Origin of the sequence: Marinobacter sp. EhC06 (genome assembly GCF_001650915.1) — a bacterium.
Lineage (GTDB): Bacteria > Pseudomonadota > Gammaproteobacteria > Pseudomonadales > Oleiphilaceae > Marinobacter.
In genome coordinates this window covers 1-57,010 of the sequence record NZ_LXYO01000037.1, presented here as the reverse complement: position 1 = coordinate 57,010, position 57,010 = coordinate 1, and the positions used below count along the sequence as shown (strand labels likewise).

At 54.2% G+C, this 57,010-nt stretch carries 56 protein-coding genes (1 of these 56 cut by a window edge); 31 read left to right on the top strand and 25 right to left on the bottom strand.

Going from position 1 to position 57,010, the window contains the following annotated elements; translation table 11 throughout:
* The 5 genes from A8B84_RS20050 to A8B84_RS20030 form a co-directional block, all read left to right on the top strand.
* On the top strand, positions 1 to 1,575 hold the 3' portion of the coding sequence (locus tag A8B84_RS20050; protein ID WP_064230253.1) for a hypothetical protein. It extends 639 nt beyond the left edge of the window; only the last 1,575 of its 2,214 coding nucleotides appear in the window; its start codon lies beyond the left edge, outside the window; its stop codon occupies positions 1,573 to 1,575.
* Between the two features lie 2 nt (positions 1,576 to 1,577).
* Positions 1,578 to 1,976 (top strand): hypothetical protein, encoded by a 399-nt coding sequence (locus tag A8B84_RS20045; protein ID WP_064230252.1) that lies wholly within the window; start codon positions 1,578 to 1,580, stop codon positions 1,974 to 1,976.
* A 307-nt stretch (positions 1,977 to 2,283) separates the two neighbouring features.
* Positions 2,284 to 2,844: a recombinase family protein gene (locus A8B84_RS20040; protein WP_064230251.1), complete on the top strand. Its 561-nt coding sequence runs from the start codon at positions 2,284 to 2,286 to the stop codon at positions 2,842 to 2,844.
* A gap of 38 nt (positions 2,845 to 2,882) precedes the next feature.
* Positions 2,883 to 6,347, top strand: a complete 3,465-nt coding sequence (locus tag A8B84_RS20035; protein WP_064230250.1) for a class I SAM-dependent DNA methyltransferase — start codon at positions 2,883 to 2,885, stop codon at positions 6,345 to 6,347.
* Between the two features lie 46 nt (positions 6,348 to 6,393).
* A complete protein-coding gene (locus tag A8B84_RS20030) occupies positions 6,394 to 7,008 on the top strand; it encodes a hypothetical protein (protein WP_064230249.1) in 615 nt (204 codons plus the stop codon).
* A gap of 122 nt (positions 7,009 to 7,130) precedes the next feature.
* Here the strand turns inward: A8B84_RS20030 and A8B84_RS20025 are convergent, their stop codons facing one another.
* Positions 7,131 to 7,799: a hypothetical protein gene (locus tag A8B84_RS20025; RefSeq protein ID WP_064230347.1), complete on the bottom strand. Its 669-nt coding sequence runs from the start codon at positions 7,797 to 7,799 to the stop codon at positions 7,131 to 7,133.
* Positions 7,800 to 8,477: 678 nt separating this feature from the next.
* Here A8B84_RS20025 and A8B84_RS20020 point away from each other — a divergent pair.
* Positions 8,478 to 11,054, top strand: a complete 2,577-nt coding sequence (locus A8B84_RS20020) for an EAL domain-containing protein (protein WP_064230248.1) — start codon at positions 8,478 to 8,480, stop codon at positions 11,052 to 11,054.
* A 631-nt stretch (positions 11,055 to 11,685) separates the two neighbouring features.
* Here A8B84_RS20020 and A8B84_RS22175 read toward each other — a convergent pair.
* From A8B84_RS22175 to A8B84_RS20005, 3 genes are all read right to left on the bottom strand, one after another.
* Positions 11,686 to 11,868, bottom strand: coding sequence for an MbcA/ParS/Xre antitoxin family protein (locus tag A8B84_RS22175; protein WP_064230247.1), 183 nt, complete (start codon positions 11,866 to 11,868; stop codon positions 11,686 to 11,688).
* Between the two features lie 208 nt (positions 11,869 to 12,076).
* Positions 12,077 to 13,474: a DEAD/DEAH box helicase gene (locus tag A8B84_RS20010; protein ID WP_064230246.1), complete on the bottom strand. Its 1,398-nt coding sequence runs from the start codon at positions 13,472 to 13,474 to the stop codon at positions 12,077 to 12,079.
* Positions 13,471 to 14,022, bottom strand: a complete 552-nt coding sequence (locus A8B84_RS20005; RefSeq protein WP_064230245.1) for a hypothetical protein — start codon at positions 14,020 to 14,022, stop codon at positions 13,471 to 13,473. Before A8B84_RS20005 ends, A8B84_RS20010 begins: the two co-directional genes overlap by 4 nt.
* A 117-nt stretch (positions 14,023 to 14,139) precedes the next feature.
* On the opposite strand from A8B84_RS20005, the gene A8B84_RS21410 reads away from it, so the two are divergent.
* Positions 14,140 to 14,364: a helix-turn-helix domain-containing protein gene (locus tag A8B84_RS21410; protein ID WP_082905241.1), complete on the top strand. Its 225-nt coding sequence runs from the start codon at positions 14,140 to 14,142 to the stop codon at positions 14,362 to 14,364.
* 502 nt (positions 14,365 to 14,866) lie between these two features.
* Here the strand turns inward: A8B84_RS21410 and A8B84_RS19995 are convergent.
* A complete protein-coding gene (locus A8B84_RS19995; RefSeq protein WP_064230243.1) occupies positions 14,867 to 15,865 on the bottom strand; it encodes a YeiH family protein in 999 nt (332 codons plus the stop codon).
* Here A8B84_RS19995 and A8B84_RS21600 point away from each other — a divergent pair, their 5' ends adjacent.
* Together A8B84_RS21600 and A8B84_RS19990 are read left to right on the top strand one after the other, a co-directional pair.
* On the top strand, positions 15,866 to 16,042 hold the full coding sequence (locus tag A8B84_RS21600; protein WP_161947156.1) for a hypothetical protein: 177 nt from the start codon (positions 15,866 to 15,868) through the stop codon (positions 16,040 to 16,042). It begins immediately after the preceding gene.
* Positions 15,996 to 16,898 (top strand): LysR substrate-binding domain-containing protein, encoded by a 903-nt coding sequence (locus A8B84_RS19990; protein ID WP_064230346.1) that lies wholly within the window; start codon positions 15,996 to 15,998, stop codon positions 16,896 to 16,898. Before A8B84_RS21600 ends, A8B84_RS19990 begins: the two co-directional genes overlap by 47 nt.
* Here the strand turns inward: A8B84_RS19990 and nudE are convergent.
* From nudE to A8B84_RS19945, 9 genes are all read right to left on the bottom strand, one after another.
* Complete coding sequence (gene nudE, locus A8B84_RS19985) at positions 16,888 to 17,472, bottom strand: ADP compounds hydrolase NudE (protein WP_227512880.1); 585 nt, start codon at positions 17,470 to 17,472, stop codon at positions 16,888 to 16,890. The two genes, A8B84_RS19990 and nudE, sit on opposite strands and share 11 nt — an antisense overlap.
* The gene (gene ribB, locus A8B84_RS19980) at positions 17,469 to 18,140 is read right to left on the bottom strand and encodes a 3,4-dihydroxy-2-butanone-4-phosphate synthase (protein WP_064230242.1); all 672 of its coding nucleotides are present in this window, start codon (positions 18,138 to 18,140) and stop codon (positions 17,469 to 17,471) included. Before ribB ends, nudE begins: the two co-directional genes overlap by 4 nt.
* A gap of 9 nt (positions 18,141 to 18,149) precedes the next feature.
* A complete protein-coding gene (locus A8B84_RS19975; protein WP_064230241.1) occupies positions 18,150 to 18,722 on the bottom strand; it encodes an NADPH-dependent FMN reductase in 573 nt (190 codons plus the stop codon).
* Positions 18,719 to 19,237, bottom strand: coding sequence for a flavin reductase family protein (locus A8B84_RS19970; RefSeq protein ID WP_082905238.1), 519 nt, complete (start codon positions 19,235 to 19,237; stop codon positions 18,719 to 18,721). The genes A8B84_RS19975 and A8B84_RS19970 overlap by 4 nt, the downstream gene beginning before the upstream one ends.
* Positions 19,238 to 19,253: 16 nt before the next feature.
* A complete protein-coding gene (locus A8B84_RS19965) occupies positions 19,254 to 20,570 on the bottom strand; it encodes an LLM class flavin-dependent oxidoreductase (RefSeq protein ID WP_064230240.1) in 1,317 nt (438 codons plus the stop codon).
* Between the two features lie 34 nt (positions 20,571 to 20,604).
* The gene (locus A8B84_RS19960; protein WP_064230239.1) at positions 20,605 to 21,585 is read right to left on the bottom strand and encodes an LLM class flavin-dependent oxidoreductase; all 981 of its coding nucleotides are present in this window, start codon (positions 21,583 to 21,585) and stop codon (positions 20,605 to 20,607) included.
* Positions 21,586 to 21,597: 12 nt separating this feature from the next.
* The gene (locus A8B84_RS19955; protein WP_064230238.1) at positions 21,598 to 21,903 is read right to left on the bottom strand and encodes a hypothetical protein; all 306 of its coding nucleotides are present in this window, start codon (positions 21,901 to 21,903) and stop codon (positions 21,598 to 21,600) included.
* A 24-nt stretch (positions 21,904 to 21,927) separates the two neighbouring features.
* Positions 21,928 to 23,451, bottom strand: coding sequence for a sodium:solute symporter family transporter (locus tag A8B84_RS19950; RefSeq protein WP_082905237.1), 1,524 nt, complete (start codon positions 23,449 to 23,451; stop codon positions 21,928 to 21,930).
* Between the two features lie 617 nt (positions 23,452 to 24,068).
* Positions 24,069 to 24,989: a LysR substrate-binding domain-containing protein gene (locus tag A8B84_RS19945; RefSeq protein ID WP_064230237.1), complete on the bottom strand. Its 921-nt coding sequence runs from the start codon at positions 24,987 to 24,989 to the stop codon at positions 24,069 to 24,071.
* Positions 24,990 to 25,152: 163 nt separating this feature from the next.
* Between A8B84_RS19945 and A8B84_RS19940 the strand changes: the two genes are divergently transcribed.
* Complete coding sequence (locus A8B84_RS19940) at positions 25,153 to 26,271, top strand: S-(hydroxymethyl)glutathione dehydrogenase/class III alcohol dehydrogenase (protein WP_227512883.1); 1,119 nt, start codon at positions 25,153 to 25,155, stop codon at positions 26,269 to 26,271.
* Between the two features lie 258 nt (positions 26,272 to 26,529).
* Positions 26,530 to 26,691, top strand: coding sequence for a hypothetical protein (locus A8B84_RS21925; protein ID WP_227512879.1), 162 nt, complete (start codon positions 26,530 to 26,532; stop codon positions 26,689 to 26,691).
* A gap of 648 nt (positions 26,692 to 27,339) precedes the next feature.
* On the opposite strand, the gene A8B84_RS19935 is transcribed toward A8B84_RS21925, so the two are convergent.
* The 3 genes from A8B84_RS19935 to A8B84_RS19925 form a co-directional block, all read right to left on the bottom strand.
* Positions 27,340 to 28,755 (bottom strand): restriction endonuclease, encoded by a 1,416-nt coding sequence (locus A8B84_RS19935; RefSeq protein WP_064230235.1) that lies wholly within the window; start codon positions 28,753 to 28,755, stop codon positions 27,340 to 27,342.
* Positions 28,756 to 29,146: 391 nt separating this feature from the next.
* Entirely contained in the window at positions 29,147 to 29,350 is a 204-nt protein-coding gene (locus tag A8B84_RS19930) for a hypothetical protein (protein ID WP_064230234.1), read from the bottom strand.
* Between the two features lie 47 nt (positions 29,351 to 29,397).
* Positions 29,398 to 30,600: an SIR2 family protein gene (locus tag A8B84_RS19925; RefSeq protein ID WP_064230233.1), complete on the bottom strand. Its 1,203-nt coding sequence runs from the start codon at positions 30,598 to 30,600 to the stop codon at positions 29,398 to 29,400.
* Between the two features lie 1,220 nt (positions 30,601 to 31,820).
* Here A8B84_RS19925 and glyA point away from each other — a divergent pair.
* From glyA to A8B84_RS19885, 8 genes are all read left to right on the top strand, one after another.
* Positions 31,821 to 33,074, top strand: a complete 1,254-nt coding sequence (glyA, locus tag A8B84_RS19920) for a serine hydroxymethyltransferase (protein ID WP_064230232.1) — start codon at positions 31,821 to 31,823, stop codon at positions 33,072 to 33,074.
* Positions 33,075 to 33,151: 77 nt separating this feature from the next.
* Positions 33,152 to 33,670 carry a transcriptional regulator NrdR gene (gene nrdR / locus A8B84_RS19915; protein ID WP_008170769.1) on the top strand — a complete coding sequence of 173 codons (519 nt, stop codon included), beginning with the start codon at positions 33,152 to 33,154 and terminating at the stop codon, positions 33,668 to 33,670.
* The gene (gene ribD / locus A8B84_RS19910) at positions 33,667 to 34,782 is read left to right on the top strand and encodes a bifunctional diaminohydroxyphosphoribosylaminopyrimidine deaminase/5-amino-6-(5-phosphoribosylamino)uracil reductase RibD (protein ID WP_064230231.1); all 1,116 of its coding nucleotides are present in this window, start codon (positions 33,667 to 33,669) and stop codon (positions 34,780 to 34,782) included. The genes nrdR and ribD overlap by 4 nt, the downstream gene beginning before the upstream one ends.
* 64 nt (positions 34,783 to 34,846) lie before the next feature.
* Positions 34,847 to 35,962, top strand: coding sequence for a bifunctional 3,4-dihydroxy-2-butanone-4-phosphate synthase/GTP cyclohydrolase II (gene ribBA, locus A8B84_RS19905; RefSeq protein WP_064230230.1), 1,116 nt, complete (start codon positions 34,847 to 34,849; stop codon positions 35,960 to 35,962).
* Between the two features lie 47 nt (positions 35,963 to 36,009).
* Positions 36,010 to 36,486, top strand: coding sequence for a 6,7-dimethyl-8-ribityllumazine synthase (ribE, locus tag A8B84_RS19900; protein ID WP_064230229.1), 477 nt, complete (start codon positions 36,010 to 36,012; stop codon positions 36,484 to 36,486).
* On the top strand, positions 36,486 to 36,962 hold the full coding sequence (gene nusB / locus A8B84_RS19895) for a transcription antitermination factor NusB (protein ID WP_064230228.1): 477 nt from the start codon (positions 36,486 to 36,488) through the stop codon (positions 36,960 to 36,962). Before ribE ends, nusB begins: the two co-directional genes overlap by 1 nt.
* A gap of 3 nt (positions 36,963 to 36,965) precedes the next feature.
* A complete protein-coding gene (thiL, locus tag A8B84_RS19890) occupies positions 36,966 to 37,922 on the top strand; it encodes a thiamine-phosphate kinase (RefSeq protein ID WP_064230227.1) in 957 nt (318 codons plus the stop codon).
* The gene (locus A8B84_RS19885) at positions 37,919 to 38,446 is read left to right on the top strand and encodes a phosphatidylglycerophosphatase A (protein WP_064230226.1); all 528 of its coding nucleotides are present in this window, start codon (positions 37,919 to 37,921) and stop codon (positions 38,444 to 38,446) included. Before thiL ends, A8B84_RS19885 begins: the two co-directional genes overlap by 4 nt.
* A 17-nt stretch (positions 38,447 to 38,463) precedes the next feature.
* On the opposite strand, the gene A8B84_RS19880 is transcribed toward A8B84_RS19885, so the two are convergent.
* Positions 38,464 to 38,667 carry a DUF6316 family protein gene (locus A8B84_RS19880; protein WP_064230225.1) on the bottom strand — a complete coding sequence of 68 codons (204 nt, stop codon included), beginning with the start codon at positions 38,665 to 38,667 and terminating at the stop codon, positions 38,464 to 38,466.
* A gap of 405 nt (positions 38,668 to 39,072) precedes the next feature.
* Here A8B84_RS19880 and A8B84_RS19875 point away from each other — a divergent pair, with 405 nt between their 5' ends.
* Positions 39,073 to 39,633 carry a DUF2057 family protein gene (locus tag A8B84_RS19875; RefSeq protein WP_413772197.1) on the top strand — a complete coding sequence of 187 codons (561 nt, stop codon included), beginning with the start codon at positions 39,073 to 39,075 and terminating at the stop codon, positions 39,631 to 39,633.
* A 33-nt stretch (positions 39,634 to 39,666) separates the two neighbouring features.
* Here A8B84_RS19875 and A8B84_RS19870 read toward each other — a convergent pair whose 3' ends face one another.
* Together A8B84_RS19870 and A8B84_RS19865 are read right to left on the bottom strand one after the other, a co-directional pair.
* Entirely contained in the window at positions 39,667 to 41,196 is a 1,530-nt protein-coding gene (locus tag A8B84_RS19870; protein ID WP_064230224.1) for a WS/DGAT/MGAT family O-acyltransferase, read from the bottom strand.
* Between the two features lie 116 nt (positions 41,197 to 41,312).
* Positions 41,313 to 42,224 carry a LysR substrate-binding domain-containing protein gene (locus A8B84_RS19865; RefSeq protein ID WP_064230223.1) on the bottom strand — a complete coding sequence of 304 codons (912 nt, stop codon included), beginning with the start codon at positions 42,222 to 42,224 and terminating at the stop codon, positions 41,313 to 41,315.
* Positions 42,225 to 42,339: 115 nt separating this feature from the next.
* Between A8B84_RS19865 and A8B84_RS19860 the strand changes: the two genes are divergently transcribed.
* Positions 42,340 to 43,326 (top strand): glutathione S-transferase family protein, encoded by a 987-nt coding sequence (locus A8B84_RS19860; protein ID WP_064230222.1) that lies wholly within the window; start codon positions 42,340 to 42,342, stop codon positions 43,324 to 43,326.
* Between the two features lie 128 nt (positions 43,327 to 43,454).
* On the opposite strand, the gene ispB is transcribed toward A8B84_RS19860, so the two are convergent.
* Positions 43,455 to 44,423, bottom strand: a complete 969-nt coding sequence (gene ispB / locus A8B84_RS19855) for an octaprenyl diphosphate synthase (protein ID WP_064230221.1) — start codon at positions 44,421 to 44,423, stop codon at positions 43,455 to 43,457.
* A 243-nt stretch (positions 44,424 to 44,666) separates the two neighbouring features.
* Here ispB and rplU point away from each other — a divergent pair, with 243 nt between their 5' ends.
* The 4 genes from rplU to proB all read left to right on the top strand — a co-directional run bounded on the left by rplU (position 44,667) and on the right by proB (position 47,774).
* Positions 44,667 to 44,978, top strand: coding sequence for a 50S ribosomal protein L21 (rplU, locus tag A8B84_RS19850; RefSeq protein ID WP_008170744.1), 312 nt, complete (start codon positions 44,667 to 44,669; stop codon positions 44,976 to 44,978).
* Between the two features lie 36 nt (positions 44,979 to 45,014).
* Positions 45,015 to 45,275: a 50S ribosomal protein L27 gene (gene rpmA, locus A8B84_RS19845; RefSeq protein ID WP_064230220.1), complete on the top strand. Its 261-nt coding sequence runs from the start codon at positions 45,015 to 45,017 to the stop codon at positions 45,273 to 45,275.
* 144 nt (positions 45,276 to 45,419) lie between these two features.
* A complete protein-coding gene (gene cgtA, locus A8B84_RS19840; RefSeq protein ID WP_064230219.1) occupies positions 45,420 to 46,613 on the top strand; it encodes an Obg family GTPase CgtA in 1,194 nt (397 codons plus the stop codon).
* A gap of 36 nt (positions 46,614 to 46,649) precedes the next feature.
* Positions 46,650 to 47,774, top strand: coding sequence for a glutamate 5-kinase (proB, locus tag A8B84_RS19835; protein WP_064230218.1), 1,125 nt, complete (start codon positions 46,650 to 46,652; stop codon positions 47,772 to 47,774).
* Positions 47,775 to 47,837: 63 nt separating this feature from the next.
* Here the strand turns inward: proB and rpsT are convergent, their stop codons facing one another.
* On the bottom strand, positions 47,838 to 48,107 hold the full coding sequence (rpsT, locus tag A8B84_RS19830; protein WP_064230217.1) for a 30S ribosomal protein S20: 270 nt from the start codon (positions 48,105 to 48,107) through the stop codon (positions 47,838 to 47,840).
* Positions 48,108 to 48,368: 261 nt separating this feature from the next.
* On the opposite strand from rpsT, the gene murJ reads away from it, so the two are divergent.
* From murJ to ispH, 6 genes are all read left to right on the top strand, one after another.
* Positions 48,369 to 49,949 carry a murein biosynthesis integral membrane protein MurJ gene (murJ, locus tag A8B84_RS19825; RefSeq protein WP_082905236.1) on the top strand — a complete coding sequence of 527 codons (1,581 nt, stop codon included), beginning with the start codon at positions 48,369 to 48,371 and terminating at the stop codon, positions 49,947 to 49,949.
* An 81-nt stretch (positions 49,950 to 50,030) separates the two neighbouring features.
* A complete protein-coding gene (gene ribF / locus A8B84_RS19820; protein WP_064230216.1) occupies positions 50,031 to 51,002 on the top strand; it encodes a bifunctional riboflavin kinase/FAD synthetase in 972 nt (323 codons plus the stop codon).
* 74 nt (positions 51,003 to 51,076) lie between these two features.
* Entirely contained in the window at positions 51,077 to 53,896 is a 2,820-nt protein-coding gene (ileS, locus tag A8B84_RS19815; RefSeq protein ID WP_064230215.1) for an isoleucine--tRNA ligase, read from the top strand.
* Positions 53,896 to 54,420, top strand: coding sequence for a signal peptidase II (gene lspA / locus A8B84_RS19810; protein ID WP_064230214.1), 525 nt, complete (start codon positions 53,896 to 53,898; stop codon positions 54,418 to 54,420). The genes ileS and lspA overlap by 1 nt, the downstream gene beginning before the upstream one ends.
* 5 nt (positions 54,421 to 54,425) lie before the next feature.
* Entirely contained in the window at positions 54,426 to 54,878 is a 453-nt protein-coding gene (gene fkpB / locus A8B84_RS19805; protein WP_064230213.1) for an FKBP-type peptidyl-prolyl cis-trans isomerase, read from the top strand.
* Positions 54,879 to 54,896: 18 nt separating this feature from the next.
* Positions 54,897 to 55,850, top strand: coding sequence for a 4-hydroxy-3-methylbut-2-enyl diphosphate reductase (ispH, locus tag A8B84_RS19800; RefSeq protein ID WP_064230212.1), 954 nt, complete (start codon positions 54,897 to 54,899; stop codon positions 55,848 to 55,850).
* A gap of 31 nt (positions 55,851 to 55,881) precedes the next feature.
* On the opposite strand, the gene A8B84_RS19795 is transcribed toward ispH, so the two are convergent.
* The 3 genes from A8B84_RS19795 to A8B84_RS21735 all read right to left on the bottom strand — a co-directional run.
* Complete coding sequence (locus A8B84_RS19795) at positions 55,882 to 56,313, bottom strand: type IV pilin protein (RefSeq protein ID WP_064230211.1); 432 nt, start codon at positions 56,311 to 56,313, stop codon at positions 55,882 to 55,884.
* Between the two features lie 31 nt (positions 56,314 to 56,344).
* Positions 56,345 to 56,710, bottom strand: a complete 366-nt coding sequence (locus A8B84_RS19790) for a hypothetical protein (RefSeq protein ID WP_064230210.1) — start codon at positions 56,708 to 56,710, stop codon at positions 56,345 to 56,347.
* A gap of 31 nt (positions 56,711 to 56,741) precedes the next feature.
* On the bottom strand, positions 56,742 to 57,010 hold a 269-nt coding region (locus A8B84_RS21735; RefSeq protein ID WP_201257920.1), incomplete at its 5' end, for a hypothetical protein.

Here is a 57,010-nt window from a genome sequence, read left to right as displayed (position 1 = left end):
CTGGATATTGTCGTGACATCCGCGTGTGCTCTTTTGCTCAGTGCGCCCAGTCGCATTGGAGAGTTGGCGGATGTTGAACATAATTGCGTGGTCTTCAAAGAAGACGCTAAAGGCAATCGGCGCATGTTCTTGCGTTGGTACGCTGAAAAGATAAACCAGCAAATCCTGAAACCTGTTGTTAAACCTGAGATGGAATTGGTCGTAGAGCGTGCTATTACGCTGCTGGAACCGATTACCGATGATGGGCGGGCCTACGCGGCTTGGCTGGAAGATCATCCTGAGCAGTTTCCACCGCATGAAGGTCTGCCGCAAAAGGGGGCCAATGATCCGCTTACCTACGCAGAAGCCTGTGCAGCGTTGGCATTGTCAGTCCACGAACGCTCGAACCCGCGAGGAGTTTTCAATCGAGTCTTTCTGAAGCCGCTTGAGAAGCGAAAGGCGCTTAGCCCAGCCGCACGGGCGATATTGGAGGAGGTGCGTGAGGGGTGGGATAACAGTCGGGGAAGGGCAATCTACGTGAAGGGCAAGTTAGGGTGTCAGGCGTTTGAGTTTAACGATAGGTTTGTGATTACCCTTCACAAACTTAATGTTTTGATGCGTGAAAAGTACCTGCCTAAACATTTCCCCTACACCACACTCTATACAGAGGGCAAAGCTCGGGTGAAGTACCGTGATGCGCTTTTCACCGTTCGCACGGGAACTCTGCCTGATGAAACGAAGATCGGCTCTGGAGAGAAAAAAGATTTTGGCGTGGAAATCGCTGCTAATCAACCGCGCATCTCTATTCAATTGGCAGGGAGATCAGGCTGCTTCAACTCCAGTATCTTTGAGCGCTATGGCTATCTCGGTTTGAAGGTTAATACGCATGCTTTTCGCCACGAGCTGAATACAGAGATGCATCGAGCAGGCCTGTCGCAGCTACTGATTGACGCATTCTCCGGGCGCACGACGATGGGGTCTGTCTACAACCATACGACCATCGAGGAGCGCACCCAAGCGGTCGCGGCCTATCACCCCAAAACGAAGCACAGCAATGCCGCTCAGAGGCTGGAAAAGGTCAAAACAAATAAACCTTTGAGCCTCAGTGATGTGAGGGATCTAAACGAGACAGAACAGGACCGAGTCATCCATCAGAGCCACGTTGGGATCTGTGTTCACAACTTTGAGGCTGAGCCCTGCCCGAAAATGGGGGCATGCTTGACCTGCGGGAAACTCGGTTGTGTCAAAGGTGATGATGTGAAGCTCGCCAATCTCAAAGAAGAGCGTGAGGACCTTAAACGCCGCTACGACAAGGCGCTTGATGCGCAGTCTCGCGATATTTTTGGGGCCTCAGAGTGTGCTAAAAAAGTGGGCATGGATCTCTATAAGTGTGACGCGCTGATCCGAACCCTGGAGAGCCCTGAACTCGAAAACGGCGACATCGTGTGGAATGTGGACAACGGTTGGACACTGACAAACAATGCGGCAGCAATGGCAGGGCTGATCGATGCCAAAGTCATCGAGGCAGAGACTGAACAACAGACGTTACCGTCGTTGGATGATCTGTCGGCCATGTTAGCTAAGATCGAGGCATAAAGATGGGGCATTTAACGCAGAAGGATGAAAAGCGCATCATCAAGATAATTGAGGAATGGTCTGAACCGAAACTGACCTGGCCTTTACTCGTCGAAGCATGCAAAGAAAAACTTGGTATCAGTCGTGCTCGCCAGTCTCTGATGAAGCTACCCGCCGTCGATTTGGCGATGAAGAATCGCAAGGCTGCATTGAAAGCCCCGATGGAGAGGCCCGGCTGGGTGAGCGACATTCACGAGGCGAACGAGCGCATTAAAAAGCTGACTGAGACTAATCACAAGCTTATGGGCGCTCTTCGGGATATGCATGCGCGATTCCTGATCTGGCAGGCAAACGCCGATATGCATGGGTTATCGCAATCAATGCTTGAGCAGCCAGTTTCTCAGCTTCGGAAGAGAAACTGATTGAGTGTTGCAGAAATGCGCACACCGTGAATTCAAAGCCGATTGTCGCCCAATGCTAGGGAGGAAGTCAGTAATATCTCATGCTTGTCTCTTTAAGCGCGACGAAAGCCCTATGTTGCGTTGCGTTGCGCCCATTATCTGAACCCTGATAAAGATATTTTCATTTAACCTCAAAGCGACAAGTTATTGAGCGTAGAAAACGGTCGTTTGTTGGACGTCCGCGCCGCCAATTCAAAACGCAAGTTTTGGGCTTGTTTAATGACCAACAATCACGTACAACAATCTATGACCACAAAAGGTACCTTTTATGATCATAGGTTATGCGCGCGTTAGCACTCAGGATCAAAATTCCGAACTCCAAGTGGATGCCCTGGAAAAAGCAGGGGCTGAACAGGTCTTCCAGGAAAAATTTACCGGCAAGCTACGAGATCGACCTGAGTTGTCGCAGTGCCTGCGCACGCTGCGAAAAGACGATGTTCTAGTCGTCTGGAAACTCGATCGGCTGGCTCGGTCGCTTAAAGACTTGGTTGAGATCGTCCAGGATCTCCATGACCGAGAAATCGGTTTCAAATCACTGACGGAATCCATTGATACCACCAGTTCAGGCGGCCGCCTGGTGTTCCATATATTTGGTGCCCTGGCCGAATTTGAGCATGACCTAATTCGGGAGAGGACCATCGCTGGTTTGGAGGCGGCTCGGGCCCGAGGTCGAAAAGGTGGCCGAAAGCCAGCCATGTCAGACGCCGACGCAAAGAAAGCGGCAGCCATGTTGTCAGACCCGAACATCACAAAAAAAGAAGTGGCAGAACACTTCGGAGTGGTCAGAACTACCCTGAACGCTTCGCTTAACCGCCTGGAAAAAGGGTAACATCCCCAAAAATAATGCTGTATTGAGGAGTAGTTAGCTTGGAGCCTATTGCAGACCCTTCCGCTGTAACCGATTTCCTCAAGCGCTGGAAAGGCAGTTCGGGCAGTGAACGCTCAAACTTTCAGTCTTTCATACGTGATCTGTGTGCGCTCCTGGAACTACCGCATCCCGTTCCCGGCGAGGGGGATACCAGCCAGAACGCCTATGTGTTTGAACGGTTCATCGCATCTGCACGTGTCGATGGTAATACCGATAACCGTTACATCGATCTGTATCGTCGAGACTGCTTTGTTCTGGAAGGGAAGCAGACTGGGAAAGCTCTGGCGTCGAAAAGCCAACAGAATGCGATAAACGCAGCGGTAGCCCAGGCCGAACGTTACATTCGTGGATTGCCCCAAGAGGAGGTGGAGCATGGCCGGCCACCTTTCATCGTCATCGTAGATGTTGGTAACGCCATCTATCTCTACTCAGAGTTCACCCGAACGGGCGGTAACTACGTTCCTTTCCCTGATCCTCGGCATTTCGAGATCAAGCTGGAGGACCTTCATAAACCGAAGGTGCAACACCGGCTTCGCCAGCTATGGATGGACCCAGACAAGCTAGATCCAAGCAAGCATGCCGCAAGGGTCACACGCGAGGTCAGCACTAAGTTGGCAGAGCTGGCGAAATCTCTGGAACACAGTGGCTATGACGTTGAGCGGGTCGCCAGTTTCCTTAAGCGCTGCTTATTCACCATGTTTGCTGAAGATGTGGAGCTGCTACCCAAGTCATCATTCCAGGACCTGCTTGTCGAAATCAAAGACCGTAACCCCGAAGCGTTTCCCCAGGCTCTCAAAAGCCTCTGGGAAAACATGAATGCCGGGGGGTATAGCGAACGCCTGATGCAAACCATCAAGCGCTTCAATGGCGGCCTGTTCAAAAACATTGATCCAATCCCGCTGAACATTCAGCAGATTCAGCTACTCATAGATGCTGCTAAAGCCGATTGGCGATTCGTGGAACCAGCTATCTTCGGTACGTTGTTGGAACGCGCCCTCGATCCCCGGGAACGTCACAAACTGGGCGCCCACTACACCCCCCGGGCCTACGTTGAACGTCTGGTGATGCCAACTCTGATCGAACCGCTCCGAGAGCAGTGGGGAGACATTCGAGGGGCAGCCGAAACTTTGTTGCGCCAGGGGAAAACCGATAAGGCTTTGCAGGAAATCCAAGCCTTCCACTACAAGCTTTGCGAAACCAAAGTCCTCGATCCCGCTTGCGGTAGCGCTAACTTCCTGTACGTGGCCCTGGAGCACATGAAACGACTGGAAGGGGAGGTTCTGGGCTTCATGTCAGAGCTGACCCAAGGCCAATGGGTCCTGGAGAGTGAAGGTCTGACTGTCGATCCTCACCAATTCCTTGGCCTGGAAATAAACCCACGGGCGGCCCAGATTGCCGAGCTGGTTCTGTGGATTGGTTACCTGCAATGGCATTACCGGCTGAGCGACCGCCTGGACCTCCCTGAACCAATCCTACGAGACTTCAAAAACATTAAGTGCCAGGACGCCCTGATAGAATACGAAAGCCGGGAACCCGAATTGGATGACAACGATGAGCCAGTGACCATCTGGGATGGCATAAGCATGAAAGTCAGTCCAACTACAGGGGAACTGATCCCCGATGAAACTGGGCGAGCCACCGTCTATAGGTATCACGATCCATGCCAAAGCGAATGGCCAGAAGCAGACTACATCATCGGAAATCCTCCTTTTATCGGAGATAAGGCGATGCGTCGTGCTTTAGGCACCGGATATGTCGATGCATTACGGCAAGTCTGGAAAGAGATTCCAGAGTCCACTGACTTTGTAATGTATTGGTGGCACATTGCCGCAGTAAAAGTTCGGGACGGAAGGGCTAACAGCTTCGGATTCATAACAACGAACAGCCTGCGTCAAACTTTCAACAGAAGAGTTATTGAGCCGCACTTATCTTCAGCAAAGAAACCTATTTCGATCTCCTTTGCCATACCTGATCATCCGTGGGTAGATAGTAACGATGGTGCTGCTGTTCGGATAGCGATGACAGTCGCCTCTGCAGGAGATAATTCCGGTACTTTGAAACAGGTTTACCAAGAAAATAGAGGTAATGATGACGCTCGCACCGTCGTAACGAAAACTCGAAATGGAAAGATATATTCAGATCTAACCATAGGAGCTAACGTAGCCGCTGCTGAAAAGTTGAAAGCAAATTCAGGGATTTCTTCTAATGGCGTCATGCTTGCTGGATCCGGATTCATTGTGAATAAAGAGCAAGCCCAATACCTTGGTCTCGGAACAAATGAAGGTATCAACAGAATCATCCGAAACTATCGTAATGGACGGGATTTGGCTCAGCAACCAAGAGGCGCCATGGTCATCGACCTTTTCGGGATGGAGCCAAGTGACATCCGCATAAAGCATCCTGCGATCTACCAATGGATAGCGGATAGGGTAAAACCTGAGCGCGACAATAACCGGCGAAAGAAACTGAAAGAGAAATGGTGGCTTTTTGCTGAACCGAGATCCATGTGGAGAACCGCTAATGCAGGACTAAATAGGTTTATAGCTACAGTTGAAACTACCAAACATAGAGTCTTTCAGTTCCTTGAATCTGACATTCTTCCAGATCACATGTTGATCAATATAGCGACAGATGATCCTGCAATTCTTGGAGTTTTATCAAGCCGAATACATGTTGCTTGGTCACTTGCAACAGGCGGCACTTTGGAAGACAGGCCGCGATATAACAAGACTCGATGCCTTGAAACATTCCCGTTTCCAAACCCGACGTCAGCCATAGCTCAGCCAGTTGGGAGTATTTCTGAGCACATTGACGCCCACCGAAAACGTCAACAAGCAAAGTATCCTGATCTAACCCAAACCGGCATGTATAACATTTTGGAAAAATTGAGGGCTGACAAAGAACTCAGCGAGAGTGACAAGGATATCCATCAGAAAGGCCTTGTCTCCATATTGAGGGAACTCCACGACGATCTGGACCGTGCCGTTTTCGAGGCCTACGGCTGGTCAGACCTGGCCAACAAATTGGTGGGCCGGCCTGGTGCAACAACTCCCCTTCCTGATAAACCGGCTGACCAAACGGAAGCCGAGGAAGAACTGTTGATGCGGTTGGTCGAACTCAATAAGCAGCGTGCCGAGGAAGAATCACGGGGCATCGTTCGCTGGCTGCGTCCGGATTACCAGGCCCCCTATGCCGTGCAGACAGAAGTCGACATTGCGCCCAAGGCAGCTGCGGCCAAACCCGAAGCCGCCCCCAACAAAGGAAAAGCCACTTTCCCAAAAGCCATCCCCGACCAGCTCCGGGTGCTCCGAGAAGCATTGGCCGAACGTTCCCACACCACGGAAAGTCTAGCCGAGCTATTCAAACGGAACCCCAGGAAGTCAGTTGAAGAAGGCCTTCAGTCACTAGCTGCTGTCGGTATTGCAGAGTACGAATCGGAAACCGGAACCTGGCATACAATATGACTCTATGACAGATTTCACGTCGCCCCCAAACAGTTAAGGAGATCAGGTGGAGCTCAGCGCATTCATCGTGAGCCTCGTCGCAGTTATCATTGCGACGACCTCAACACTGATTAGTTATCTGCTGTTTCGTGACGCAAAGGATCCTCACGTTGTGGTCTATGCTGATCCAGACTTGAAGCGACCATCGATCATCAATTTAATTATTGAAAACACTGGTCGCAGTGCCGCATGGAACGTTTCTTTTCAATCAACCAAGCCTGTGCCTCAAGAAGCTTTTGGCATTGAGAATGCCCGCAAACCAGCCTCGATGAACCGCGGTCCTATCGTTAATGGAATTCCCTGCCTAGGGCCTGGATCAAGGCGTGTCATTACTTGGGGACAGTTCGATGGCATTCGCCAGGGAATTGATGGTGACTACCTCGACATAACCTCAACGTATCAGAGCGAACCGTCACTTGCCTTCTGGAAACGAGCCCATCAAACCGTATCCAGGATCGACATCCAATCCTTTGAAAACTTCAATGTTAGCGACCGGAACTGGGACAAGAAAATAGCGGAGCAGTTAGAAGTAATTGCATCTGAAGTGAAAAGACTCCGAGCGAAGCCTGAGAATGCTCTACGGGTGATGCCCATAGAGCGACAAAGTCACGAACCTGAGTAGAGGACCTGAACTGCGCATAAGAACCGAACTATGGTAAAACTGCGCTGCCGATCCGAGTCTTCTTTTGGAAAGTGTCAGCCGCTGGATGACGACTGCTATGCTAGGCTCCAAGGTCAGTGGGATCACTCCTCAGCTTGGATATACTGCACGAGCATTCGACCAAATGTCGTGACACTGAATCGGTTACCCTTCTGTTCGACAAGCCCAAACCGCTGCAGGGTCTGCTTGTAGCTCTCCTGGAGCGCTGCCTTGGCCATTTGTTCAGGAGAGGCCCCCATTGTTTTGCTTGCCGGTTCCAATATTTCTGGGTGCTGCTTCACCCAATCTTTATGGGGCCCATCTCCAAAGACCGGATTCATAGAATAATAAATCAACCAAATGATCTCCGGGTCTGTTAGTTCTCGGTAGATATTGAGTAATTTCCGGCTTTCTTCATAGCGCAACGCTTCGGCTGACAGGGCCTTGGCAACCAAGCGTCCAAGACGCTCTTTGCGTTCTGCAGATACTGCCCTAGATGCTTGGACGCAGCCTTCCTCCAAGAGATCCAAACCTTCCTCGGTTTGAAGGTGTTGCTCAAATGTATCCAGTCGCCCGTGAATGCTTGCGACTTCGGAATCAAGCTGTTTCAAAAAAGCAACCATCCGCTCCAAGCGCAGGTCCGGAATGATGGCCGTCATCACTTCAGAAATGAGGGTTCCGACACCTGGAAGCGCGCCAGCAGCGCTGTTGGCGATACTTACCAACTTATCCCGTCTATTGGAATCCAAAGTTTTCTGGTCGATATTGCTCATAATTCTGTTATCGATTGTGACAAGCGTTAGCGCAGAAGAAACAGCCATCCACATTGTCATATTTTTGTCGGGCCGCTTCGAGAGCATCTTTGCATGATGAGAACATGCCCAAATAGGTCCGGTTCAGAATTTCAGGCATGAATTGGCAACCCTCTTTATGCACCTCATGCTCACCGGTGCTTTGTGGGTTGTCGTTTGCGTAATAGTGTTCCACTGATGCCTCCTTGGCTAAACGGTGTCCCAATCCAGAGTAGACAGCTTGCTACTATTTCGCCAGATTCGGCCCTGCCTTGCGTACGCCAGATCATCCCCACAGCGACCCGAAGAACCGAATTCCGTTGTATATTACTCCTATGACCAATAGCGTCAGAACACCCACACATTGCTATCGCTAATATAGGAAAAGAAAGCGGTTGCTCCCGGCACATTCTAAGCGTTAACAAATAGTTACTTAAATAATTTTCCATTTTGACATTTGCTGTCGATACTTCACTGAGTTCAAATTACGCTGCAATCTTGTGTCATCACGTATGTTCATCGGCTTTCGAGGCATACTCGACAAAAATAATCTTTATTCAGAGCGGGGATCGTCCTCCAGTACTCATCTCAGACTTGTTCTGTGATTGCGCGTCAAGGGCTTTCTGAGAAGAACCCCATCTGTCAGCAGAGCATCGCACTATGAGTGACATTGAATTTTCTTTGCTGGAAGCGCAGCAAAACATCCATGAGTTGATTGCCCAGCAACACCCGCTGGAGCAGACGCTGGACGCCATAGCTGACTGGGTCGGCAGCATGATGCCCGGCGCACTGGTTTCCATCATGCAGTTTCATCCCGCCTCCAACAGCCTCAGCCTGATGCCCAGTGACCGATTCTCGGATCGTTTTTACCAGGCCATGCAGGATATTCAGGTGGCTGAGAATATGGGTACTTGCGGTACTGCGGCCTTTACCCACCAACCGATAATCACAGACAACATTCAGAAGGATCGCCGCTGGACGGGCTTCCATGAGATTGCCGAGGCAGAGGGTGTTCGTGCCTGCTGGTCCATGCCGATTCTCACCTCGAAGAACGAGCTCCTGGGCACCTTTGCCACCTACTACCGCGCTCCAGCCACCCCAACTGCAGGTGCTCAACGCAACCTAGCAAGGGGCGCTGCCCTGGTTGCCCTGGCCATTCTTCGACACCGGGATGCTGAGATCCATCGGACCCTCTCCGAATGGCATCGGACCCTGTTCGACAACCATCCAGACGGTGTATACACGTTCGACCTCGATGGTCGCTTCCAGAGCTGTAACGACGCACTGGAAAGAATTTCCGGCTATTCGGCCGATAGCGTGCACGGCCTTCACTTCAATCTTTTTATTGAATCTGATTACCGCGCAGAGACCCAAGCGGCATTCAACAGAGCCCGAAACGGTGAAACCATCACCTACGAAACTATGGGCACTCACGCCTCCGGCCACCCCTACTTCCTGGAGGTTACCAACTTCCCGGTCACCATCCAGGGCGAGATCGTCGGCGTCTATGGTCTTTGCCGGGACATTTCCGATCGCAAACACCAGGATGCGGACCTGCATCTGCTCAAGCGCGGCATTGAAGCAAGCCCGAACGGTATGCTGATGGTGGACGCGCGAAGCCCAGACATGCCGGTGGTCTATGCTAACCCCGCGTTCACTGAAATGACCGGTTATGAGCACCACGAAGTCATTGGGCGTAACTGCCGTTTTCTTCAGGGAGAAAACACCGCTCCGGAAGCGCTCGAAACCATACGGCGGGGGCTGCATGACCAAGCCGAGGTCAATGTCGAACTGATCAATTACCGAAAGGACGGTACGCCTTTCTGGAATCACCTTCGGATCAGCCCAGTGTTCGACCATGATGGCCTGTGCACTCATTTTATTGGCACTCAGCAGGATATTACCTACCAACGGGAGCAGGAAGCCCAGATTACCTACCAAGCCACCCATGACCTACTCACTGGCTTGCCCAATGAAGCCTCGTTTCAAGAGACGCTGCGTGAGTCACTGATTAAGGATGGTGGGCGTGGAGCGTTAGCTGCCCTGTATCTGGACCTGGACGGATTCAAGCCCATCAATGACGAACTGGGGCATCATGTCGGCAACCAGGTACTCATAACCATTGCCCGGAGACTGGTAGACCTAACGGCACCTGAGGCGACCGTTGCCCGGTTGGTTGGGGATGAGTTTGGTGTGTTGCTATCTGGGTACACAAACCGCAAGGAGGTCGTTCAACTGGCCGAGCGCATACTGGTACACCTTGCACAGCCAATTGACCTGGACGGCCAGATGATCCAAATCAGTGCCAGTATCGGGATCGCCTGTAACTGCACGCCTCTGGACGCCCCCCATGAATTGCTGCAGTTTGCAGACATTGCCCGGGAGCGGGCCAAACGGCAAGGCAAAAACACCTGGCAATGGCACAGTGGCCAGAAAGCCGAGCGCAGCCGGCACAGCGTGAACCTGAGGCATGATCTTCACGCCGCGCTAAAGGAAAACCAGTTTGAGCTCCATTACCAGCCCCTTGTGGACGCTGTCACGGGACGCATGCGCAGTGTTGAAGCTTTGGTACGGTGGCATCACCCTGCCCGGGGAATGATCTCTCCCGGTGAATTCATTCCCTTGGCGGAGCAGACTGGCCAGATCGTGCCCCTCGGCCTCTGGATTCTTAAACAGGCCTGCGTAGAAATAGCAGACTTTAATGCCCACCGAGAAAGGGGGCTACGCGTCGCCGTCAACATTTCATCGCTGCAGTTCGTCCGTGACGGCTTCCTGGATGACGTCCGCCGGGTACTGGCAGAAACTGGCCTTCCGCCACAGCTGCTGGAACTGGAAGTGACCGAAAGTGTTTTGCTGGATGGGGCGAAGCCTGTGATCGAGTTGATGGAAACCCTGAAAACTCTGGGCGTACGTGTGGCACTGGATGATTTTGGGACCGGCTTTTCCAGCCTGAGCTATCTTCGGGATCTACCCACTCACAAAGTAAAACTCGATCGAAGCTTTGTGGAGAAAACCACAACAGATCACCGGATTGCCGCTATCGTTCAGGGCGTGATCACCATGGCTCACCACATGGATATGATCGTGGTTGCGGAAGGGATCGAAACCCGGGAGCAGCAGGACGACCTGGCCCGCCGGCACTGCGATATCCTGCAGGGGTATCTGTTTGCCCGGCCAATGCCTATGGCGGAACTTAAAAAGTTGCCTGACCTCTTACCGGTGGATCCCGCGACATGACGATTCTGCATATACGTTGGCTTTAGCCAGGCTGCGGCTGAGCTTTGTCCAGTACGCCTGGCCCGCTTTGTTGCAGTCGCCTAGAACAGGAAGCGAGTCGCGCGTGAGAGGAAAGAAGTAGGTACTCGCTGCAAACGAACGCCACCAACTCTTGCTGCGCATAATCTGGCGTTATGGTGAACAGACTATAGAAGGGACGGGGCCAGGCCTCTCCCTGGCGCGTCACACCACTGGGCAGGTGTCGCGTTTGCCTGGCATCCGTGCCGGCGCTGAGGTTCGGTCCTATTGACTGAAATCCCAGACAAATAATACCACTCGAGAAACCTTAAGCTGTGCGAGATCTCGCATCGGCGTTTGAGAAATTGCCTTCTAAAGGGGAGTGCGCGGAAAAAATGAGAGGTCGTTTGCACACTAGTGTCGATGGTTTGCACATCGCTGACTCAGGTTTTTTCTTTGTCGTTAATCTCCAAGTAGCGCGAATACAGACACCGAGCCGTCAACAGTGAGCTACCAAAGATCCCGATGCCCATCGCTAGGAGCAGCGCTTTTTCCATAGATGACTCCTTTCTCAAAGATAACCGGTTCGTGGATGTGCAGAATAGTGGGTGCGCGGCGAACCATGGCGCAGTCTCTAGGAAAACTCGCCAAATTCGATCTTCCTGAGAACTCCCTTAACCTCTCGACGACCTTCTGAGGTCTCGCATAGTTCCATAGGTCGCCGATGGCCAAGTGCGGCAACAGGACTGTTTAGCCAGTCACAAGCTAGCTGGCGAGATTCAAAGACCTGCGAGGCGTACTCGATTAACTCGTCCATACTTTTGGATTCTCTAAAACAGTGAAGTTCCTTTAAATAAAAGGGGGAGATGATCTGCCCCCGGGTATTTAATCCAACTGCTCCCTAGTAATGTGCGTTACTGACCCTGACCCGTTGTTCGGGAATCATTCTGGCAGATAATGTTTTACCAAATATCTGGTACGATGTTCGATACCGGGCGTCGGCGCGTCGGCGCCCCCCAGGGGGCTTAGTTGCTAGTAGCAAAAAGGGCGAGAACTTCGTTCCAGTACTGATTGCTAATACAGAGGTCCACTTCCTCCTCATCTGCGATCTTGCCGGCTTGACCAGAATCGTCAACTGACGATTGATCCTCCAGATTCAATGTGAACGCAAAGTTGTTGTCTTGGTAGAACTTCATTGCTTTTGATTTCTGAGTGCCCAAAGTCTCCGAATTTGGGACGAATGAAACAACCTTTTCCCCAGGAAGATCTTCTCCGATCCTGCGAGCAAATTCCGCTAAGTTTGGTTCAGCCAATACGTAAAGCCAAGCACTTGTATCTGCCGGATCCTCTGGCTGTCGCCTGAGAATCCGGCCGAGAACCTGCCGAAAATGCAGTTCCGTTCGGATTCGACTGAGGTGGCAGCAAACCTGAAGTCTCGGAATGTCCGTGCCTTCGCTGATCATCCCAACCGAGATGATCCAACGATCTGACGACGCCTTGAAATTGGATATAATGCGCTGCGCTTCAGGCGTCTGATAGTTGACGATGATTGGATGTTCGCCAGTAGCCGCAAGGCGTCCTTCTATTTGTTCAGCATGTGCCACAGACGCTGCGACAACAAGCCCTCCTGCCAAAGGCGTATGCTTGCGTATGCTGGTCAATTTCGCTGAAGCTTCAGAGAGCATTTGGTCAATGACTTCATCTCTGAATAAGAAATCCGAATAGGTGATGTGCTCGTTCTTGAGAGACTCGCTGATACTCGCGAACGTTTTACACCCCAACTCGTCCGATTTAAGACTGATCTCGCGATTGTCTGTAAGAGCGATCTTCGGTGCCCGGCATACGCCTTCAGAAATAGCCTGTTGCAGACCGTACTCGTAGTCACAGGAAATCCGTCCGTTACATGTTTTGTAATGAGAAAGAACAATTGGACTGTCGTCAGTTCGCCACGGAGTACCCGAGAGTGCCATGGTGTAACGTGCTCTCCCTTGAATCTTCTCCAAAATGGTTCGTCCCCAGCTATTACCAATTGAGGAGTTCTCCCAAACGACTCCTGAGCAGTGATGAATCTCATCGAGAACGACCAGAACGCGGTACTCGCGCAATACCTGCCATAGTTCCTCTGGCAGAGTGTCCATGGACTGGTAAGTGTAAGAGCCGCCTGCCGCCCCAATTTGGCCATTAAAGCTCCTTCCAAGAATATGTCCGAAGGTGGTTGCAACGCCATCAGCAACTGCGCGAGATGGAGAAAAACAAATAACAAAATCTATTTTATCTCGCTGGAAAAGCGCCTTCGCAACCGAGGCGACCATGACCGTTTTACCAGCTCCTGGTGTTGCTTGGCAGAGAAAATGAGACTGGCTCTCATAGATTGAAAGAGCTTTCTCAACGCATTTAATCTGCCATGCGCGAAGTCGGATCATGAATTACATCCTATATCTGCCAGTACTGTTTCCACGGCACGCAGTTGGCCCAGCAGCTTGGTGCTTCGGTCGCGAGACTCAAAGTATTGGGTTCTGACCGCTTGCTGGAGCGCCGGAAACTGGTTGTAGAGGCGCTGATACTCTTCAGCCTCGCCAATACTTGTCATTAATTCGACCTTTCGTTTTGAAAGCTCCTCTTTCAATCCTTTCAGCGTCACCGGGTCAATTGAGGCTTCGTTTTTCTGTTCTGATTGAGCAAAAGGTGAGCGTTTGGTTTTCAAAGAAATCCCGGAAGGCTGGCCTCTGTAAATGAATTTGCAGCCCCTTCCTGTCTCACCCTCGTGCCTTTTTATAACACCCGCAGATTCGAGGCGGAGCAACTCTTTATAGATGAATTTGCGAATCGAATTGCGATCAGGATTCGCGGAGTGTGATAACCGAGCCAGGTAAAGATCGCGAATCGAGGTTGTTGAAAATGGACTATTTTCCAGTTCCTTCATAAGCGAAAGCAAAATGTGATCGACGCAAATTTGCTTCATCTTGTTCATGAGAGAGTCCTACATTGGTCTGACGGTCGATCGGATCGATTCAAGAAAATGGGTAGTATATGCCGTGGCTCCACATGCCTCAAGAAACCATAGTCTTGCTCTTTATGAGGGTAAGAAATGGGTTCTCTTGTCTGTGAGGCTTTCGGGCGAAATCTTCGAGCAATTCGAAAATCAAAAGGGTTTTCCCAAGAGCGCTTAGCGCACGATGCTGGGATAGATAGAAGTTATGTTGGCAAGATCGAGAGAGGGGAGGTCAACATTACGCTCGAAAAAATTTATGTATTGGCTGGGCTGCTTGAATGCTCGCCAAAAGATCTGATACCAGACGTTAATAAGCTTTAGAAGCGATTCCGTAGTCTTGGCGGTCATGTCGCCAAAACGCGGCCGGAGATTGGCACCATAAATTGGCTTCGGTCGCAAAGCGAACATTCAGATTGACCACAAAAGCGGAACTTTTCTTCGGCCGCGTGACCTGGTTGCCTTCCCCACCCCCGATTCACTGAAAGACCCGCCGCTAAGGGAATACTTGGCAAAACGCAACCGGGCGGAGAACCCTAATCAGCGGTGCAACTAAAACAGGGATGTTTACAATACGACCTGGCTTTCAAGGGCAATCGCTTCACACTCTAAGTTTTGCAGACGGTCAGTTTCGACACGCTTGACCTGCTCCCCTCTAGAAGCTGTCCCTCTTTCGTGCAGCTGCCTCATAAGCGAGCCATATAATTCTTACCATCGCTGAAAGTTTCACTTATACAATGGCTGGCCTTAAGTCAAAACCTGAACTGCACAGCAAAGTTTGACCTGATGATCTGCCCCAAATCATTAAAAGCGGAACGTTAAAAAATTAAATTCCACCAGCAATAAGCATCATCAGAAGAGGCCCAACGAATAAAAATAGCGAGAGAACAACCAATAAGAAAAGTGGGCGCCAGCTTTCTCCGAGCATACTGGAAAACTGAATTCGCGCACCTAGCCCGACCATAGCTGTCACCAAACAGAACTCTGAGACAGCCTCTGCAATAAGTTTGATCTGAGTTCCTAAAAGGCCGAAAGTATTGAGAGCAACGACTGCAGCAAAAGCATAAAGGAAACCTGGGAGCCCATTATCCTGATCGCTTCGGGATCTTTGCCACAGAGCTATAAGTGTGATGACTGGAACGAGCGCTGCAACACGCAACATTTTCGTATAAATGGCAACGTCTCCGACAGGCTCCGATATAGCGTACCCCGCGCCCGCTACCTGGGCCACGTCATGTATGGAAATACCGATTAAGAGACCAGCACTCCGAGCGTCTACGCCCAGAAGACCATATAGAAATGGATAAGCAATCATCGCAATACTGCCAATTCCAGTCACGCTGGCTACGATATAGGGAAGGATGCGGGACGTGCCGCTCCGAGCACTCAAAATAGCCGCTACCGCCATGGCTGCAGATGCACCGCAGATTGCGACCGCCGCACCACCGATTAGCCAACATTCGGTAGGGAGTCGCAACCAGCGTCCTAGCATCCATGCCACTAGAATCGTGATGGGTACACAAAACATCACAAGGAGTACTGGAGACCAACCAAGTACCAACATCTGGTCAAGTTCAAGGCGAACCCCGAGTAGAACTACACCAAGTTTCAGAACACTCTGCCGGCTAAATTCAGCGCCATCATGGAAAGGGTGTTCGCGCATGGGATCGCCGACAACATAACCTAGAAAAAGAGCCAGAATAAGTGAAGGAACTCCCCAAAACGGTGATGAGATAATGGCAGCCAATGCGAGGATCGCGCAAAGAGCGATTCCAGGAAATACTGAAAGCTGTAAGCTAAACGCTGCAGGAAATCGGAAACCCACGTGATGATCCTCAAAAAATTATTCGGCACCCCAGATGAAGCAGATTCCATGCCAAGCAACAACCAAGAAGAACGCTCGGCACGTTTAATGCATGAGATTCTTGGACCTCCTCAACATTCTGGAAAGCTCTATGCCCGTTACACTGCGCCAATTGGAGATTTTCTCGTTTGTAGTTAAATTTGGGAACTTCAGCGAAGCCGCTAAAGAGCTTAAACTTTCTCAGCCAGCAGTAAGTATGTCGGTCTCTCAACTGGAAAAAACTTTGGGAGAGCGGGTTTTTGACCGAGTGGATCGTTGCTTACTGCTCAATGATCGAGGCCGAGCTCTACTACCACTTGCGGAAGAGCTCTGCTCCCGAGCAAGTGAAATCAAAATCGGATCCGGTGCCCGGCCAGCCCAGCATGTGGGTTCATTAAAAGTGGGAGCGAGCTCCACTATCGGGAATTATCTTCTGCCAGTGATCTTGGGGGACTTCATAAGGCATCACACGAGGAGCAGGATTGAACTAAGTTCAAGCAATACGGCAAAAGTCCTTCAGGATTTATCCTCCTTTAAAATAGACATCGCATTTATTGAAGGAATCAGCGTTTCACCTGAGCTGCAGGCTCTGCATTGGCGACACGATAGGCTAGCGATTGTTGCCTCCTCTAATCACCCTCTGGCAAAACACCCCCCAGAAAATGTTCAGCAGTTACTTGATGAGCCTGACTGGATACTTCGTGAGAGAGGTTCCGGCACCCGGACAATCTTTGAGAACGCCATAAGTGAACACCTGCACGAACTGAAGGTTTACCTGGAACTGGGGCACACCGAAGCGATCAAAACCGCGGTTGCCGCCGGCCTCGGCATAAGCTGCCTTTCAATAATGGCGGTACGCGCCATGCTGGACCATGGAGACTTAGTTGAAGTCGACGTACCCTTTTTAGATCTAAAAAGAAGCTTTTACATTGTGATACACCGGGATAAATACCGCAGCCGTTTAATGAATGCTTTCCTACGCTTCTGCGAGGAATGGCAGGAGATCAGGCGGTAGCAGACTTTTCATCCAGATATTCCCTTGCCAGATACAAAGCCAGCAATGAACGCGCTTCGGTGATTTGCACATCCGTGTCACCGGAGAGCAGGGCATCGATATTGCGTCCGAACGATTTCAGGGGCTCTGGCTCATCGCCTGTCAACGGTGACTCGTAAAGAAGCTCCGCCAGGACGACCTGAACCCGAAAACCGAGCACTGAAGAGGCCACGCTCAGATCTCGCAGAAGTTTCAGTCTTCTGGCGCCGAAACCCACTTCCTCTTTCAGTTCGCGGTTGGCAGTCTGTTCCGGCGATTCCCCAGGCTCTCGCATACCCTGGGGAAGGCCCACTTCGTAGCTTTCGGTGCCCACAGTATATTCCCTGACCAGCAGCACGTTTCTGTCGGGCAAAACCGGAACAACAATCACCGCACCGGGCCAGTGGCCGGCCGGGATGCGTTCTAGAGCGGCTTCGGCGCCATTGCTGTAGCGCACATGCACGGTTTCAATGCTGAAAAGCCGTGACTGGGCAGCCAGCTCTACACCAAGGATTTTCGGGCTGTCGGCTATTGCTGGTTCATGTTGGTTTTTCAAAAACTCTCTCCTGCAACAAGCCCGACCGGGCATTTCGGGAAGCCGGAGCGCGGCTCCAGATAATCAATCAGGTCACGGATGGCAAGGGTTTTAAAACCGAACTCTTTTGCCAGCCTTCTGAGATCATGCTGGCCCGCCATTCCACCTTCTCGATTCATAATTTCACATATCACGGCGCCCGGTGTGAGGCCGGCGAGCTTCGCCAGTTCAACAGACGCCTCGGTGTGGCCCGGGCGCTCCAGCACGCCACCACTGCTGGCACTGAGTACCGGCAGGTGTCCGGGAGCCACCAGGTCCCCGGGCTTACTGGACGGATCCAGCGCAACACGAACGGCCTCTGCCCGGTCAGGGGCAGAGATACCGGTTGTGATTCCCTTGCGTGCATCAACTGGCATACAGAAAGGCGTGGAATGAGCTGTCTGATTGGCTTCCGGTGGAACCAGCAGTGACAGTCCGAGCTCCTGAACCCGGGTTTCCGGAAGGGAAAGGCAGATCAGCCCACGCCCGTGTACGGCCATAAAATTGATGGCTTCCGGGCTGGCATGTTCGGCGGCCACACACAGATCCCCTTCGTTCTCTCGGTCCTCATCGTCCGTGAGAATAATCATGTTACCGGCCGCCAGTTCAGACAGTGCGGCCCTCAGCTTTACCGATGGCATGCTTGGCATAAACCCTCCTTATACTCGTCCGGCCAGGCTGGGGGGACCCATGGCTGCAGGAGTCAGTTGGCCGCAGGCAGCAACCAAAGCTTCACCCAGCTGGCCAAGATCCCCCTCAACATCAGGATTAACGATTTTTCCATCGCGGTAGTCCGAATTGTTAAGATAGACACTGCCTGGCAACTGGAACGCATTGAACCAGGCAAGTACCGGGCGCATGGCCATATCAATGGCCAGGTAATGATGATCCCAGGCGGCGGTCGCCACCAGGCCAACCGGCTTACCTTCCATGGACTGAACGGGAACCCGGTCGAGAAGGTTCTTCAGTGCCCCGGTAAAGGAACCGCGATAGATCGGCGAACCGATCACAAAGCAGTCCCCCGAGGCGATCCGTTCAAGGACTTCCGTGGTATCGTCCTCGCATTCCTCCGGCTTTCGGTGGTCGGCGATCCCGACTCTGTCTTCCGCCAGATTCACAATGCTGACGTCAAGGGAAGGCTCTGCTTCCTTCGCCGCGTCTGCCACCATCATAAGCGCAAGGCGGGTGCGGCCACTGGGGGCCGCACTGCCGTTGATCACCACCAGCCTCATGAAGCACCCCCGGCTGCCATGCGCGGGGATGCCTCAGGCATCTCCAGCCCCGCATAGTTGCCTTTCCAGTACAGTAGTGGCCGTATCTCTTCATCAACAGACGCATAATCGATCTGAACTATATAGAGGGTGTGATCACCTGCCTCATATGATTCGGTAACCACCGCCTCCATCACCGCTGCACAGTTGTTGAAAACCAGCGCCCCACCCGGACAGCGCCGGGTATCCAGGTCGTCAAAGCGATCACGGTCAGGGTTTTTCCAGGCATAGCGGTTGGAAATCTTCCGCTGGGATTCGCACAGAAGGCTGATACCAATCCGCCCTGCCTTGGCAACCAGTTGATCGGTATTGCTTCCACGCTTGACGCACACAAGCGCCAGCGGTGGTTCAGCAGACACTGAGGTGAACGATGTCGCTGTCATCGCGTGCAACTGTCCATCGCTTTCGGCAGTGATCACGGCGACACCCGACGCTAACTGCCTCATGGTCTGGCAAAAAAGCTCGTTGTTTATCATTACTGCCTCCCTGACCTTAATAGGCCAACAGGTTGTCTCGAAGAGTCGAGCCGGTATATTCAGTGCGGTAGCGGCCGCGTCTTTGAAGTTCGGGAACCACCATATCGACGAACTCCTCAAAGCAGCCCGGGGTGTAGGTGGCTGCCAGCATGAAGCCATCCGCGCCACCTTCATCCATGTACATTTCCATCTGGTCAGCAATGTCTGCTGGCGTGCCAATGGCTACTGGCATACCCATGCCCTGGGCATAAATAATCGCAGCTTCTCTGACAGTGACCGGATCACCGCCCTTGGCGTAGATGATGGATTCGAAAAGGCCTTGAATACCGGGAATTTCAATATTCTGCACGTGCTCATCGAGATCGTAGGTGGAGAAGTCCGGGCCGAAGTGTCCGGACATCCAGGCCAGAGCACCTTCGAGAGGTATGCAATCTATGATGCGCTGGTACTTTTCCTGCGCTTCTTCCCGAGTTTCGGCGACCACGGTCTGGAGCCCATACATTAGTTTGACGCTTCCAGGATCGCGCCCTTCCTCGGCCACCCGCTTGCTGAGATCCTCTGCATACTCACGCATGCGATCAACGTTGGGATGAACAGCAAAAATCGCTTCGGCGTGGCGGGCCGCAAAACTGCGACCGGTGTCAGAGGAGCCTGCCTGCCAGAGCACGGGACGGCCCTGCGGCGAACGACAGACAAACGAACGGCCTTTCGAAGTGAAAAAATCACCCTGAAAATCGATTTCCCGGACTTTTGCCGGGTCTGCGTACACGCCACTTTCTTTGTCCGCGACGATGGCGTCTTCATCCCATGAATCCCAAAGCTGGTAGCACAGATCAAGATATTCTTCCATGCGCTCATAACGACGGGAGCGGTCGGTCATCGGTGCCCCATGGGCATCCCACTCACTCTTGGAGTACGAACTGACAACATTCCACGCCACTCGACCGTTAGATAGATGGTCGAGGCTGGACAAGCGGCGAACCATCGAGAAAGGATGTTCAAAAGCCGTGGAAAGCGTGACGCCCACGCCAAGGTGCTTGGTCGCTCCGGTTATAATGGGAACAATGGTTGATGGCTCATGGGTAGGGCACTGAACAGCATACTTGACTGTCGCGTCCGAGCTCTGCTCGTAGTTGTTGTAAGGCGCAAGCTGGTCAGCAATAAACATTGCATCAAACAGTCCCCGCTCCATGGTCCGGCCCATGTGCTGCCAATATTCGGGGCGACGCCAGTCCCAATTAACTTTATCCTTGGGGTGCCGCCACATTCCTGTGGCATGACTGTTTACACCGTGTTGTATAAATCCGAGTAAGTGTGCTTTTTTCTTGGACATACTGCCTCCACTGGCATTTTATGTTGAATAGCTATCAGCCCGTACAGTGTTTCTGGAACGGCTGCATAACATGTTGAGCAAAGTGCTTGCTGCCGCTGACCATGTCTTCAAACTGACACATCAGGACATCCACACCGATGTCTTTGAGCTCTTCCACCCGCCTGGCGATCGTCTCATCGGAGCCCACCAGGCCAATGTCGAAACCACAGTTGGAATCAAGCATTTTCTCCTTGCTCATTCCCTCCCAGGTGCTGGCCCCGGATTCAGCCATTGCTGCGCTGAGTTCCTCGACCAGAGCATCGTCCCTCTGCTCCTGCAGCTCCTGATAACGGGCACGGGCAGCGTTGTCTGTCTCTGCCATCAGTACAAAGGCACTGACCGCGATCCTCAGGGGCTTCACATCGGCGGATGTGATATCCCTGATCCGGGCGATGGTGTCCCGGAGCTCTACAATGGGCATGCTGTTCAGGAAAATCGTGTCGCCGAACCTTCTGGCAAGTGCCAGGCCGTCTTCAGACTGGCCGCTTACCCAAATCGGGGGTTGGGGGGAATTCCCTGTTCCCTGCTCCCAGAAACTACGCAGGCTGTCGCAATATTCATTGGCCCGCCGGTAGCGGCCGGCGTGATCCAGGTACTCCACCCCGGCCTGCCGGAACTCTTCGGGCCACCAGCCGCAAACAATGTTCACGGCGCATCGGCCATTGCTCATCCGTTGCAGGCTGCGGGCCATCTGGGCCGACACCATCGGCGAACGGAACCCTGGCTTGCTGGCAACGATCAACCCGATGTTCCGGGTCACCGTTGCCAAGCCCGCGGCAAACATCCATGGGTCTGCAACTTCGGCATCCGCGCCGTAGACGCAGTTCAGCAGGTTTTCAGACCCGTACAGGTAGTCATACCCGGCAGCCTCGGCCTGCACTGCCAGACGACTGCAGAGCTCGAAATCCGGCTGCGGCCGCTGGTTGACCAATCTCAACCAGCCACCATAAACGGGGAGCCAAAGGCCAAACTTCATGCCGACGCCTCCTTACTGGGCCTGTGGATCTTTGAAAAATGCCACACCATTCATCGTCGCTGTGACAATGGCCAGCAGTGGCCCTGCGTACATCATTTCCGGCACAAAGCCGACCGAGGCAATGATCACGGCTGATGCAATCACGGCACAGACAATGGCCAGGCCGTAGTTGCTATTTTCTTCATCTGGTATCGGGGCGGCATTATCGGAATTCTGATGGTCTGTGACCGCGCCGGTGACTCCCCTGTAATAACCCAGCACGAAAACCACCGTTGCAATCAGTCCCATCAACAGGAATACAAAAAAAGTAAGTGACATAGCTTTATCCTCCGTTTGGCCCTATCAGGCCTGAGCTGGCTTTGGGGCGTGTCCGTGGACAACGTCTGTATCTTTATCAAGGCTGGTGACATCACTCAGTTCGTCATCATTGAAGGTGACCGGCTTGACCATGGCTGCAATAACCACGGTGATACCGCTGATAAACAGAATAGAAAGGGTGCCCACCAGCTCGCCGTACATGCTTCTGAGCGGCATACCGATCACGATTGAGAGAACGATGCCTCCGACAAAACCAGCGGTTGTGGTGCGGTTCCACAGAATCGCCATCACCAAGGGCAGAAGGATGGAAGTCTTCAGGGCGTAGGTGGTCAGAACCAGTGTCGTGAAATCCACCCCGGATAGAACAATGAAGGCCGCGACAGTACCACCGACAAACATCGATGCCTTGGTGATGTAGAACAGCGAGCGCTCACCGGTGCTCGGGCGGAATCGCTTGACAATATCAACCGCAACAATGGATGACAGGGCAGCGCTGGCACCATCAATAGTGGAGTAACAGGCCGCCAGAATCACCAGGGTATAGGCGATAATCAGCGTCATCGGCAGACCAATGTGGGAGATAATATAGGGGCCAATTGCGACGATATCACCGCCGATCTCGGTAGCCGTCAGGCCATACCCGATACCAACCAGGCCAAGCATGCCAAGGCAGATCGGGATCGGATAGAACAGTGCGCCGGCCCACATAAAGGTACGGGATACCTGGTCCTTGCGCACCGACCAGACCTTCTGCCAGAACGTCTGGTCTGCAACGACCGACGCCAGAAGACCAAAGGCCAGGGTAATACCAAAGCCGGCAGCCGCTGCCTTGTCGAGCACCGACAGGTTCTTTTCACCGGCAGAGTCTACCGCCGCATATATTGTATCCACACCACCGGGAATCAGATCGAACACGGCGACTATCACAACCGCCGCAGGAACCGTGATCATCCAGGTATTGATGGTACCGGTCATTACTGCAGTCCAAAGCCCGCCAAAGAAGCCGTAAATCATTACAACAACAACAGTGACAATGGTCGCCACCTTCCAGTCGATGGAAAACACCGTAGACATGACGACGGAGGTGCCTTTTAGGTTAATCAGTATCTCAAGCAGGATTCCGAAGATCATGGTGATGGTTACAACGCCTGCAGCGATCTGGGAACGACCGAACCTGTTGAAGGCGAACTGGCTGATGGTATAGCCCTCTGGCATCTTCTTGCGCAGAACGCGCGCCAGGGGAATCATGGCCATCAGTGCGAGGCCATTGGGGACAACAAACCATAGCAGGCCAGATAGCCCCCACTGGAAAGCCATGGCTGAACTCATCATGACCGCCATGGCCCAGGTCCAGACAGAAATGATCGATCCGACACCAAAGCCCAGACCGATTCTGCGGTTTGAAGAGATAAAATCGTGGGTGTTTCTGATCAGAGTCATCTTGATCATGTAAGCGATGACCAGGAATACCAGGCCAGTGCCAATCATAAGTGCGAAGCCAAGGCCCGGTGTGAGCCCTTCTGTTAGCTGTAGCGCCGACTTGTCCATATTTAGGTTCCTCAAGTTGGATTCTGTTCACGCCAGAGTGCGCTGACAGGAGTCTTAGCAACTGGCATGCCATGAAGGAAAACTGTTTATGGAACATATCGATAGTTCAATGGGGAATAGTAGGACCGCCCTTCTTCCGTGCACCCGCCTCATAAAGGAGCCATTTATTGCTTATTTTTAATATAAGTTTTCGTTATGGGTTCTAAGGCGAAAGATCATTACGTTTAAATGCCCTCGCTCTCTGATTGGCGAGCAGGAAGCGCTGGCAAGCACTTAAGTCATGGGGCAGGTCTTGGTTGATATCGTTATATGGGGGGTATGGCGGAATGCTTAGTATCCGCATGTATTGAATATGGATTTCGTTAACAAACGAGAGTTGAAGTTTCGGAGTAACTTATGGGGCTGTTACTTACAGAGTGACATTCGTTCCTGAACTTACCCAAAACACCTGGAAGATGTTCCCCCACAATGAAACCTCGGTGCAGTCCAGGCCGCCTTGGTTGCAACTTAGCATCTGGCGGAAATGAAATAGAAAAATCAACGCCCACAGGATCTGATTAACGCTTTTACTTACTTTTAGCGAGCAATTTAATGGGCATGTTCACCATGGGTCACAGTTAATCTGTGCGAAGTATTGTTTTAGCAGGACGTTTCGTTTCCACATCATCTAATGACAACGACTCTACAAAATAATCCAGCAACATTCGCACTTTTGGCGACAGGTGGCGGTTATGAGGATACACCGCCCATATGCCGTCATCGTCTTCCTGATAACGGGTCAGCAGTGGTATCAACGTTTTCAAATGCAGTGCCGACTGAACGTAGTAGTCCGGCAACTGGACGATACCAATGCCCTTGAGAGCCGCATCGAGCAGTGCTCTGCCGCTGTCACAACGGATATTTCCGTTTATCCGGACATTGCGGGGGGTGCCGGCCTCCTGGAAGCGCCAGTAATCCAGGTTGCCCTGCAGGCAGTTATGATGCGCCAACTCGGGCAGTGAGTGAGGCGTTCCGTTCGTGGAGAGATAAGTCGGTGAGGCGCACACGTATAGTGTCCGGGAGGCGAGGCGCCTGGCCATCAGGCTGGAGTCCTCCAGCCTACCCAAGCGCACGGCAAGATCGTAGCCCTCGGCCACCAGATCCACTGTCTGATTCGTGAGGTTCATCTCTACGTCGAGTTCTGGGTAATGCCTTACAAAGTCATTAACCAGGGGCGCGATAGACTTCTCTCCATAGGTCACGGGCGCCGTCAATCTCAACCTCCCCCGTGGTACCAACTGCATATTGGTGATGGAACGCTCTGCCTGTTCCAGGGCGTCCAGGACCTGGCGGCAATGCTGATAGTAGATCTGTCCGGCCTCAGTCGTGGAAACACGCCTGGTCGTTCGATAGAACAATCGGGTGGACAGGCGGGCTTCAAGCGAACTGACCTGCCGGCTTACCTGCGCGGTCGACACACCCAGTCGGCTCGCGGCACGGGTGAAACTCTCCGTTTCCGCAACAGCCACAAATTCGTTTACCCCTTCCCACCGATACATGATGTTTACTCTGTCGCTTTTTGCATCTTTGTTATTGCATTTTTGTAAAAGTGATTTACTAAATACACTCATTATCAATCATATGGTGATAAATACAATAAACCGATCATTCGGGCGATCCCTGCCCCTGCCGATATTACCAACGGAGAAAGTTATGGCTGAAATGATCAAGTCAAAAGCGGCGATTGCCTGGGGCCCCGGTAAACCACTGTCCATTGAAGAAGTTGACGTTATGCCCCCGCAAGCCGGGGAAGTCCGCGTGCGCATAGTCGCAACCGGCGTTTGCCACACCGACATGTTCACTCTCTCCGGTGAGGATCCCGAGGGCAACTTTCCATCGATTCTTGGTCACGAGGGCGGTGGTGTTGTGGAAGCTGTTGGCGAAGGCGTCACCAGCCTTGAGATCGGCGATCACGTCATTCCCTTGTACACGCCGGAGTGTGGCGAGTGCAGATTCTGCCTGTCAGGCAAAACCAACCTGTGCGGAAAAATTCGCGAAACCCAGGGCAAGGGATTAATGCCAGACGGCACCAGCCGTTTCTATAAGGACAATCAGCCGATCCATCACTATATGGGCTGCTCAACCTTCTCCGAGCACACCGTGCTACCAGAGATTTCTCTGGCCAAGGTCAACAAGGAAGCACCGCTTGAAGAAGTTTGCCTACTGGGCTGTGGCGTGACTACCGGCATGGGTGCCGTCATGAACACTGCCAAGGTGGAAGAAGGCGCTACTGTGGCGATATTCGGGCTAGGCGGCATCGGACTGTCTGCCATTATCGGTGCCACCATGGCCAAAGCCAGGCGCATTATCGGTATCGACATCAACGAGAGTAAGTTTGACTTGGCACGTCAACTGGGCGCGACCGATTGCATCAATCCGAAGGACTACGACAGGCCCATTCAGGAAGTGATTGTCGCTCTCACTGACGGTGGCGTGGACTATTCCTTCGAGTGCATTGGAAACGTCGATGTTATGCGTTCAGCCCTGGAATGCTGCCACAAGGGCTGGGGTGAGTCGGTCGTTATAGGTGTTGCCGGCGCTGGCCAGGAAATCTCTACCCGTCCGTTCCAGCTCGTCACCGGCCGGGTCTGGAAAGGTTCTGCCTTCGGTGGTGTCAAGGGCCGGTCCGAGTTACCAGGCATTGTCGAACGCTACCTGCAAGGCGAGTTCAAGCTCAACGATTTTATCACCCATACCATGGGGCTGGAGGACATCAATGAAGCCTTCGACCTGATGCATGAAGGCAAAAGCATCCGCAGCGTTATACATTTCGATAAGTGATCGTGAGGGCCACACGCGGTCCGGCAGGTTACCCGTTGACGAAGTTTCCAATAAACCTTGAGAACTTGAGTAGCAACAAAAGCTTCGGTGGCTGGCACAAGCAGTACATCACTACTCCGAAAGCCTCAGCTGCCCATGCACTTCGCAATTTACTTGCCACCGCAGGTTGCCGATGGACAAAAGGTACCAGGGCGTTATTGGCTGCCTAGCCTGACCTGCACCGATGAAAACTTCGTGCAAAAAGCCGGTGCCCATTGAGTGGCGGCGGAACTGGGCATTGCCATCATGGCACTGGATACCAGCCCGCAAGGCATAAGCGTTGCCAACAATGGCAGTTACGATCTTGGCCAGGGCGCGGGCTTCTATGTCAATGCTAGCGAAAACTCCTGGAACATTGCCGCATGTATGATTATGCGTTGAACAAATTGTCATCAATGATTAAATCGTTTTTCCCTTCACTGAACAGCGCTCGATCGCCAGCCATTTGATGGGAATACCATACGGGGTTAGCTCAAGGCTGACATATCGGCAGCTCGGGAAATACTTCCTTCACGTCTCGCTTCTATAAGTTAAGACCTGTGGATTCTCTGAATGCTTGGAGGACTTGACGTTAATAAAAGCATAGGGACGATAGACCGGAAAAAGCGGTGCATCGATCCTGTAAAGGACAGGTGGAATTTCCTAGTACTGGACACACCAAGTCTGTTGTTGGACCTACCACCCGGCGTTAAATCGAGCAATGCACTCTTTGGACTTGTACGACTACCTAGGCTCCATTAACTACCCCATCCTTGGGCGGCAAAAAAGTCCGCTTTCCAATGGAAGCATGCTTCTTTAGAGCGGGCTTACCAATGTTCGCTTTTGTTTAGCAGAGTTCAGAGGATGCCTTGGTCGCACAACGGACATTCAGATCCGAGTCCGAAAGACCCAGTTTAAGGCTGGGGTGTGTCACGCGTATCGGGGGACGTCCACTAAGGCGGATCCGTTCCATGGCAACACTGAAGCATACTCGGTTGAGTGTGGACGTATGATCGCTAATTTTGAAAATTATCGAGAGGCTGCCTAAATTCAATCTTCTTCTGAATTGCTTTTAAGGGCCTCAATAGCTGTCTCTTTGAGTACGATCATCACACTTTCGTCTTCGTACCGACTCTCAATATCGTCGTATAACTCCCTAAGATCAGAGTAGTCACCTGTCGGAACAATCTTAAATATGAGTATGGAACCGTACTGTTCGATCAGATTATCAAAAATATCTAGATCATCGTCAGTATAGGACTCCTCTATAGACTCCCTCCCCATTACATAGGCTATTGAGTCACCAGGCGATTCAGCCACAACCACTTTTCGCGTAACATTATCGAGGTCTACATCAAAAACTTTAAACTCTGAGCATTCTAGGGAGTTTTCAACTAAGCTTATAAAGCTTTCAAGCGTCCAGGCCTCTCCAGAGCGTGGGGTAGGCGTTGATGCGCCCAAGAAGTGCATTAATTCGCGTTCGCTTAAACACAGGACCCCTGTTCGTCTGGCAAGCTCTATCGCTGACTTAGTGTATCCTCCATTAGTTACAACAACCGCACAATCTCCATTGTAATATTTTAGCGCGCTATAAACTTCTTGCACTGCCTTATTTCCCACCGGGGCCTTATAATGCTTGGCCTGAACCACTAGTGTTCCATCTCCATTATAAACTAGCAGGTCAGCACCTTGATCACCTGACCCACTAGTTACTTCAGCTCTTAATCCTGCTTCGTTTTGTATCCGTTTCAGAAGATGATATTCATACTCATGTCCAGTGCCTTCAAAATCTTCATGATCGACGTAATTAATTTGACCATCAACATCGAGGTTTATAATGTAAGAAGTGATGTTCATCACCATAGCGGAATCTAATGTTTCGATCATTGACTCATCATCTTCTAAAGCAGGTACATCGTTTCCGAAATCAACTGTCTTATTATATATATGATTAGAGTCTTTTATGATGGATTCGTTATTTAAAAACCAAGAAAAAACCTGGTCTTTTAACTTTCTTTCATAATATGATTCGATATAATCATTCCAGGGTTCATACTGTTCGTCACCAAATTCATCACGATAAACAAGTTGCCGAAACTTGGAAGCTAAAACATCTTTATGTGCAGACACTATGGGCAAGCATTTCTCATGAAAGCATAGTGCTTCGATGATTTGTGCAAGGAACGATGCCTCATTATAATCTTCAAAGTCGTTAACCAAGCTCGGCCTCACGACATCCTTAAACAGCTCGTTAAGCTTGAGGCCATTTTGTACTCCAGTCTTAATACTTTCTGAAAAACCTGATTTATGCTCTCCCAATAGTCTAACGCCGATCATTTCGAATGTTTGAAGGAAGTCAAGATCTAGGAAATGCCCCTTTAACTCAACAAATAATCTTTCTGAAGAAATTTCATGAGACTCCCCCTGGTTTCTCGGCTCGGCAAAGCCAAAAAGACGTTTTAACATTCGAATCTCCTAATCAAAGTCAAACATGAATTGTAGCTCAAACGGTCACATTCGTCATTGACCAATTTGTTAGTGCTTGCGAGGTTTAGTTGAGAATTTACGGTCTTGCCATCGAGGTTACTGCCTGAGAACGTTGAACCACAACAAATGAAGGCGCAGCCGCAGTGGAGTAGGTGTCGCCGTGACTGGCCTGATTATGCTTTGTTGCTTATTGATCAAGACGCATATCGCACGTGATCTCATCCAGCTCTTTAGCAATTTTCTCTACTGACTCATCTTTGACTGTATCAGAGGCTCGGCTTCTTTCGAGCTGGTGGAGGTGGACAAGCACGCTCGTGAATTTGCTGTATAAAGATGGCTTGATAAAATATTTTGCAGAAAGCAGGGTGCCCTAATCCTCCAGGTGCTCAGATATTTTATAGTCCGCCCACTCTGTATCGAAATCAAGCTTAATTTGTTGAGCTGAAAGGGCCACTTTATTTCTTTCAAACAAAAAGACATTTTTTCTGCTCTCGCGTATCGCCTTGTACGAGAAGAACGCTGCTGCCGCTGCGCTGATTGCTGAGACGGCCGCAAACAGATTTTCCAAATCCATATATCACCCTCTGGTTTAAGCTTAACGCTTTTGTAAAAGGCGCGACGTCAGGAGCGTCCTTTTAAAAAACCTGTTAGATTTTCAATCTCTGACTTAGACAATGACTCAAGATATTGAATAAGCATTCGCTTTTGCTTTTTATCATCAGTGTCACCCTCGGGGTCAAATGATAAAAGCAAGTCTGTGAATCCCAAGTTTCTAATTTCCACTTGGTTAGCATTGCTTGATAAGCAGTCTGGGACTTCGGTTCGATATGGGTCACAGATAATTAACTTTGTGCCGGGGATCTTCAACCAATCACAAAAGACCACATTTACATGCTTATCTCCGAAACCATAGCCAATGACAACAAGTTCACGGGCAGACAAAATTCTAGTTTTAAATTCTTCAAATAACTCTCTAGGTGCAATCTGTTCAAACTTGTCTGAAAACTTGTGTCCACCTGAAAGTAAAGATCGCCTTAGAAATTGCAATTCACCAGAGTCATCATTAACAAAAAGCTCATTAACCCCTCGAGCGCCTGACTTTCGGCATTCCTCCAAGCTAAGTCTTTCGATATTTCTCACCGCCCTAACGTAAGACCCAAACTCGCTATTTCCGATGGATTTCAGATATTTACCTTTATCTTCTATTGCAAAAATATCAAATGATCCGTGTAGCTTGACAAGATTAACGCCAGACTCGTTTTGATCAAAGAAGTCTAAGCGGTGCTGCTGAAGCTCCTCTTTCGTAAGAACTTTGAACGAACCCAATCGACTATATCCATGTTCACGATCAGCATAGAAGCCATCTTTGAACGGAATTTTGTAGAATGCACATAGCTCCTCTACGATTAAGTCATGATTCAGTGAGTAGATATCTAAACAGCCAATTTGTTTGATGATCGCTTTCAAACCAAAATAGTGATCAAATCTCAACTGCATTCTGGGGTTGCACTTCTCTTGCAGATCCAAGAGCAATAACTGGATGCATTCTATGGCTTGATTAATTAACCCATCAACAATTTCGCGCTCTTTTCCAACCGAAGATAACTTCCATTTCTCTAGCTCGCTTACCATTTGCTCATAGTGCATATTGGTATTGCCTATGATTGCCACAAATCGCTCTTTGACTTCCTCGTTATCTGAAAAATTGAATAGCTGTGTACCAATCCTTTTTAAAACATTCTCCCTAAATGTGGTTGTAAATGGCCAGACAAGCGGCATCCCACACTCTACTGACGCTCCTGCACCTAGAAAAAATGCTAACATTTGGTAAGTAGTCCTTGAAAATCTAACAGCTTACTCAACGGAAAATGACGTATGTCCCGCATGAGCATACTCTTCAATGGGAAAAGGCATAAAACGCCACTTTATATTTAATTATCAGCGGCCTACGAGTCTATCACCGAAACATTTTGCATCGAGATATTCGTAGATTGTCGTTTTTGGCGCAATTTTAAGGTTCGCCTACCTAATTTTACTCCGCAGCACTATTTCATAAATTCTTGAGACTTTAAAACCTACAATTAAGCGACGAAGTTTTTCGACGTCTGTCGGTGATATCCGCTATCCAGGAAATCTCGCAAAAAGGCACTGATAGCCAAATCTGAATATCCGCTTTTGTTTAAAACCGGAAAGCACATATGCGGCCAAGGCTCGCGGCGTACCTCACCATGATTTGGCCGAAGCGGACAAAAATTTTTCAAGGTCATTTGGTCGCCGGGCGGCCGCCATCTTGAGTCTGATCCAGCTAACAGCGATTAACGAACATCAATTGTGTAGCTATCGAAGCAATGTGCTGGCTCACTGCCCGCGTTGAGGGCTAGTCTGAGCAGTGAATTTTTGCTTTTAAAACTATAAACGGACTGACTATCGTCGGCGGGGTGCGATATCTGGACACGTACAAAAAGTTAAGTTTTGAGCCCAGATTTGGTCCAAAATCGATGAAAGATAACGAAAGCGGCTGGTTTTTCGTGAATTTTAGGGCGGTGAGACGCTCGACCAGGCTGAGAGGACCGTTAGTGCTGAGGCCGTCAGCCTGCGCACAAACCTAACTAAAAACTAATGGGATAGATCAGCTTATTGGGCCATGTTGGCAGAATCCTTTTATCAAACAGTCGCTTGAGAAATGAATACACGTCAGGTGCCTGATCAAGGCCTTCGGGGTGGGCAGTCCGGGATCGTCAAAATCAGGGATGATTTTGTCGAGCGTACAGGGATGTATTCACAGCGTATCCCGGACTGCCCATCCCGGAGGCCGACACCACGGGTGCCAGTACCTGAGAACAGTAATCGGGTAAGGTAACGAAACGTACCTTTGATAGCAATTGAGCAGAAACCGGAGTTGGCCGCATGCCGGTATCTGCGGACGGTATAAAGGGTGATTTTTCACCCGTTTGTAAGATAGAATAGCGGCCCAATTTTTCTGGGAGCCTGCGGAGATCGCCAAAGCTCTCCGGGCCAGCCAAGCACACAGGGGCAGCGCATCCATGTTTAATCGTGAAATGAAAATCGCCGGCTTTGACGACGAACTCTGGAACGCCATGCAGGCGGAAGAGAAGCGTCAGGAAGCTCACATCGAGCTGATTGCGTCCGAGAACTACACCAGCCCCCGGGTGATGGAAGCCCAGGGCAGCGTGCTGACCAACAAGTACGCGGAAGGCTATCCGGGCAAGCGCTACTATGGCGGCTGCGAGTTCGTGGATATTGCCGAAGATCTGGCGATTGAGCGCGCCAAGGAACTGTTTGGTGCTGCCTATGCCAACGTTCAGCCGCATTCCGGCTCCCAGGCCAACTCCGCTGTTTTCATGGCCCTGCTCAAGCCAGGCGATACTGTTCTGGGTATGAGTCTGGCGCACGGTGGTCACCTGACCCATGGTGCCAGTGTAAACTTCTCCGGCAAGATCTATCACGCCGTGCAGTACGGCCTGAACCCGGAAACCGGCCTGATCGATTACGACGAAGTGGAAGCGCTGGCCGTTGAGCACAAGCCGAAGATGATTATTGCCGGCTTCTCAGCCTATTCCCAGGAACTGGATTTCGCCCGCTTCCGTGAGATTGCGGACAAGGTGGGGGCCTATCTGTTTGTTGATATGGCCCACGTTGCTGGTCTGGTAGCCGCCGGCGTTTACCCGGATCCGGTTCCGCACGCCCACGTGATTGCAACCACCACCCACAAGACCCTTCGCGGTCCCCGCGGTGGTCTGATCCTGGCCTGCGATGATGCTGACCTGCAGAAGAAGCTGAACTCTGCGGTATTTCCGGGCGGCCAGGGTGGCCCTCTGATGCACGTGATTGCCGCCAAGGCCGTGTGCTTCAAGGAAGCCATGAGCGACGATTTCAAGATCTACCAACAGCAGGTTGTGAAGAACGCCTCTGCCATGGCTCAGGTGTTCGTTGATCGCGGCTATGACGTAGTCTCCGGTGGCACAAAGAACCACCTGTTCCTGGTCAGCCTGATCAAGCAGGACATTACCGGTAAAGATGCGGATGCGGCACTGGGCCGTGCTCACATTACTGTGAACAAGAACGCGGTTCCTAATGATCCCCGGTCTCCGTTCGTTACTTCCGGTCTTCGTATTGGTACCCCGGCGATTACCACCCGCGGTTTCGGCGAGTCGGAGTGTCGTGACCTGGCTGGCTGGATCTGCGATATCCTCGATAACCTGGACGATGACGCGGTCAACAGCCGGGTTCGCGAACAGGTGAGCGCGCTCTGCGCCCGTTTTCCTGTCTACGGCTAATCGTTTTATAGCTAGACTACAGGCATGATTCGCCGGGCCGATCAGTCGGCCCGGCTTCCTCCTCGGAGTTCCTGACTATGCATTGTCCCTTCTGTGGTGAAGCAGATACCAAGGTGATTGACTCCCGGCTGGTGGCCGAGGGTGATCAGGTGCGTCGCCGCAGGGAATGCCTGTCCTGTCGGGAACGGTTCACGACCTTCGAGTCTGCAGAGCTGGTGATGCCGCGTGTGGTCAAGCAGGACGGCACCCGGCAGCCGTTTGATGAAGAAAAGCTGCGTGCAGGGCTGATGAAAGCGCTGGAAAAGCGGCCGGTAAGCATCGAGCAGATTGACGCGGCCCTGAATCGGATCAAATACCGTTTGCGGGCGACCGGCGAGCGCGAAGTGAAATCCATGCAACTGGGCGAGGAGGTAATGACCGAGTTGCGTCAGTTGGACAAGGTTGCCTATGTCCGCTTCGCTTCGGTGTATCGAAGCTTCCAGGATATCAACGAATTCAAGGAAGAGATTGAGAGGTTGTCGGCAAGCAACGGCGAGGCGGCTGTTGATGTGGCTAAAGCGCTGGCGGATAACCACGCCCCGAAAGGAAAGGCATGATCGAGAACCGCGACAGGGCCATGATGGCGCGGGCTGTCCAGCTTGCCTGGCGCGGTCGGTACTCTACCCATCCCAATCCCCGGGTTGGCTGTGTCATTGCCCGCGGCGATCTGATACTCGGTGAGGGCTGGCATGAGCGTGCCGGAGAAGCCCACGCCGAGACCCGTGCCCTGAGTCAGGCGGGTCCCGATGCCCGGGGCGCGACGGCGTATGTAACACTTGAGCCGTGCAGCCATTTTGGCCGCACGCCGCCCTGCGCCAGGGCCCTCATTGATGCTGGCGTTGCGCATGTCTACGCCGCGACCAAGGATCCGAATCCCTCGGTGTCTGGCCGGGGGCTGGATATGCTGAGGGAAGCAGGCGTGCGGGTTACCGAGGGCCTGCTGGCGGAAGAAGCTACCCGCCTGAATCCGGGGTTCATGAAGCGCATGAACACGGGGCGTCCCTGGGTGCGACTTAAAATGGCGGCTAGCCTGGATGGCCGTACCGCCATGGCCTCCGGTGAGAGCCAGTGGATAACCGGTGCAGAGGCCCGTCAGGATGTTCAGCGTCTGAGAGCGATTAGTGATGCCATCCTGACCGGTGTCGGCACGGTGCTCGCCGATGACCCGTCACTGACAGTCCGACGCGAAGAGCTGGGGGATATCGGCGACGCGACGGAGCCGTCCAGGCAGCCGCTCCGGGTGATTGCCGACCGGGACGCGCGCACGCCGTCTTCCGCGAAAATTCTTCAGGGGGGTAACGTGCAGGTGTTCTGTGCGTCATCGACCCTGGCGACAGCACCGGCCCAGGATCTGGCGGCGCTGGGTATCAGCCTTACTGGCGTCGCCTGGAAGGATAACGGTATTGATCTGGCGGAGCTCCTGGACTCGCTTGGGGAGCTGGGGATCAACGAGCTGCTGGTTGAGGCAGGTCCTACTCTGGCCGGCACCTTTATCAGCGAAAACCTGGTCGATGAACTCTGGCTCTATCAGGCGCCGGTTTTTCTCGGCAGCACGGGACGTCCGACCGCGCATCTGCCGCTGGACACCATGGCAGATAAAGTACAATGGAAAGTGCTGGACCGACGTCAGGTAGGTGAGGATCAGCGTCTGATCCTTGCCCGCCGGTAATCCATAAACTCAGGCTGTTCCGGACACCAATATTTGCCGGAACGCCACAAGGGTGCAAAACCATATGGCACTGAACAGCATTGAAGACATCATTGAAGATATCCGTCAGGGCAAGATGGTCATACTGATGGATGACGAGGATCGCGAGAATGAGGGCGATCTCGTGATGGCTGCTGAGCATTGCACGGCCGAAGCCATCAACTTCATGGCCCGGTTTGGTCGTGGCCTGATCTGCATGCCCATGACCCGGGATCGCTGTGAGCAACTGGGGTTGCCGCTGATGGTCCAGCAGAACGCCTCTGGTTTCGGAACCAAGTTTACCCTCTCCATTGAGGCCGCCGTGGGCGTGACCACTGGTATTTCCGCGGCAGACCGGGCACGCACCGTGCAGGCAGCGGTCGCCCGCAATGCCAAGGCCAGTGATCTGGTTCAGCCCGGCCATATTTTCCCGTTGATGTCTGATCCCGGCGGTGTGTTAAGCCGCGCAGGGCACACGGAAGCATCCTGTGATCTCGCAGCACTGGCCGGTTGTGAGCCGGCAGGCGTGATCTGTGAGATTATGAATGACGATGGCTCAATGGCCCGCCGGGAAGATCTGGAGCGGTTTGCCGAAGAACACGACCTCAAGATCGGCACCATTGCCGACCTGATTCATTACCGCACTATGAACGAGCGCACTGTTGAGTGTGTTGAAGAGAACGACCTGGATACCGAGTACGGCGTATTCAAGCTTCGGACCTATCGTGACAACATCCAGGGAGCAACTCACCTGGCCATGTTGATGGGGGATATTTCTCCCGACGAACCGGCCTATGTTCGTGTTCACATCACCGATACCCTTCGGGACCTTCTGGGTGCCCGCCGCAAGGATTCCCGCAGTTGGCCTTTACATCACGCGCTGGAAAAAGTGGCGGAAGAAGGCAAGGGCGTGGTTGTCCTGCTGAACAGTGCCGAGGACAGCTACAACCTGGAAGACCGGATCCAGGAATTCTTTGATGAGGGTAAAGGCTCTTCTGGCAAGGGCAGCTCAGGCGTTTACTTCACCGTAGGCACTGGTTCCCAGATTCTCCGGGATATCGGTGTTGGCAAGATGCGTCTGCTGAGCCCGCCGATCAAATTCTCGGCGATCTCCGGTTTCGATCTAGAAGTTGTTGAGTACGTTCCCTATACCCCTGAATGACAAACCCGGTCGTGGCCCCGATGCCGCGACACGTGAAGGAGCCATCGATGGCAGATATTAGAGTAATTGAAGGTGATTTCACCGAGTGCAGCGGGCGTTATGCCCTGGTGGTGGGCCGTTTTAACGGCTTTGTTGTAGAAAGCCTGGTTGAAGGCGCGCTGGACACCCTGCGCCGTCACGGCATTTCCGATGACGACGTCACTATCGTTCGCGTACCGGGGGCCTATGAAATGCCCCTGGCCGTCAAGCGCGTTGCAGAAACCGGTGAGTACGATGCGATTATCGCCCTGGGTGCTGTCATCCGTGGTGGTACACCCCATTTCGAGTATGTTGCCGGCGAGGCCTCTAGTGGTCTTGGCGCGGTCAGTCTTGATACTGATGTGCCAGTGACTTTCGGTGTGCTGACGGTGGAGTCCATTGAACAGGCTATCGAGCGCTCCGGAACCAAGGCTGGTAACAAAGGTGCGGAAGCGGCGATCACCGCCCTTGAAATGGTCAGCCTCTTCAAGAAGCTGGGTGAGTAATGAGCGAAACTGAAGGTACATCACCGCAGCCGGCCCCGTCCGGCCAACCGAAAGCCGGTGATCGACGCCGTGCCAGGGCCCTGGCCATGCAGGGGCTATATCAGCGCCATTTCAGCAAGACGGCGATTTCTGACATTGAAGCCGAGTTCATGGTCGACAATGACATGACCAAGGTTGATCTGCTGTATTTCCGCGATCTGCTCCGTGGTGTCCATCGCGAGCAGGGCGAGCTGGACAAGTTGATCGAGCCTTTTCTCGATCGGCCTATCAACGAGGTTGACCCGGTGGAGCTGGCCATTGTCCGTTTGGGGGCCTATGAGCTGAAGCATCGGCTTGATGTGCCCTATAAGGTGGTTATCAACGAGGGCATTGAAATGGCCAAGCGCTTCGGCGGCACCGAGGGCCATAAGTTCGTCAACAGCATCCTCGACAAGCTGAGCGGCCGACTCCGGCTCGCTGAGACCCGCTCCCGCTAGCCGATGGGCGAGTTCGAGCTGATTCGCCGTTACTTTCTGCCGCTTGCCGGGCGGCAGGAATCCCGATCCCTGATCCTGGGACCCGGGGATGACTGCGCGATTCAGCGGATTCCCGCTGGCCGGGATCTCGTCTTTTCCGTGGATGCCCTCGTGGAGGGTGTCCATTTTCCCCGAAACTATCGTCCAGATTACCTGGGTTGGCGTGCTCTCGCCGCAGCTGCCAGTGATCTTGCGGCCATGGGTGCAGACCCGGAATGTTTCACGCTTGCGCTGACGCTGCCCGCTGTGGATGAGCAGTGGCTTGAGGACTTCTCAATGGGGCTGAGAAGTGCCAGCGAAGCGTTCGGTCTAGAATTGGCGGGCGGGGATACCACCTCCGGACCGCTAACTCTGAGCCTGCAGGTGCATGGTACCGTTGAGCAGGGGAGTGCTGTTCGTCGGTCCGGCGCCCGTCCCGGCGACCTGATTGCGGTGTCGGGAACCCTGGGCAACGCCGGCGCTGCCCTCGATTATCTCTCGGAAGCTGCCCCCTCCGCTGACATGCTCTCCGTACTGGAGCATTACCACCGGCCCCGGCCCAGGCTGGATCTTGGGGCAGGGATTCGCCAGTATGCCAGCGCCGGAATTGATATCTCTGATGGTTTGCTGGCTGATCTTGGGCATATTCTGCATGCCTCCGGCGTGGGGGCCCGGATCGAGAGTGCCAGGTTGCCTCTTTCGCCTGAGCTTGTCAGGCTCAAGGGCGAGAAGGCTTTGGACTACGCATTGCGTGCAGGAGACGATTACCAGCTGTGCCTGTGTTTTACCCAGGAAAACTGGGACCACGCACCGGGCTCTCTCACGAGCCAGCTTACCGTGATCGGTTCCGTCGAGACTGAGCAAGGGCTGTATCTGGATGGCGCCGACTGCAGTTCGGAGGCGCTATCTGCGGGTTTTGATCATTTCAGGAGTGAAGCATGAGTCAGGAAGGCCAAACTCCAGAGCCCGATTCCCCGGCAGTCATACTACCACCAGGCTTTCTGAGGAACCCCGTGCATCTGCTGGCTTTTGGGTTTGGCAGCGGAGCAACCGCGAGGGCACCTGGCACCTGGGGAAGCCTGGCCGCCATCCCGCTCTGGTACAGTTTTGCCTGGTTACCGCCCGTGGGCTACTGGCTGGTGGTCTTGGTCGCTTTTATCGTAGGCATCTGGCTCTGTGGCAAGACCGCCGACGACCTCAAGGTTCATGATCATGGCGGCATTGTCTGGGATGAATTCGTCGGGATGTGGATCGCCCTTGGTTTGTTCCCCGACAATATCTATGGAGTTCTGGGGGCTTTCGCTCTGTTCCGGCTTTTTGACATTGCAAAACCATGGCCCATCAGTTGGCTGGACCAGCACCTGCCAGGCGGTTTGGGTATCATGGTTGACGATGTTATTGCCGGCGTCATGGCCCTGATCTGCCTGTGGGCAGTGGACGTGTGGCTGGTGCCCGTCATGGTCTAGACGGGCACAAAGGCCTGTCAGTGAAGCTGTTGTTCTTCCGGCAGCATACGGACCACGTGCAAAAAGCGCTTGAGGCCTGTTTCCGCGCGCTCCCGTGAAGCGAACGGGCCACTGTCAAACCCTTCCCGGGTGGTGAAGTACCACTTGCTCCCTACGCAGAAGAATCGACTACTGCGAAAGGGAACCGGCCCTTCTTCTCCGGTCCTGCGTTGGGTGTCCATGGCGTCTCCTGTACTGCCCGCTTTTCGTTTTTGCTTTTCGGGCGCCGCGTTAATATCTGCCGATCTGTTTAAAATTAACCCAATTCAGGGCGAATTCAACATTTTTTTACAATTTTACGGGTTGGGTCTCAATCGGGATCATGGATTAAAAATCCGGAATGGTGCCGGCGAAGCGCGCGGTTGTCTTGCCCTTGTCAGATGCACTCGTCAGAATGCTACGAAACTGGCGCCAGCCTGACGCCATTTCCATCCTCATGCCAAGGAGACTAAATGAACATTTCTCATCTGATCCGTGTTTTCCAATCAACAGGACAGGGCTGGCGCCGAGGCGTCGCACGCGTTCGCGCCGCACTGGGTGCAATGGTTGTAATGTCTCTGGTGGGATGTGCTTCCAGTGTCAGCGTTGTGGAAACCTGGGAAGGCAACCCAGCGGCAGCGTCCAATGCCGCCACGCTTGAGGCACCAGGTGAAATCCGGGTTACCCGGGTGAATGGCCGGGCCATGACTAACTTCCTGATGGACGATCTGGCACTCGACTACGCCCTGCTTCCCGGTGAAAACGAGGTTGTTTTTGTCTACAAGACCATCTGGGCGAAAAGCGGTGTGGTCAGAAACGGAGAATCGAAAGTTCACGTGATCGAGAGCGAGCCTCAGGTTGTTCGTTTCGAAGCAGAAGCCGGTGAAACCTATCGTTTCGACTTTGATCAGCCGGAGTCTCGTCAGGAAGCCGAGCAGGAAATGCCGGAGTTCTCCGCAGAGATCGTCTCGTTGGCGGGAGCGTCTGTGGCAACTTCAACCGTTTGGGATCCGAGTGAGCGGATGACCGCTGCCCGCACGCCGATTCCGGAATCTACCTCCGGGAGCTCTCTGGTAAGTGGTGATAACGCGCTTGAACAGCTGAAAACCATCTGGGAAACAGCGAGTGACGAGGAGAAAAAGGCGTTTCTTCGTTGGGCGTTTGAGTAACCTGAGTCTTGCTTGACCGTTTCCGGGGCCGTTTCAGGCCCTGAAACGTTTCAGGGCTTTCTTCAGAAGTCCCTCCAGTGCGGTCATGGCGTCATCCGCAAGGGTCTGTGTTGGGGAAGCCGCTATGGGCTCCTTGTCAGCGTCCGCTCCGAGCCGCTGCATGGCGTTTTCGATGGCACTGAGGCTGTCATCCACGTGAGCCTGCAGCGACTCTCCGTTAGCCACCACGTCCGGACAGGTGGTGAAGTTAAGTGTCAGTCTTCCCTCATAGCTTACCGCAACAATGACCAGCCCCATGCTGTCGAACAGCGGCGCCGTATTGTATTGCTGAACCAGGCGTGCGCCCTGCAGATAAAGTGACACCTGTGGTCCGGGAACGTTGGTGATTGGCAGATTGAACACTGGCTGGTAACGCTGGGCAATTTGCAACTCCGAGTAAAGTCTCGCGGACAGCGCCAGCATGGTGGACGGTAGGAGTTCCGTCAGCCGATCGGCAGCAATGGCCTCCCGGTAGGGCTCCGAAGCAACCGCGTTCCAATGTATCCGGCGAATGCGGTGGGCAGGATTGGTTTCATCGGTGGCCAGATCCAGCAGCATGGCGGACATCTGGTTTCCGGTTGCCCGGCGCAGGCTGCTGGAACGCACCGAAATCGGTGTCATTGCCACCAGGGACTTGTCAGCATTGGCGCCCTCGCTGATCAGATAGCGCTTCAGGGCCTCGGCGCAAAGGCCCAAAACCACATCGTTCAGTGTTACATCCCCCAGGAAGGCTTTGATCGCCTTAAGTCTCGAAAGATCCACGCTGGCGGCGACAATCTGCCGATTTGCCGTAATCTGGCGGTTGAAGGGGCTGTGGGGGGCTGAGAACAGCGGAAGCGGCAACGGCAGCTTGCGCAGCTGCTTCTGGATCAGGCCGCGGGCAGTAGCCTCGGCGGCGTTGAACGCCAAAGACGTGATCTGTAGGGGCGTGCGAATGATGTTCGCGCCCGCCTGAAGCATGACCCGCTCTTCCGAGGGTTCTGGTCTGGGCTGCCAGGGTCGCGGTGGCGTAATTGGGCTGGGCTCGGGTGTGTACTCGAGTAGTTTGCCAATAATCTCCTCTCCGCTGAAGGCGTCGATAGCAGCGTGGTGCAATTTGACGATGAGAGCGAAGCCGTCGCTGCCGGTGTTCTCCTCGTCCAGTTTGAAACCGTCAACAAAGGTGATGTGCCACAGGGGTCGGTCCCTTTTAAGCGGTTCCTCCAGAATCCGTGAGGCCAGCGTCATCAGGCTTGCCTTGCGACCGTGTTCGCCCAGGTTAACGTAGGCGAGGTGGCGCTCGATGCTGAAATCGGGATCATCAATCCAGTAGGGGCGGCCCAGGCGCAGGGGGATTTCTTTCAGGCGTTGCCGGAAAACCGGCACGACATGCAGGCGGCTTCGAAGGTAGGCGACAAAGGTGCTGAAGGCCAGCGGTTGCTCCCGCTCGGAGGCATCGAAGAGATAGATGCCTCCGATGTGCATCGGTGTGGTTTCCGACTCCAGATACAGGAACGAGGCATCCAGTTCCGACAGTTGCCGCATCAGAGAGCTCCCTTCGGCGTTGGTTTCAGCTGCAGTATAAACGAAGTGTCCCGGTAAACGGTTGACTCATTTGCCTGGTTTGACTCCGAGTTGAAGTCATATCATTTGCTTTATTTTCAGCCTGTTAGCCAGTCGGAAACGGCTCCCTCCGAGCTAAGTCGGTCCCAGAACCACATCAAGGCCTTGCCCTGGTCTTCGGCATGCCGGGCCAAGTGCAGTTTAATTGGCTGGCGCGATTCCTGAACGTCCTTGATGACCAGTTTTCCTTCGTTCAGCTCTTCGCTGATTCTTGCCCTGGGTAACCATCCCACGCCAAGGCCGGCGACCTGTATGGCGATCTTCTGATCAATGTTGGCCACAGTCAGGGTTCGCTGACGGTGGAATATGCCGGCGTGGCCCGGGGGCAGGGACCTTGATGTGTCTGCAGCGACGGCTGCCGGATAACGGGAGATGTCGTCCTCGGACAGCGGCGCTTCAGCATCCGCCAGGGGGTGATCGGAGGCAACGGCAAAAACGAACGGCATGTCGCCCAGGGATTTGGTCGTGTAGTTTCCGGCCGGCTTGCTGAAATTATCGGCGCCTATAATCAGGTCCACCCGGCGGCTTTGCAGCGCATCCCAGGTACCGGCGAAAACCTCTTCCACAATTTGCACATCCACCGGCACGCCCAGCTCATAGAATTCCTGGATTGCCGGAAACAGGCATTCCGCAGGCAGGAGAGAGTTGAAGCCGATCCTTAAACGGGTTTCCCAGCCCTGGGCGACCTGGCGGGTGGTGTGCGCGAGGTTCTCTGCTGCTTCCAGGAGGGTACGACCCTCTTCCAAAAGATACCGGCCGGCCGGTGTCAGTCGCGCGCGGTGGCCAGTGCGGTCGTAAATGGCCACGTTCAGATCCTCTTCCAGTTTCTGCACGGTGTAACTGATGGCAGAAGGAACCCGGAACAGTTCGTTGGCAGCACCGGCAAAGCTGCCTTTGCGGTCTATGGCATCAAGGACTTTGAGGGCGTCTATGGTGATGGCTGTATGCATGTTCGAATAATCTGAGGTTGTTGGCCAGAAATGCTTGTTTGAGAGCGTAGCAGGGTCCCCGGTATTCTGCCCATATTGATTTCATCATGTTCAGGAATTTTAACGGGAGGGCATCATGGGCCTGCTGATTGACGGCAAATGGCACGACAAGTGGTATGACACCGACAAGACCGGTGGCAAATTTGAACGGGAGGCGGCCCGGTTTCGGAACTGGGTGACCGCCGATGGCTCGCCGGGGCCGGATGGCGAAGGCGGTTTCAAGGCGGAATCCGGGCGCTATCACCTGTATGTATCCATGGCCTGCCCCTGGGCGCACCGGACTTTGATTTTCCGGAAGCTCAAGGGGCTGGAGAAGCACATTTCGGTGTCAGTGGTGCACCCGGACATGGTGGAAAACGGCTGGGAGTTCCGGCCCGACAGTGAGCAGCATCGGGATCATCTCCACGGATTCCGTTTCATGCACCAGGTCTATACCAAGGCCGCCCCCGAGTACTCCGGCCGGGTAACGGTGCCGACCTTGTGGGACAAGCAGAAGGAGACGATTGCGAGCAACGAGTCTGCCGAGATTATCCGAATGTTCAATTCGGCGTTTGATGGCCTCGAGGGTGTTCGGACCGACCTGGATTTCTACCCTGATGATCTGCAAGGCGAGATTGATGAGGTAAATGCCCGGGTCTATGACACGGTCAATAATGGTGTCTACAAGGCGGGTTTTGCCACGGCGCAAGACAAATACGAGGAGGCGTACAACGCGCTGTTCGACTCACTCGACTGGCTTGAGGAGCGGTTGTCTGGCCGGCGCTATCTGGTAGGTGGTCAGCTCACCGAGGCTGACTGGCGCCTGTTCACGACGCTGATCCGGTTCGATGCCGTGTACTACAGCCATTTCAAGTGCAACCGCCAGCGGATCAGTGATTTTCCGGCGCTTTCCGCCTACGTTCGGGATCTCTACCAGGTGCCTGGCGTGGCGGAGACCGTAGATATCGATCAGATCAAGCGTCATTACTATGTAAGCCAGAGAACCATTAACCCGACGCAGATCGTGCCAGTCGGGCCGCAGCTGGACTTTGATTCGCCCCATGGCAGGGAAGTCTTGGGGTGAGTTGCTGGTGACCAGTGTCGGATTACGGCTTCGCCTAATCCGACCTACCCGGGGTCAACCAGCTGCATGAAAACGTAGGTCGGATTAAGCGAAGCCGTAATCCGACAAACCGCTAGCGAAAAGGCTCACTAGCTAACCCGCGCAACCGCAATGTCAGTCAGCAATACCATCGCTTCCTTGTGCGCCGATTCGGGAAGGCATTTCAGGCAGCCGGCGGCCAACGCGGCCTGCTCCCGGGCCTTGGTCATGGTGTATTCGATCGCACCTGAGCGCTCAACGATATCGAGGATGCGGGGCAGATCATCCAGGCCGCCTTTTCGGATCGCCTGACGGATAAGCTGCCGCTCGTCCTCGGTCCCGTGGGTCATGGCGTGGATCAGGGGTAGAGTAGTTTTGCCTTCAGCCAGGTCGTCGCCGACATTCTTGCCCATGGCTTCGGCATCGCCCCGGTAATCCAGCACATCGTCAACCAGCTGGAAAGCAAGGCCCAGGTGCTTGCCGTAGTCTTTCAGCCCCAGTTCCTGCTCCTCACCGGCAGCGGCGAGCAGGGCGCCGGTGTGAGAGGCGGCTTCGAACAGCATGGCGGTCTTGTTGTGGATGACCTTCATGTACTGGTCTTCCGTGAGGTCCGGGTTTTTCACGTTCATCAGCTGCATGACCTCGCCTTCAGCGATTACCGCCGTGGCATGGGACAGGACGTCCATTATGCGCAGGCTTTTCAGCTCCACCATCATCTCGAAAGCACGGGCGTAGAGGAAATCACCTACCAGAACGCTTGGCGCGTTGCCCCAGCGGGCGTTGGCGGTGCTCCGGCCCCGGCGCATGTCTGAGGTGTCCACTACATCGTCGTGTAGCAGGGTGGCGGTGTGCAGGAATTCGATCACGGCGGCGAGCTTGAGATGGTCGTTTTCCTCGTAGCCGGCGGCCTGGCTGGAAAGCAGAACCAGCAACGGTCTCAAGCGCTTGCCGCCGCTTTCAATGATGTACTGGGCGATTTTCTCCACCAGGGGAACATCTGAGGAAAGCCGCTGGATGATCAGATCATTAACGCGGCTGAAGTCGTCGGCCACGGTGTCGTAAATGCGCTGGGCTGTCATGCGGCTTGTGGATCCCTTGCTGGTGTTATCGTCGTTACGATCGTTGATATTAAAGGCAGGTCGCGGCAATGCTAGGTATTGCCGAAGGTAGTGTCAACTTGGCTTGTGTTGCGGTGCGTCTTTTCGTACAATCACGCGCCCAACTCATCCCAACCTGCGCTCCCTGCTATAGGGTCGCCAGAGCGCCTCCCTTAGAACCAGGTGGATAAGAGCAGGGATGGGTCAATCGTGGAGAACGAGTGAATGTACGCAGTTATTGTTAGCGGTGGTAAGCAGCACCGTGTAAAGGAAGGCGAAACCCTGAAGCTGGAAAAGCTGGAAGTTGAAACCGGTGGCAACGTTGAGTTCGATCGCGTTCTGCTGATCGCCGACGGCGACAAAGTTCAGGTAGGCGCGCCGGTTGTTGATGGTGCCAAAGTGACAGCGGAAGTGGTTAGCCACGGCCGTCACGACAAGGTTCAGATCATCAAGTTCCGTCGTCGTAAGCACCACATGAAGCGTCAGGGCCACCGTCAGTGGTTTACTGAAGTCAAGATCACGGGTATCAAGGGCTGAGGCTCTCGAATTACCCCTTAAATAAGGAGGCTGGTAATGGCTCATAAAAAGGCAGCAGGTAGTACCCGTAACGGTCGCGATTCCGAGTCGAAACGACTTGGTGTGAAGCGCTATGGCGGTGAGACCGTATCTGCAGGCAGCATCATCATTCGTCAGCGTGGCACTCGTTTCCACGCTGGTAGCAACGTTGGCATTGGCAAGGACCACACCCTGTTCGCGAAAGCGGAAGGTCAGGTGAAGTTCGAAGTCAAAGGCCCGCAGAGCCGTAAGTTCGTGAGCATCGTTCCGGCTGCGTAAGCAGCGGCGATCCGGTTCTGTCGAACCTTGGGTGGCGCTGATATCCTGATATTATCAGGTGTTCAGAGCCATCCGGAGCCCCGCAAAGCTTCCTAGAGGCTGCGGGGCTTTTTAGTTTATGCGCATGGCGCAAAGGGTTGATTCATGAAATTCGTAGACGAAGCCACCATCATTGTGGAAGCCGGCAAGGGCGGTCACGGCTGCCTAAGCTTCCGGCGTGAAAAATACGTTCCCAAGGGTGGCCCCGATGGTGGCGACGGGGGCGATGGTGGTTCCGTGTATCTGGAAGCCGAGGAGTCGTTGAACACGCTGATCGACTACCGGTTCCAGCGCAAACACAAGGCCCAGAATGGCGAGCCAGGCTCCGGCCGCAACTGTACCGGCAATAAAGGCGAGGACCTGGTTCTGCCTGTTCCGGTCGGCACCACGGTGGTCGATATGGACACCCACGAGGTCCTGGGCGATCTGACCCACGCCGGTCAGCGCCTGAAGGTTGCCCAGGCGGGTTTTCATGGTCTTGGTAATACCCGCTTCAAATCCTCGGTGAACCGTGCGCCACGCCAGACCACCAAGGGCTCGGATGGTGAGTTGCGTAACCTCAGGCTGGAGCTGAAGGTGCTGGCAGACGTGGGGCTGCTGGGTATGCCCAATGCCGGCAAGTCCACCTTCATCCGTTCGGTATCGGCGGCCCGCCCGAAAGTCGCGGACTATCCGTTTACCACGCTTGTACCCAATCTTGGTGTGGTCAGTGTGCAGGCGCACCAGAGTTTCGTGATTGCCGATATTCCCGGTTTGATTGAAGGTGCCGCCGAAGGTGCGGGCCTGGGTATCCGCTTCCTGAAGCATCTTGTTCGTACCCGGCTGCTACTGCATCTTGTGGATGTGGCGCCATACGATGGCTCGTCGCCCGCCGATGCGGTAAGAGCGATCGAGCATGAGCTGGAGAAGTTCAGTGAAACCCTCGCCAACCGCCCGAGGTGGCTGGTGCTGAACAAGGTTGACATGGTGGCCGAGGAAGACCGCGATGCCCATTGTCAGGCGATCATCGATGAGCTCGGGTGGCAGGGGCCGGTGTTCCGGATTTCCGCGCTCAGCGGCGAGGGCACCAAATCCCTGGCTCAGGCTGTCATGCGCTGGATTGAAGAGCAGGCCGAAGAAGAAGCTCAGAATCCGGAATTTGCCGAGCGGGAAGCGCAGCGACGCCGGCAGATGGACGACGAGGCTCGCGCCCGTATTGAAGCCGAGCGCCAGGCGCGGCGCGCGGCCCGTGAAGAGGACGATGACGACGACTTTGACGATGATGATTACGACGTCGAAGTGGTCTACGCCCCGGAGTAAAAGCAGGACTGACACCAGAGAGATTGCTCACGAACCATGACTGAACGCCTACAGCTGCGCCAGGCCCGCCGCCTGGTTATCAAGATCGGAAGCGCCTTGCTGACCAACGACGGCCGTGGCCTGGACGTGGCTGCTCTCGGGTTATGGGTTGATCAGATTGCAGAGCTGATCGAAGACGGCGTTGAGGTGGTCGTTGTCTCCTCTGGCTCGGTAGCCGAAGGGATGAGTCGGCTTGGCTGGACCGTCAGGCCTGAGCAGCTCCATGAGCTTCAGGCGGCGGCAGCTGTCGGTCAGATGGGGTTGGTGCAGACCTGGGAGGCGCAGTTCAAGCGGCATAACATCCATACCGCGCAGATTCTGCTTACCCATGACGACCTGTCGGACCGTAAGCGTTACCTGAATGGCCGTGGCACCCTCCGCGCCTTGCTGAACCTGGGTGTGGTGCCAATCGTTAATGAAAACGACACCGTTGTCACTGACGAGATCCGGTTTGGCGATAACGACACCCTGGGCGCGCTGGTTGCCAATCTGATTGAGGCCGATGGCCTGATTATCCTGACTGACCAACTGGGTTTGTTTGACAAGGATCCGAGGAAGCATGCGGATGCCCGCCTGGTGACCGAGCGCCGGGCCGGTGATCGCGAGCTGGATGCCATGGCCGGTGGTGGCGCCGGGGTTCTGGGTCGCGGCGGTATGCAGACCAAGTTGCGGGCTGCTCGGCTTGCTGCACGATCCGGGGCATTTACTGTCATTGTTGGTGGTCGTATTGAGGGCGTGATTGGCCGGCTGCGGCAGGGTGATGTGATCGGCACTCTGTTATTGCCGGAGCAGGGTCGAATTGCTGCGCGAAAGCAGTGGCTCGCCAGTCATCTGCAGACTCGTGGCAGGCTGACATTGGATGATGGCGCCGTAAAAGTGCTCTGTCTTGGTGGGCGCAGTCTTCTCCCGGTGGGCGTTAAAGGGGTTTCAGGGCAGTTCCGGCGTGGGGAGATGGTGTCCTGCTTCGATCAGAGTGGCCGTGAAATTGCCCGGGGGCTGGTGAATTACGACGCCGATGAAGCCAGGGCCATTGCCGGCCGGTCCAGTGACCGGATTACCGAAATTCTTGGCTATATGTCGGGCGAGGAGATGATCCACCGGGACAATCTGGTGATTGTGTGATGATCGTTCGCCCATAAAAAAACCGGCCGTTTGGCCGGTTTTTTTGTGCCTGAGTCTAGCGACTTATGCGCTCTTCAGGGCCTTGATCCTGGCGCTAAGGCGGCTCTTGCTACGAGCAACCTTGTTCTTCGCGAAGATACCTTTGTTGACCATGCTGTCCAGAATCGGCTGAGCCTGCTGGAAAGCGGCCTGGGCTTCTTCGTAGTTGCCGGATTCGATCTTGGATTGAACCTTTTTCATGTAAGTACGAGCCATGGAACGCAGGCTTGCATTGTGCTTGCGGTTCTTCTCGTTCTGACGTGCGCGCTTCTTGGCTTGCGGGGAATTTGCCACCGTAAAACTCCTGAAAATCTCAAATTCGTTGCTGAATGATTCGTTACATCGCGGGCGCGCCAAAACCAGCGCGTCGAAATAAATGACGCGGAACTATGCCGCTCAAACCTCCAAATGTCAAGGCTAAAACCCATTTCATGCCCCGACACAGAAGGCCTGTGGTAAACTCGCGGCTCACTGAACGCTGGCTTGACCGGGAAGCAGGTAATTCCCGAAATACTAGCGCCAAAAGGATGTCCAGAATGCCAGACAAGGGCCTGCATGTCGTCGGAACCTGAATCAACGCCTGAACAAAAGCAATTGCCCAAGCCCCCCGGCCTGCTCAGGTCGTCTGGGCTAGTGGGTATCATGACCATGCTTTCCCGGGTGTTGGGTCTGGTTCGGGATATGGTCATTGCCCGCTATTTCGGCGCCGGTGCCGGGGCGGATGCCTTTTTTGTGGCGTTCAAGATCCCGAATTTCCTGCGCCGGCTATTTGCTGAAGGCGCCTTCTCCCAGGCCTTTGTGCCGGTACTGTCCTCCTATCGAGAGAATCAGTCACTCTCGGACGTCCAGCGGCTGGTCAATGCCGTGGCAGGCTCCCTCGGTTTGGTGCTGTTGGGCGTCACGCTGGTGGCCATCCTTGGGGCGCCGGTGCTGACGGCGGTTTTTGCCCCTGGCTTCCTGGATGACGATGTGAAATTTGCGCTTACCAGCGATATGTTGCGCATCACCTTTCCGTACCTGTTGCTGATCTCGCTGACCGCCTTCGCGGGCGGCATCCTCAATAGTTACGATCGCTTCGCTGTGCCGGCATTTACCCCGGTGCTTCTGAACCTGGCAATGATTGCGGCGGCCATCTGGTTAACGCCATTGATGGACGAGCCGGTGATGGCTCTGGCCTGGGGCGTTTTCATTGCCGGGGCTCTGCAATTGTTTTTCCAGTTGCCGTTTCTGATGCGACTGGGCCTGATGCCCAGACCCCGAGTGGACTATCGCCACGAGGGCGTCAGCCGGATTCTAAAGCTGATGGCGCCTGCGCTGTTCGGGGTGTCGGTAAGCCAGATCAACCTGCTGCTGGATACCGTTCTGGCGTCTTTTCTCCAGACCGGCAGCGTTTCCTGGCTGTATTACTCGGATCGGCTCTCGGAACTTCCTCTCGGGGTGTTCGGCATAGCCATTGCCACGGTGATCCTGCCGAGCCTTTCCCGTAAACACGCAGCGGCGTCAGCGGACCAGTTCGCGGCCACCCTGGATTGGGCGGTTCGGGCGGTTCTGTTGATTGGTCTGCCGGCAGCCCTGGCGCTTGCGCTGTTGGCCGAGCCGCTGATTGCCACCCTGTTTCACTATGGTGCGGTTACCGACCGGGATGTGGCCATGTCGGCCCAGAGCTTGAGGGCCTATTCCGCCGGTTTGCTGGCGTTCATGCTGATCAAGGTTCTGGCGCCGGGGTTTTTCGCAAGAGAAGACACCAAAACACCGGTCAAGATCGGCATCATTGCCATGGTGGCAAACATGGTGTTCAACCTGATTCTCATTTTTCCGCTGGCTCACGCCGGTCTCGCGCTGGCCACCTCCATATCGGCCTGGTTGAATGGCTATCTTCTTTGGCGCGGACTGCGGAAGGAAGGGGCCTGGCAGAGTCAGCCGGGCTGGCCCCGTTTCCTGCTACAGCTGCTGTTCGCCAACGGTGCGCTTGCGGCCATCATTGTCTGGCTCAACGACCCGGTGTCGGTGTGGCTGGCAAACGGCGGTTATCAGCGGGCGGCGGATATGGGGTTGCTGGTGGGGGCAGGCGTAGCCGTCTACTTCGTTGCACTGGCGCTGGCCGGGGTTCGGGTAAGACATTTCCGCCACAGGTAAGGTATAATCGCGCGTTTTCTCACCAGCGTTGCGGTAAAAGTCAACGCTGAAAGCTAGCTGGCAATTGAAGGTTCGCATTGCATGCGTCTGATCCGGGGCCTGACCAACCTGAAAATGCTTTCCCGTCGGGAGGGCTCACCCCTCGCTAACGGGTGTGTCGCCACCATTGGTAACTTCGACGGTGTGCATCTTGGGCACAAGACCATTATTGATCAGGTCAAAAGTAAGGCTGAAGCTCTGGGTGTGCCCTCGGTGGTGATGATTTTCGAGCCTCAACCCCGGGAGTTTTTTCAGGGCAAAGAAGCGCCACCCAGGCTGATGGGGTTTCGTCAGAAGTTTGAAGCCCTGCTGGCGGAAGGCATCGATATCGTGCTGTGCCTGCGCTTCAATCAGGCGTTTCGCAGCTATTCGGCTATGGGTTTCATCGAAGATGTCCTTATCCAGGGGTTGGCGGTTCGTCACCTGGTGGTCGGCGATGATTTCCGTTTCGGCTGTGATCGCGCCGGCGATTTTGCACTTCTCGAGAAGGTTGGCAACGACGCCGGGTTTACCGTTGAAAATACCCTTACAGTGACGGTAGGCGGAGAAAGAGTGAGCAGCACCCGGGTTCGGGAATTGCTGACGGTGAATGGACTTGAGAAGGCTGAATCGCTTCTTGGCCACCCCTATCGAATCCGGGGTCGGGTTGTGTATGGCCGTCAGTTGGGGCGCCAGATTGGCGCGCCAACTGCGAATATTTTGCTGCACAGAACGCCGGCCCTGCGCGGTGTCTATGTGGTTGCCGCCACTCTGGATGACGGCGCCCGATTCGATGGCGTTGCCAATATCGGTGTGCGTCCGACTGTTGACGGCAAGCGGCCCTCACTGGAAGTGCACCTGTTTGACTTTGCTGGCACACTTTATGGCCAGCATCTGGAAGTGGTATTCCGCCACGGCCTTCGGGACGAGGAAAAGTTCGGTTCCGTGGATGAGCTGAAAGATCAGATTGCCCGGGATTTTGACCATGCCCGGGCGTGGATTGCCGAAAACGGCTCTGTGAAAAGCGCGGATTGAAACGCCTGGCTGCGCCCCAACGAATAAACGACTGACCAAAACTGACCAAGACCAAAAGAGTACGCACACAAACCATGAGCGACTACAAGCACACCCTGAATCTGCCGGAAACCGCCTTCCCCATGCGCGGCAACCTGGCCAAGCGCGAGCCGGAAATGCTCAAGCGCTGGCAGGATCTCGACGTCTACGGCAACCTGCGCAAGCAGCGTGAAGGGCGGGAGAAGTTCATCCTCCACGATGGCCCTCCCTACGCCAACGGCAGTATTCACATTGGTCATGCGGTCAACAAGATTCTCAAGGACATGATCGTCAAGTCCCGCAGCTTCATGGGCTATGACGCGCCTTACGTGCCGGGCTGGGACTGCCATGGTCTGCCCATCGAACACAAGGTGGAGCAGGAGATTGGCAAAGCCGGTGTGAAGGTGGATTACAAGACCTTCCGCCAGGCCTGTCGCGACTACGCCACCAAGCAGATCGCCGGTCAGAAGGCCGATTTTGTCCGTCTGGGCGTCATGGGGGAGTGGGACAAGCCCTACCTGACCATGGATCCCAGGGTTGAGGCGGGTATCGTTCGTGCCCTCGGCAAGATTGTCGCCAAGGGTCACCTGGTGCGTGGTTACAAGCCGGTTTACTGGAGTGTGGTGGGTCAGTCCGCACTGGCAGAAGCCGAGGTTGAATACCAGGACAAGACCTCGACCCAGATCGATGTGCGCTTTACCGCGGTTGACCAGGCAAAAGCCCTGTCACTGTTCGGCACCGATAATGGCAATGGCGATGTGTCCGTGGTTATCTGGACCACCACGCCCTGGACCATTCCGGCTAACCAGGCCGTTTCCCTTAATGCCGATCTGGACTATGCATTGGTGCAGACCGATGTCGGGCACGGCCCGGAGCGGATGATCCTGGCTGCCGACATGGTCGATGGCATCATGGCCCGCTGGCAAGTTGAGAGCTACGAAGTGCTGGCAACCTGCTCTGGTGCCGCCCTGGAAAACCTGGTTCTCCAGCATCCGATCTACGACAAGCAGGTTCCGGTGATCCTGGGTGATCACGTGTCCACCGATACCGGTACCGGCGCTGTTCATACCGCGCCTGACCACGGTATGGAAGACTTTGAGGTGGGCAAGGCCTACAACATCGGCACCATCAACCTGGTTCAGGCTGACGGCACCTACACCTCAGCCGCCGGTGAGCTGGCCGGTGTACACGTTTACAAGGCCGATGAGCCGGTTTGCAGCGCGCTCGAGCGCGAGGGCAAGCTGGTCCGCTCCGAGAAGTTCCGGCACAGCTATCCCCATTGCTGGCGTACCAAGACCCCGCTGATCTACCGGGCAACGCCCCAGTGGTTTATCAGCATGGACAAGGAAAACCTGCGCGCTGATGCTCTTGAAGCTATCCAGGGTGTGCGCTGGGTGCCTTCCTGGGGTAAGAACCGTATCGAAGCCATGTTCAACCAGTCTCCGGACTGGTGCATCTCCCGGCAGCGGACCTGGGGCGTGCCCATCACCCTGTTTATCCACAAGGAAACCCAGGAACTGCACCCGGACACCCAGAACCTGATCGAAAAGGTGGCCCAGCAGATCGAGGAGGGCGGTATCGACGCCTGGTACGAGCTGGATGCGTCTTCCCTGTTGGGCAGTGATGCCGAACAGTACGAGAAGGTGACGGATACCCTGGATGTCTGGTTTGATTCCGGCGTGACCCACGAGTCGGTCCTGCGGGTTCGCGAGGAACTGGGGCAGTTCCCGGCGGATATGTATCTGGAAGGCTCTGACCAGCACCGTGGCTGGTTCCAGTCGTCCCTGAAGACCTCCATTGCCATGAATGGCGTGGCACCTTACAAGCAGGTTCTGACCCACGGCTTTACCGTCGATGGCAAGGGCCACAAGATGTCCAAATCCCTGGGCAACGTGATTGCACCCCAGGAAGTCATGAACGAGCTGGGCGCGGACATCCTGCGCCTGTGGGTGGCGGCAACCGACTACAGCGGCGAAATGACTGTGTCCAAGGACATTCTGCGCCAGACTGCTGATGGTTACCGCCGGATCCGGAATACCTCCCGCTTCCTGCTGAGCAACCTCACCGGATTCGATCCGGAGCAGCACATGGTGGCGCCGGAAAACATGATCGCACTGGATCGCTGGATGGTGGACCGCGCCCTGCAATTGCAGGAAGAACTCCATGAGGACTATGGCAACTACGCCTTCCTGCGGATTTACCAGAAGGTGTATAACTTCTGTGAAGCCACCCTGGGTGGTTTCTATCTGGATATCATCAAGGACCGGCAGTACACCACCCAGGCCGACAGCCTGGCGCGGCGTTCCTGCCAGACGGCCCTGTACCATGTGGCCGAAGCGCTGGTTCGTTGGATCGCCCCGATCCTCAGCTTCACCGCTGATGAAATCTGGCAGCATCTGCCGGGTAAGCGCAGCGATACCGTCTTCTATGAAACCTGGTATGAAGGCCTCACGCCACTGCCGGAAAACGCCGAGCTTGGCCGTGACTACTGGCGCGAGATGTACAGCGTGAAAGAGGCCGTCAACAAGTGCCTGGAGGAAGCCCGGGCGCGGGGTGAAATCAAAGGTTCGCTCAGTGCCGAGGTGACTCTGTTCTGCGAAGGCGACCTGGCTGCCGATCTGAAGCACCTGGGTGAGGAGCTGCGGTTTGTTCTGATTACCTCCGAGGCCAGTGTCAAGCCGGTTTCAGAAGCGGGCGACGCGGAAATGACCTCCCATGAAGGTCTCCGCGTGAAAGTGACACCTGCCGCTCACACCAAGTGCGAGCGCTGCTGGCACCACCGGGAAGATGTCGGACGTAATGCCAAGTACGACGATCTCTGTGGTCGCTGTGTGACCAACGTGGAAGGGCCCGGTGAAGCCCGCGCCTACGCCTGATGGACGCGACCATGACGGAGCAGGTCACCGGAAGCAAACTGAAGTGGCTTTGGCTGGCGGTACTGGTGATCGTTCTGGATCTCGGCACAAAGGCCATGGCCACCGCTATGCTGACCTATGGCGACCCTGTGCCGGTCATGCCTATGTTTAATCTGACGCTGCTGCATAACACCGGAGCAGCGTTCAGCTTCCTGGCCGAAGCTGCTGGCTGGCAACGCTGGTTTTTCGTAACCCTGGCGCTGGTGGTCAGCGTGGTACTGATCTACTGGCTGAAAAACCTGCAGCGTCATGAGACCTGGACCGCCATTGCCATCGTACTGATACTCGGCGGCGCCCTTGGCAACGTCTACGATCGGGTGGTGCACGGCTACGTGGTCGACTTCCTGCACTTTTACTGGCAGGACTGGCACTTTCCCGCCTTCAACCTGGCCGACACCGCGATCACCATCGGTGCCGCCATGATGATACTTGATATGTTCCGCAAACCCGCCGATTCGGACGGGAATGCTGAAAGGAGTGAGTAACTCTTATGAATGAACTGCCTGTCGACAAGGGTACCCGGGTGAAGCTCCATTTTGCCCTGAAGTTCCCGGATGGCGAAGTGATTGACTCGACCTTTGAGAAAGAGCCGGCTTCCCTGGAAATCGGCGATGACAATTTGCCGGAAAACTTTGAAGCCTATCTGATGGGCATGAAGGCGGGGGAAAAGGACAGCTTCCAGGTGCCGCCCGAGAAAGCCTTTGGTCAGCACAACCCGAATAACGTCCAGACCTTCAAGCGCCACGAGTTCAGCCCTGATATGGTGCTGGAGCCCGGTGTGATGATCTCCTTCGCCGATGCGCGCCAGAGTGAGCTGCCGGGTGTTGTCAGCCGCGTAGAAGGTGACGAAGTGGAGGTGGATTTCAATCACCCCCTGGCAGGGCGTACACTGACATTTGAAGTAGAAATCATTGATGTGGAGCCGGTCGGCCCGGCCCACTAACCAGAGCAGCAGGTTGATATGCAGATCCGACTCGCCAATCCCCGAGGTTTTTGTGCCGGCGTGGACCGCGCCATTGAAATTGTAAACCGGGCGCTGGACGTGTTCGGAGCGCCCATCTACGTAAGGCACGAGGTGGTCCACAATAAATTTGTGGTGGATAACCTCCGCAACCGTGGCGCCATTTTCGTGGACGAGCTGGACGAGGTGCCAGACGACAAGCTGGTTATCTTCAGCGCCCATGGCGTCTCCCAGGCGGTGCAGAATGAAGCCGCCCGCCGTGGCCTGAAAGTGTTCGACGCCACCTGCCCGCTGGTCACCAAAGTCCACCTGGAAGTCATGCGCTACAGCCGCGATGGCCGGGAATGCGTACTGATCGGCCACCACGGCCACCCGGAAGTGGAAGGCACCATGGGACAGTACGACCACAGCAATGGTGGCGAGATTTACCTCGTGGAGAACGAGGACGATGTGGCCAACCTTGAAGTGAAAGACCCCGCAAAGCTGTCCTACGTGACCCAGACCACTCTGTCCATGGACGATACCGCCCGGGTCATCGACGCCCTCCGTGCAAAGTTCCCGGACATTCAGGGCCCGCGCAAGGACGATATCTGCTACGCCACCCAGAACCGCCAGGACGCCGTCAAGCAGCTGGCTGGCGACTGTGACCTGATGCTGGTGGTAGGTTCGCCGAACAGCTCCAACTCAAACCGCCTGCGTGAGCTGGCAGAGCGAATGGGCACGCCAGCCTATCTTATCGATGAGGCTTCCCAGATCGATGCCGCCTGGCTGGAAGGGAAGACTTCGGTTGGCGTTACCGCCGGCGCCTCGGCACCTGAAGTGCTGGTCAATGATGTGATTGCCCGCCTCAGGGATCTGGGTGGCAGCGTTCCGGAGGAGATTGCCGGGCGTGAGGAGAATATTGTGTTTTCTATGCCGCGTGAACTCAGAATCGATGCAGTAGATCTTAGCTGAACTCTCCAGCATCGATTCCGAGTTGGGACTGCTACCAGCAATTAGCTATCGCTGCCCCCCGATTGCCCTGCTCATCCAGCGTTAACGTGCCACAATCGTCATTGGCTTGCGCGGCGGTAGGTACTGCTTGAAGAGTGTACGTATCCCTAGTCGCGTTCCCAACGAAACTTATGTTGTAGAAGGCCGTTCCCTCCTGGGGTGATTGGGTAAAGGGAAGCGCAGGATTGGCACCAGCGTCCCGGTAATCGAATCCGTTCGAGTAACGTCGTTCCATCCACTGGCTCAGTTCCAGCAGGTCGGCTTGGGCCGTGGTGCGCCGGGTTTGCTCTACTTGGTTTTGATACAGTGGAAACGCGATGACTGCAATAATGCCGATAATCGCGACGACGATCACCAGCTCAATAAGTGTGAAACCTCGATTTGCGCTGGGTGAAATTGATCTGACATCCTGAATTCGTTGCATTAACAAGCCTCGTTCAATCGAAATAAAATCGTCAATCTCGGGACCGAATTGAGATGATGCGTAGCGTTTTCCCCTTGGCCTCAGGATCCACCTCAAAATAGATCTTTAGCCCTTCATCCAGCTCCTTAACCAATCTCTCTCTGGACCAGAACGCGCCGTTGAACCTCACTACAGCGGCGAGCTCAGCAAGCTGGTCGTCAATAACCACTGCTCGCCCATCTTCCGACACTCGGTTTACCACCCCGGCCAGTTCGCCGAGATTACTCTCGCCAGCGCCGACTACGACAGGGGTTTGAATCGTCCTCTCAGCAATGGAAGGCCCAGCGAAAAAGAGGGCGGCCAGAGTCATTGACAGCACCAATACGAATTTGCTGTGTTTGGATTCTGAATCACGCATAGCAATTACCTTTAAGTTAGATGGGCAGCTCCTAGCGGAGCTGCTCCCAGGTTTGCCTACCAATGTTGTTTTCCAAGGCCTTGCCACAGAGTGCTGTCTTGCAGGGATCACCGCTGTCGATCTTGTTGGGATCAGTGATGAATGCTTCTGTATCGCCCTCGGTTATAGTCCGGACCTCGGCGCCTTGGCCAATATTGATGCCGCTGGGAGCGTCGCCGCCGCCACCGCCGCCACCGCCGCCACCGCCACCGCCGCCGCCGGAACCGCCGCCTGAACCACCGGAACCACCAGAGCCGACTA

Coding starts and splice junctions, on each gene's coding strand:
- A8B84_RS19930 (WP_064230234.1), bottom strand. CDS start 29,350: ATGGATTTGGAAAATCTGTTTGCGGCCGTCTCAGCAATCAGCGCAGCG.
- A8B84_RS19870 (WP_064230224.1), bottom strand. CDS start 41,196: ATGCGGCAACTGTCGGAACTGGATGCCTCGTTCCTGTATCTGGAGTCG.
- A8B84_RS22175 (WP_064230247.1), bottom strand. CDS start 11,868: ATGGACGAGTTAATCGAGTACGCCTCGCAGGTCTTTGAATCTCGCCAG.
- A8B84_RS19925 (WP_064230233.1), bottom strand. CDS start 30,600: ATGTTAGCATTTTTTCTAGGTGCAGGAGCGTCAGTAGAGTGTGGGATG.
- A8B84_RS20010 (WP_064230246.1), bottom strand. CDS start 13,474: ATGATCCGACTTCGCGCATGGCAGATTAAATGCGTTGAGAAAGCTCTT.
- A8B84_RS19935 (WP_064230235.1), bottom strand. CDS start 28,755: ATGTTAAAACGTCTTTTTGGCTTTGCCGAGCCGAGAAACCAGGGGGAG.
- lspA (WP_064230214.1), top strand. CDS start 53,896: ATGGACGCGACCATGACGGAGCAGGTCACCGGAAGCAAACTGAAGTGG.
- A8B84_RS19990 (WP_064230346.1), top strand. CDS start 15,996: ATGCCCGTTACACTGCGCCAATTGGAGATTTTCTCGTTTGTAGTTAAA.
- A8B84_RS19880 (WP_064230225.1), bottom strand. CDS start 38,667: ATGGACACCCAACGCAGGACCGGAGAAGAAGGGCCGGTTCCCTTTCGC.
- ispH (WP_064230212.1), top strand. CDS start 54,897: ATGCAGATCCGACTCGCCAATCCCCGAGGTTTTTGTGCCGGCGTGGAC.
- nusB (WP_064230228.1), top strand. CDS start 36,486: ATGAGCGAAACTGAAGGTACATCACCGCAGCCGGCCCCGTCCGGCCAA.
- ribD (WP_064230231.1), top strand. CDS start 33,667: ATGATCGAGAACCGCGACAGGGCCATGATGGCGCGGGCTGTCCAGCTT.
- A8B84_RS19940 (WP_227512883.1), top strand. CDS start 25,153: ATGATCAAGTCAAAAGCGGCGATTGCCTGGGGCCCCGGTAAACCACTG.
- fkpB (WP_064230213.1), top strand. CDS start 54,426: ATGAATGAACTGCCTGTCGACAAGGGTACCCGGGTGAAGCTCCATTTT.
- ileS (WP_064230215.1), top strand. CDS start 51,077: ATGAGCGACTACAAGCACACCCTGAATCTGCCGGAAACCGCCTTCCCC.
- A8B84_RS20020 (WP_064230248.1), top strand. CDS start 8,478: ATGAGTGACATTGAATTTTCTTTGCTGGAAGCGCAGCAAAACATCCAT.
- A8B84_RS19950 (WP_082905237.1), bottom strand. CDS start 23,451: ATGGACAAGTCGGCGCTACAGCTAACAGAAGGGCTCACACCGGGCCTT.
- ribBA (WP_064230230.1), top strand. CDS start 34,847: ATGGCACTGAACAGCATTGAAGACATCATTGAAGATATCCGTCAGGGC.
- A8B84_RS19795 (WP_064230211.1), bottom strand. CDS start 56,313: ATGCAACGAATTCAGGATGTCAGATCAATTTCACCCAGCGCAAATCGA.
- A8B84_RS21410 (WP_082905241.1), top strand. CDS start 14,140: ATGGGTTCTCTTGTCTGTGAGGCTTTCGGGCGAAATCTTCGAGCAATT.
- thiL (WP_064230227.1), top strand. CDS start 36,966: ATGGGCGAGTTCGAGCTGATTCGCCGTTACTTTCTGCCGCTTGCCGGG.
- A8B84_RS19790 (WP_064230210.1), bottom strand. CDS start 56,710: ATGCGTGATTCAGAATCCAAACACAGCAAATTCGTATTGGTGCTGTCA.
- A8B84_RS20005 (WP_064230245.1), bottom strand. CDS start 14,022: ATGAACAAGATGAAGCAAATTTGCGTCGATCACATTTTGCTTTCGCTT.
- ribE (WP_064230229.1), top strand. CDS start 36,010: ATGGCAGATATTAGAGTAATTGAAGGTGATTTCACCGAGTGCAGCGGG.
- A8B84_RS19965 (WP_064230240.1), bottom strand. CDS start 20,570: ATGTCCAAGAAAAAAGCACACTTACTCGGATTTATACAACACGGTGTA.
- A8B84_RS20045 (WP_064230252.1), top strand. CDS start 1,578: ATGGGGCATTTAACGCAGAAGGATGAAAAGCGCATCATCAAGATAATT.
- glyA (WP_064230232.1), top strand. CDS start 31,821: ATGTTTAATCGTGAAATGAAAATCGCCGGCTTTGACGACGAACTCTGG.
- rpmA (WP_064230220.1), top strand. CDS start 45,015: ATGGCTCATAAAAAGGCAGCAGGTAGTACCCGTAACGGTCGCGATTCC.
- ispB (WP_064230221.1), bottom strand. CDS start 44,423: ATGACAGCCCAGCGCATTTACGACACCGTGGCCGACGACTTCAGCCGC.
- A8B84_RS19860 (WP_064230222.1), top strand. CDS start 42,340: ATGGGCCTGCTGATTGACGGCAAATGGCACGACAAGTGGTATGACACC.
- A8B84_RS19960 (WP_064230239.1), bottom strand. CDS start 21,585: ATGAAGTTTGGCCTTTGGCTCCCCGTTTATGGTGGCTGGTTGAGATTG.
- proB (WP_064230218.1), top strand. CDS start 46,650: ATGACTGAACGCCTACAGCTGCGCCAGGCCCGCCGCCTGGTTATCAAG.
- murJ (WP_082905236.1), top strand. CDS start 48,369: ATGTCGTCGGAACCTGAATCAACGCCTGAACAAAAGCAATTGCCCAAG.
- A8B84_RS19945 (WP_064230237.1), bottom strand. CDS start 24,989: ATGTATCGGTGGGAAGGGGTAAACGAATTTGTGGCTGTTGCGGAAACG.
- A8B84_RS19885 (WP_064230226.1), top strand. CDS start 37,919: ATGAGTCAGGAAGGCCAAACTCCAGAGCCCGATTCCCCGGCAGTCATA.
- ribB (WP_064230242.1), bottom strand. CDS start 18,140: ATGCCAAGCATGCCATCGGTAAAGCTGAGGGCCGCACTGTCTGAACTG.
- A8B84_RS19955 (WP_064230238.1), bottom strand. CDS start 21,903: ATGTCACTTACTTTTTTTGTATTCCTGTTGATGGGACTGATTGCAACG.
- A8B84_RS20040 (WP_064230251.1), top strand. CDS start 2,284: ATGATCATAGGTTATGCGCGCGTTAGCACTCAGGATCAAAATTCCGAA.
- A8B84_RS19975 (WP_064230241.1), bottom strand. CDS start 18,722: ATGAGGCTGGTGGTGATCAACGGCAGTGCGGCCCCCAGTGGCCGCACC.
- A8B84_RS19970 (WP_082905238.1), bottom strand. CDS start 19,237: ATGATAAACAACGAGCTTTTTTGCCAGACCATGAGGCAGTTAGCGTCG.
- A8B84_RS20025 (WP_064230347.1), bottom strand. CDS start 7,799: ATGAGCAATATCGACCAGAAAACTTTGGATTCCAATAGACGGGATAAG.
- A8B84_RS19865 (WP_064230223.1), bottom strand. CDS start 42,224: ATGCATACAGCCATCACCATAGACGCCCTCAAAGTCCTTGATGCCATA.
- rplU (WP_008170744.1), top strand. CDS start 44,667: ATGTACGCAGTTATTGTTAGCGGTGGTAAGCAGCACCGTGTAAAGGAA.
- cgtA (WP_064230219.1), top strand. CDS start 45,420: ATGAAATTCGTAGACGAAGCCACCATCATTGTGGAAGCCGGCAAGGGC.
- ribF (WP_064230216.1), top strand. CDS start 50,031: ATGCGTCTGATCCGGGGCCTGACCAACCTGAAAATGCTTTCCCGTCGG.
- nrdR (WP_008170769.1), top strand. CDS start 33,152: ATGCATTGTCCCTTCTGTGGTGAAGCAGATACCAAGGTGATTGACTCC.